This is a genomic window from Timaviella obliquedivisa GSE-PSE-MK23-08B, from assembly GCA_019358855.1.
In the GTDB taxonomy this organism is placed as follows: Bacteria; Cyanobacteriota; Cyanobacteriia; order Elainellales; family Elainellaceae; genus Timaviella; species Timaviella obliquedivisa.
In genome coordinates, this window is record JAHHII010000012.1 from 1 (window position 1) to 57,246 (window position 57,246).

The window sequence follows — 57,246 nt, forward strand, 5'->3', positions numbered from 1 at the left end:
GAACAAAGATTATGAACACCTTCCGCAGACCTCAGAGACTCTGATCTATCTGGCGATGATCCGGATTATGGTGAGGCGATTGGCGTAAAATCTGACTTGCCATAACTTTTCAAACATCCTCTAACAGCAGGAGAAGAAAAAATAGTTGATTTGTTGGCAGAGGTGCAGCAGTCAGGAGAAGACGTAGGATTTTTGGTACATCTAGAGGCGCAGTCCTATACCGAAGCCGACTTTGCCCGTCGCATGTTTTTCTACTTTGCAAGGCTCTACCAAAAATACCGTCAGCGGGTATACCCCATTGTCGTCTTCTCATTTGATGAACCCTATCGAGCAGAAGCCAATTGCCATATTGTAGAATTTCAAAATCGCAAGGTTTTAGAATTTAGCTTTGAGGCAATTCAATTAAACCGCCTTGATTGGCGAGACTTTCTGAGTCAGCGCAATCCTGTTGCGGCAGCACTAATGGCAAAGATGCAAATCATGCCAGAAGATCGTCCTAAAGTTAAAGCAGAGTGTCTGAGAATATTAGCAACCCTACGTTTAGATGCAGCCCGAACTCGTTTGATTTCGGGTTTCGTAGATACTTATCTTAGGCTCAATTCTACTGAAGAAACTCTGTTTCAAGCAGAGGTTGCTAAAATTGAGCTAAGCGATCGGAGAGAGATTATGCAAATTGTAACAAGTTGGATGCAGCAGGGCATTGAGCAGGGCATTGAGCAGGGTGAGCGATCGCTAATCTTTCGGCTATTAGGGCATCAAGTAGGAACAGTGCCTGATGAATTAGTCGAGCAATTAAATAGGCTGTCTAGAGAACAGTTAGAGTCTCTAGGTGAAGCGCTGCTGGATTTTGGTGGATTGGCAGATTTGGAGCATTGGCTAGTAGAGAATGTTTAAGTTAATAATGAGTTCGCGGAGATGGGTAAAAGTTTGGCTCATAGGCAAGAACGCTAATGAGAAATAAAAATAATGGATAAGAGTGTCTACTTAGGAATCGATTTTGGTACCTCTGGGGCACGGGCGATCGCCATCAATGTCCATAAACAAGTCCAGGCTGAAACTCATATTCGTTTTGAACAATCTCCTCCAGATCTAGCAAACTATTGGCGGACTACACTCTTTCAATTAATTTGCCAAATTCCTCTAGACATTAGGCAGAATATTCAAGCGATCGTCATTGATGGCACCTCTTCTACGGTAATTCTCTGCGATCGGCAAGGTCAGCCCTTAGCGGCTCCCATTCTTTATAACGATGACCGAGCAGCGGCAGTGCTGCCCCAGGTGAGAGCGATCGCCCCGTCCAATCATCCGGTGATTAGCGCCACTTCGAGTTTTGCAAAACTCCTTTGGTGGGCTGCTTCCTTTTCCTCAACAGCCGCCTATTTTTTGCATCAGGCAGATTGGCTCTCTTTTGAACTGCACGGGCAAATTGGCATCACAGATTACCACAACGCTTTAAAGTTGGGGTATGACGTTCAGTCGCTTTGCTATCCTGATTGGCTTCAAAACTCACCGTTTTATCTCCCTAATGTGGTTGCTCCAGGGACGGCGATCGCTCCTATTCTGCCTCACCTTAGCATCGCGCTTGGCTTGCCTGCTGACTGCATCATTCGGGCAGGCACGACAGACAGCATTGCGGCATTTTTGGCGAGCCGTGTACAGACTCCGGGTGGAGCAGTGACTTCGTTGGGGTCAACCTTGGTGCTAAAGCTGTTGAGCCGAACTAGGGTTGACCATGGACAGTCGGGCATCTACAGTCATCGGTTAGGCAACTTGTGGCTGGTGGGGGGCGCATCCAATACGGGCGGTGCAGTGCTGCGGCATTTTTTCAATGATGCAGCACTGCGGCGGCTGAGTCCATTAATTTGCCCTGAAACAGAAAACCCCCTGGATTATTACCCATTGCTGAAGCCCGGAGAGCGTTTTCCTACAAATGATCCTAATCTGTCGCCACGACTAGAGCCGCGCCCTAGTTCACAGGTAGAGTTTCTGCACGGTTTGCTTGAAAGCATGGCTCGGATTGAGGCGAAGGGTTATGGGCTGTTGCAAGAGTTAGGCGCAACTCCGTTGACCCATGTTTATACCGCGGGAGGTGGGGCAAAGAATGAGGTGTGGCAGAAATTGCGATCGCGCCATCTCAAGGTACCTGTGGCACGATCGCTTCAAACTGAAGCTGCCTACGGGACTGCCCTTTTAGCCTTATCGTCTTCCTAAAAAATGGATTTAATCGGTTCTCTGCACTTGCTACGATCGGCTATCAGCACTCTTTACCTATTTCTTTGATAGAGGCAAGCTGACACAATAAAAGAACAAACGAGAGGAAACCAACCTATGAAATTATTCGGCGCTCAATCTATTTATGACTGGTACCGTGATGTTATCCGTAACCCTAAATATCGCTGGTGGATCATTGTAGGTAGCTTGGCATACATTATTAGCCCAATTGATATCGCTCCCGACTTTATTCCTATCATTGGTCAGGTCGATGATGTGTTAATCATGACACTGTTGGTTTCTGAAGTTTCTCAGCTTTTGATTAACCGTGTGAAAACGATGAAAGGCAAAGAGTCTGTTGTAGATGCTACAGCCTCAGAGAATAACCCAGTTGAGGTTAATGCAGTCCAGGTTGATTAATGTTTGTATGTTTTCAAATCTACTTAACGTCTCAATTGCAGGCATCTTGCCTGCTTTTTTTTGTCAAAAATATTCCGTGCTATTAATGGCATGTGCTGTCAGTAAGTTTATAGAAATAAAGCATCAGGTTTGCCTAAAACATTGAACACCTATGCGATCGCAGCTTCTTATGATTAAACTTGGCTTGACAGTCAGGAGAAGTCGTGTATGTCTAGCAATTTGTTAATATAATCCTTATAGCCAGAACCTTTTCACAACTTAGGTCAGCAACTTAAAAGTGCTGAGCGATTTGTGAAAAATTGCGCGATCGAATTAATACTATTTATTAATTTGCTAAATTTGAAGCTTTAATTAATAATCTAACTATTATTAAAATAACGTTTGGGGCTATATTCTTTACATGGCTCAGATAGTTAGCCCCAAATTCTTCATCAGAGATTGCAAGGAAACTTCGGAAGCAATGAGTGAAAATTCGCCTAATTCGTTAACAGGAAAAGCACTACTTCAAAAAGTCAAAGAGCTTGCTCACTTACCCCGTCGGGAAAAAGCAAGACGCTGTGGTTACTATACCTCTGGGAAAAACAACCAAACCCGTGTGAACTTGGCTGATTTCTTTGAAGCACTTCTAGAAGCAAAAGGTACAACCCTTAGCGCCGAGGGTTCTAAAGATGGTCGGGGGCGAGAGCCAACTTACCGCGTTAGTGTCCATAAAAATGGACAAATTGTGATTGGGTCAACGTACACCGAAAAGATGGGCTTGAAAGCAGGCGACGAGTTTGAAATCAAACTGGGCTACAAACATATCCGCCTCAATCAAATTGATGCAGGTGATGCCTAAAAATCTTAGATTGATAGATTCTTGTTTTTCAACTGACGGGGCAAAGTAATCTTTGCCCCGCTTTTGTTTTGACTAACTTTTATCCGGTAGATTATGAGGAGTAAAGATGGATCTTGCCAATTTAATCACTGATTTAGCTCAGGCTTCTGCGGCTCTCCAGATACTCGCTTTTTTTGGGGTTTGGTTAGTTTTGTGGTTACCGATCGCCCTTCCCCTAGCGATCGCCCTTAAATGGCATCCTCCTCAACCTTTGACCCTTTCCCAAAAGCTGCCCCTGTTGGCATCGCTTTACCTAATTGCGCCCTTGGTACTCTGGGGATTTGCGGCACTGGCTGGCGCATCTTTTGCAATCTATGGATTGCCATGGAAACTCTCGGTTCTACGCTCGCTGGCTCAAGGAGTGGGGGGAGGAATCTTGGGTTTGGCGATCTTGTTAGGAATTGAGAGGGCTTTGGGCTGGGTGCGTTGGCAGACCCCTACCCAGAGTTTAGCTAAGACATTGATTCCAACCCTAGGCTTAGGTATTGGGGTCAGCCTGACGGAAGAACTGATTTTTCGAGGCTTTTTACTTAATCAGTTGCAGCAAGAGTATCTGCCCTGGATTGCTGCAACGATCGCCAGCCTGATTTTTGCTGTATTACATTTGGTCTGGGAAGGGAAGGAGAACATTCCTCAATTGCCCGGTTTGTGGCTGATGGGCATGGTATTGGTGCTAGCCCGTTGGGTAAATGGGGGCGAGTTAGGGTTGGCATGGGGGCTGCACGCTGGATGGATATGGGCGATCGCCACGATTGACACAGCAGAACTAATTTCGCCCACTGGAAAAGGCGCTGCCTGGCTAACAGGTTTTGGGGGTAAACCCTTGGCAGGAATAATGGGGATTTTGTTTTTACTAGGAACGGGTGGGGCGCTGGGGTTAATGGGCGGGTAATTAGGATGCTAATCGGGTACGTCAAATAACACTGTGGTCATGTAGCGGTATGCCCATTCGGCTCCGAAGGCTTTTTCTAGCACGCGGCGGGTTTTGTCGTTTTGCTGCTGTTGGTTGCAGTAGTGATGCTGCCCAGCTAGAATTTCCGCTTGTTTTTCGGGAGTCGGTGGGGTAGCGATCGCCTGTTGGCAATGAATTTCTAAATATTTTTCAATGCGATCGAGAAACTGCTCTTCTTCATCGGGGCTATTAGGGCGAACCAGCACACAAAACTCAGAAAAAATATCGCCCCAAGCCGGAATCGTGCGGGCTTGAGAAAACTCTAGAGAGGGGAGTAGGCTCAGGCGCGATTGATACAGCGCAGGAAGGGTGCGATCGGGGTTAACGGGGGAGAGATCCACAATAGCCATGCTAATCTGCTTCCGTACCCCGACCAAATCCGTGCCAAACATCGGCAAATCATATTCAGGACGAGGAAACATGACACAGTGTAAAATATCGAGCGAGTTGCCGATTTTTGCCAGTTCCATGTGCATCTTCCGAAACTGTGGCGTTTGGTAGCAATGGTTCTCAATCACCAGCTTTTCATCTTCTAGCCGTCCTTCCACATAGCCCAAATCTTCTGGCAACTGATAAGGCGACAGATCTAAATGACGCTGCCAAATAGTTTCTATAGAATTCGCAAGCTTTTGAATGAGCGGATGCTGTTGCTCACGAATTGAGTCTGTTGCGGAAGAAGGCATGATGTAAAAATGAGGACACTAAATGCTGAGTCCCAGTAGATTTCAGGATACCTTACCGCGGATAGGCAATGTTGGTTGATTGCGCTGAACTCGAACAGAACCCGATATATTGAATGAAGATAAACGACAGGAGATTCCTATGTTTGGTCTAGGATGGCCGGAAGTTGGATTGATTTTACTGGCAGCAGTCGTTGTCTTTGGGCCCAAAAGAATCCCAGAGCTAGGAAGCGCTTTAGGCAAGACGCTACGAGGATTTAGAGAAGGCATAGATAGCTCTGTCGAAGAACAAGATGATGAATTTGATGCTTAATTGCTAGAGCATGAACTAGAGGGACAGAGATTCTCTGCCCCTTTCTTTTCCCATTAACCCCCTGATTGCACGTACTTAATTCCTTCTTTGACCTCAATAGCCTGGAACGGATTACTGCCATTAACCGAGCCATGGCGAATGGAATGGGAAGCTTCAGGGACGGCTTTCAAGCCCTGCTCTGCGACGATCGCCTTAGGCAAGTCGAGATCAGGTTTAGGATGACGGGCTTCAATAAGGCTAATGGCGCGGCTGACGGTTTCTGGCAAGATGACGACAAGACTGCTAGCAGGAGCTTGGTCTAGCATCGTGTTGATTGCTTCCGTTTCGTTGATGATGACTTCATAGGAAAGGGTTGTGCCGCTCTCTAGGATGCCCTGGACAATGAGTTGTGCCGCTTCCCCCTGAGGGCGACCCCGGGTATCATCGTCTTCTTTAACAATGATGCGATCGAATATTTCGGCAGAAAGCTTTCCCAGGGTAACAAAATCCTCATCACGGCGATCGCCTGGCCCTCCGACTACACCAATTCGTTCTCCCGGCCAATTTTGCACAAAATCTCCCAATGCCTTGTAGCTGTGCGGATTATGTGCATAATCGACTAGCACATGGTAGTTGCCCAGGTTGAACAAATTCATCCGTCCGGGTGTTTGGTTAACCGACGCTTGAAAAGTTGCTAACGCCGTCCGAATATCTTCAATTCGGACACCCTGCGCAAATGCGGCCAGACTCGCCGCCAGGGCGTTGGCAATCATAAACGGAGCGCGTCCTCCCATGGTTAATGGCACGTTCACGGCTTGTTCAATCCGCAATGTCCAACCCCCCTTCAAAATAGAGAGATAGCCATTTTCGTATACAGCCGCCAAGCCGCCCTGGCGCGTGTGTTTGCGCACCAGTTCGTTATCTGGGTTCATTGTAAAATAGGCAACCTGTGCTTTTACTTGGGTCACCATTGCCGCGACTAGGGGGTCATCGGCATTAAGAACTGCATAGCCATTAGGACGGGCTGTTTCGACCACGACGCTCTTAAGCTGAGCCAGGTCTTCGACGGTTTCAATGTCGCCAATGCCCAGGTGATCGGCAGCAACGTTCAGCACAATGCCCACATCACAGGCGCTGAACCCCAAGCCCGATCGCAAGATACCGCCTCTGGCAGTTTCTAACACAGCAATTTCAACCGTCGGATCTTGCAAAATGACTTGAGCGCTTTGAGGCCCCGTGGTGTCACCTTTCTGAACCAGGTAATCGCCAATATAAATGCCATCAGTAGTGGTGTAGCCAACTACCTGGTTCGTTTGTCTAAAGATATGAGCCAGGAGGCGTGTCGTCGTGGTTTTACCATTCGTCCCCGTGATCGCCAAAATAGGAATGCGACTTTGGGCACCGGGTGGAAATAGCATATCAAGAACGGGTTCGGCAACGTTGCGGGGAATGCCTTCGCTGGGGCAAAAGTGCATCCGAAACCCAGGAGCCGCGTTGACTTCAACAATCACCCCGTCTACTTCGTGGAGCGGTCGGGAAATATCAGACGTAACAACATCAATTCCGGCAATATCTAGCCCAATCACCTTGGCAACGCGCTGAGCGATCCAAATATTTTCGGGGTGAATTTCGTCAGTGCGATCGATCGCTACGCCGCCCGTACTGAGGTTAGCAGTGGCACGCAGATAGCAAATTTCTTGAGGCTGAAGGACTGAGTCAAGGGTATAGCCTTGACGCTCTAGCAAGTCCCAAGAAGTGCGGTCTAGCTCAATACGAGTGAGAATGTTAGCATGACCGTCACCGCGACGAGGATCGCTGTTTGTAACTTCAATCAGTTCAGCAATCGTGGATTGACCGTTGCCAATGACATGAGCCGGAACCCGTTCGGCAACGGCAACGACTTTACCATCAATGACTAAAACCCGATGATCGCGCCCGACATAAAAGCGCTCAACGATCACGCCTTTAGAAACAGCTTTGGCAGCGTCGTATGCCTCTTCTGCAAGTTTGGAATCGTTGATGTTAATGGTGATGCCGCGCCCGTGATTACCATCTAGAGGTTTGATGACAATAGGAAATCCGCCGACATGGGCGATCGCCTGTTCCAGTTCATCCAAATAATGAATTACGGTTCCACGCGGCACGGGCACGCCGATATCGCTTAAAATTCCCTTCGTTCCCTCTTTATCAGAAGCTAACTCTACGCCCAAAACGCCTGTGCCACTGGTTAACGTTGCCTGAATCCGCTTTTGATAGACTCCCTGCCCAAATTGGATCATGGCTCGGCTGCTCAACGCTGTCCAAGGAATCCCTCTGATCTCGGCTTCCTTCACAATATTTTCGGTACTCGGCCCTAAAGATGCTTGCGCCCAAAAATCTTGCAGATCCTTCAAATCATGCATGAGTTCAGCAGGCAAATAGTGTCCCGTGGTAACAATGCTTTGACAAAGGCGAACGGCTGCCCGCATGGCATATCGTCCTGCCTGTTCATCTAGGTATTCAAACACTACTTGATACACCCCAGCATCGGCAGTCTCGCGGGTACGCCCAAAGCTAACTGCCATACCTGCTAAAGTTTGTAGCTCTAGCGCCACATGCTCAACAACATGACCTAGTCGGGTGCCTTCCTTAACGCGCTCTAAAAAGTTACCTTCAGGCTCACAGTCTTGGATGGAGCGATGATCTACTAAACCAGGCAGCAGTTCGACGAGTCCTTCGTAAAATCCCGAAATTTGGTGGGAAAATACATCGGCTAGATCTTCTAAATCTAAACGAAGAACAATTAATTTTTCATGTCGAATGCTCCAATAGTTTGGACCACGCAGCGTTTGGGTTTTGAGAATTTTCATAACTAAATCACTGAGTTGTTTCGATGTAGAGCAACAATTGCAGTAAGCGCAATAGCAGGTAAGCGTCTAGTCTGAACCTTTAAGAAGCTCATTAACCGTCCAGGATGAACAGTTTTGAAGATTAGCAGGCTTAATGTTTTGTGAAAGAAATTAAGCACTGCTTCACCTTAGGTATGAGTATGACTGTAAAACTTAATCCGATTCCCTAACTCACTCAGTCCAGATTAATCTACAGCCATTCTTCAACAGTCTCTCAACTTTTTCCTTTCTACTCCTGACTGACAGCAGACTGCGCCTAGTTCTCGATCGCCATAACCTTCCGATGATGATAATCATAACGATCGCCATGACTCAAAATATGGACACGTAAGTTATGAATACTGATAGGGTCAGTTGAGCCCACGGTCGGAAAGTTAGCAAATAAAGCTTCTGCGGGGTCAACAACAGTGACTGTGCCTTTGCCAATGACCTGGAAAATGCCGCTACTTTCAAACAAGGCACAGGTATCTTCATCAATTCCAATCCCCAGCTTATCAGGATGGGAAGCAACTGCACTCATTAACCGCGCCATCCGGTTACGGTTATGAAAGTGCTGATCAACAATTACTTCAGGAACAATACCTAAGCCAAGAGTCATATCGACTAGGGCACGATTGGGCGATTCACCACTGCCGCCCCCTGCAATCATCTGCAAACCCATAACAGCCGCCCCTGCGCTGGTTCCTGCCAGGGTCACTGCGCCAAGTTGTGCACGCTTTCGGACAATTTCCATCATTGGCGTATCTGCTAATAGGCCGCAGAGTCGTAGCTGATCTCCGCCTGTCAGAAAAATGCCTGTACAGCTTTCCACATAGTTAAGCCAGGTAGGGTCTTCGCTTTGGGCACGATCTTGAATATCAATCACTTCGATCGCTTTTGCACCCATTTCGCTAAAGATAGTTTCATAGCGATTGCCAATAATGGCGGGTTCACGAGAGGCGCAAGGCACAATGGCGATACGAGAATCTTCCCCTCCAGACCGTTGAAAGAAGGTCTGGAGGATTTGTTTCCCTTGAATTTTGTCTTCGGCACCGCCAATAATCATGACGGCGTGTTTAGTAGGCTGGGGCATCCTTAAATCAAGGAACGTGAGGTCTGGTTGCAGTATCATATCGCTTCGGGACAAGAAGTGAGTGATCTGTTCCAATCGCTGATTTAGAGAAAGGGGATTCCTGTTCATCTTTTGATATCAATGGGGCAAGTGAAGGCAGACAGGAGCAAGGTTGACTCTTGACTAGAAGGTTCGCACGAATTTGGACATTGCCCTGGATCCAGCCTAGTATCTCATTTTGTGCTCAACTTTTATCAGACTGCCTGATTCAGGCTGGCTTAGTGTTGTAAATAGCCTATCGGTTTGAAGAGTCAGGAATAGTATCGATGTTTACTCCAGTACACTAGTCAACAGATGATTTTTGCTCGGTAGATTTTGACGGACTTAAACCTATGGTGACTAGGCAACCGCAACCAGAACCCTCTTGGCGGGCGATCGCTCGTCTGCTGCGCTGGGATAAGCCTGCGGGACGATTAATTCTCATGATTCCGGCGCTGTGGGCGGTCGTGTTGGCATCGCAAGGAAAGCCAGAACCGCTGCTGGTGGGAGTCATTATTTTGGGCACGCTGGCGACCAGTGCGGCAGGGTGTGTGGTGAATGATTTGTGGGATCGCAATATTGATCCCAAGGTCAAGCGAACCCGCGATCGCCCCCTTGCCTCACGGGCGCTTTCGGCAAAGACCGGGTTTGGAGTCATGCTGGTTGCCTTTGCCTGTGCTTTGGGGCTGGCTCAGTATCTCAATCCTTTTAGTTTTTGGCTGTGTGTCGCAGCGGTGCCGTTTATTATCTTTTACCCAGCCGCGAAAAGAGTTTTTCCGGTGCCACAGTTGGTGCTGTCAATTTGCTGGGGGTTTGCAGTGTTGATTTGCTGGAGTGCAGTCATAAGGGGATTGGAACCTGCAACTTGGCTACTGTGGGGAGCGACAGTGCTGTGGACTTTGGGGTTTGATACAGTTTATGCAATGGCAGATCGAGAAGACGATGAGCGGGTAGGAGTTAAATCAAGCGCGCGTTTCTTTGGACAGTATGCAGCACAAGCTGTGGGGCTGTTTTTTGCGGGAAGTGCAGGTTTGTTAGCAGGGTTAGGAGCTTTGTTGAATTTAAATCTCTGGTTTTGGGTTTCGCTAGGGTTAGCAATTTTAGGGTGGGCTTATCACTATCAACTCATTCGTCCGGCAAAGCCCATGGGAACCGTGTATGGGCAGGTATTTCAACAAAATGTTGGGGTGGGATTTATTTTGTTAGCAGGGATGATTTTAGGATCTTGGTAAAGTAAAAATAGCTGGCTGGGCTGGATTGAAAAACGGGAGGCGAATTCGATGAAACAACGATTTCACGATCGCACTGAAGCGGGAAAGCTTCTGGCTGCCCAGTTGAGTGAGTATGCCGACCGTTCGGATGTTTGGGTGCTGGGGCTGCCGAGAGGCGGAGTGCCTGTGGCGTATGAGATTGCTCAGGCTTTAAATTTGCCGCTTGATATTTGTTTGGTGCGAAAGTTAGGAGTGCCCGGGCAGCCAGAGCTAGCAATGGGAGCGATCGCTCCGGGTGGCGTGATGGTGCTAAATCACGAAATTTTGGAGTCGATTAGGATTTCGCGCCCAGCATTTCAAGAGGTGATAGAGAGCGAGCAGCAGGAGTTGGAGCGCCGCGATCGCACCTATCGAGAAAATCGTCCTGAGCTTGATATCCAAGGGAAGACAGTGATTTTGGTCGATGATGGGATTGCGACGGGTTCAACCATAAGGGCAGCGATCGCCACGCTTCGCCAAAAGATTCCTCAAGAAATAGTGGTGGCAGTTCCAGTGGCACCTATTTCTACTGATGAATCGTTGAGGACAATTGTAGACAAAGTTGTTTGCCTTAATTTGCCTGAGCGGCTCAACGCCATTGGCATGTGGTACGTCGATTTCTCTCAAACTTCTGATCAAGAAGTCCGATATCTTTTGGCGCAGCAGACAATTAGAACCACATGATTAAATCATGATGCGATCGCGTCCTGCCTCTATAGTTTTAAACCTACACTAGAAAATATCTCTCCTCATCTACGCAACATCATGCAAGTTCGGTTTCAAGTCATTCGCCAAAACGCCGATACTCCTCCGCGAGTTCAAACCTACGACTTAGAAGTTGATCCTGGCAATACTATTCTCGATTGCCTTAATCGCATTAAATGGGAGCAAGATGGCAGCCTGGCATATCGCAAAAACTGCCGAAACACGATTTGCGGAAGCTGCTCAATGCGAATTAATGGGCGATCGGCTCTGGCTTGTAAGGAGAACGTCGGCAGCGAAGCGGCTCGGCTCCAGCACATTGCAGCCGCCAACTCCAGCGCCACTGTTGATGCAGTTCCGACCTTTACGATCGCCCCCATGGGCAACATGCCCGTTATTAAAGATTTGGTCGTGGACATGCAGAGCTTTTGGGACAATCTGCAAGCAGTTGCTCCTTACGTGAGTACTGAGGCGCGGCAACTCCCTGAACGAGAATTTTTGCAATCTCCTGAAGAACGCGATCGCCTTAACCAGGTCGGCAACTGCATTCTCTGTGGAGCTTGCTACTCAGAGTGCAACGCCCGGGAGGTCGATGCTACTTTTGTAGGCCCCCACGCCCTTGCCAAAGCCTATCGGACAGTTGCCGATCCCCGCGACGGACGCACTGAAGAACGCTTAGAGCACTACAGCCAGGGTACAGCAGGCGTTTGGGGCTGCACTCGCTGCTCTTTCTGCGATGCGGTTTGCCCAATGGAAGTTGCACCGATGGAGCAAATCAGTAAAATTAAGCAAGAAATTCTCGATCGCCAAGACGACCAATCGAGCCTGCCCGTTCGTCATCGCAAGGTGCTGATTAACCTGGTGAAGGAAGGCGGCTGGCTTGACGAGCGTAAGTTTGGCATCAGAGTCGTCAGCAATTCGCTACGAGATTTACGAGGACTCATGAGTCTAGGGCCGTTGGGTCTGCGAATGTTGGCACGGGGAAAATTTCCCTTTGGGTTTGAGCCTTCGACAGGAGTAGATGAAGTGCGATCGCTAATTGAAGCCGTACAAAGTTTGGAAGCGGAATCGACTCAAGCGCCAAAATCCTAACAAGTTCAATTAATTTACCACCGCAAGAAACCAACAAAATCGCCTGTTCCCCCGCTAAATCTTTCGGGAACCCTAGTCCTAGTTCACCCACTCACATTGGCAGCAGGACATTTAGGGCATGGGCAAAAAAACAATTGGAATGCTTTCGTCCTACCCAGGACTTACCCAAGGCGATTGGATGTGGAACCAAACGCCCCATCATTTTGGGGTTTGGGGCAATGTTCAACTTTTAGCTCAAGCCGAGCAGCCCGACTTTCTTCTATTGTATAACTTCCACGATTTCAAACCTACGCCTCCTCAAGGTTGGCTGCAACGGTTTAAGAAACCACCCCAACTTTCGCCAGAGGCAGCAAAAATCAAGTTTCGTAGCGTACCTCAACAACGAGTTATTTCCCTGGTGAGAGAACCGCCCTTTGCTGAAAAGCTGAAGCAAAGGACAGCAGATTATGAACAGTCAAAAGTTCATTGTGGGTACGTTTCGGGCCCAGATGATTTGGCTCCTGTGCCGGATTATATGCCTGCTATTTGGTATGTCAATCAACCTTTTCGACAGCTTGATCAGGGTGCCGTGCCTGAAAAGATTCGCCCTTGCTCTTGGGTCACCTCAGGCATCGATCGCACTCATAACCATCGCCAACGTCTGGCATTCCTCAAGCTGCTCCAAGACCATCGCCTTAATTTTGATTTATATGGACGCAATCTACCTGCCGGGTCTAAGAGCTTTGGCTCAGTGGCTAATAAATCCCATGCTTTAGCGCCTTACTACTACAATTTGGCGATCGAAAATTATGCCGATAACGGTTGGTATGTCAGCGAAAAGCTGTGGGATGCTCTGCTGTCGTGGTGTCTGCCCATTTATTATGGTGGGTCGGCTGCCGATAAACTGCTGCCGCCTGGAAGCTTTCTCAAGTTGCCTAGTCTTGATGAACAGGGTTTGCAGTACATCCAAGAAGTAACGGCAACGCCCGATGCTTGGTACGCGGCGAAAGATGCGATCGCTGAGGCTCGACAAATTATTTTACACAAGTTGAATTTGGTCAACTGGCTCTCGGATTTTGTCGACAAGTTTGATCATTAAGATTCACCAGTTGTAAACCTTATTCTTTATCCTCAAACGCCATGACTGACGGAATTTATACCCTCGCCAATGACCATGTTTTCGACCAATTAGTGGCTTTGCTAAACAGCATTGAAACAAACGCCAGCAACCTGCCCGTATGCGTCATTGCCTATAACGATAACCTCGATCGTGTGCGGGCAGAAATTGCCAACCGTCCTAACGTGACGCTAATGGACGACCCTACTATCTTCGCCCGTTGGAGAGAGTTTTCAGCCCAGGTTTGGGCAACGCATCCCCATGCCCTAGCGACTTGGAAGAAAGAAGGAATTGATGGCGTTTATCGTCTAAGTTGCAATCATCGTTATGCTTCGTTTGATGTCGAGGCTCCCTTCGATCGCTTCGTTTACCTTGATGCCGATACCTTGGTACTCGATTCGTTAGACATAATTTTTGAAAGCCTGAACGATCATGATTTTGTTACCTATGATTTTCAGTTCAAAGATCCGTCCCACATTTTCAATTTAATCTCCCCCAAATTGTTAGACATCTTTCCACCAGAGCGACTACAAACAGAAATCTTTTGTTCGGGTTGCTACGCTTCTAAGAAAGGTTTATTTTCTCCAGAGCAGTTAGAAAATTTGGTGTCTAAGCTGGCGGCAGGTGAGGCAGAAGTGCTTTATTTGAAAGCACCTAATCAATCGGTGCTGAATTACATTACCCTGCGATCGGGCATTGCAATTCACAATCTAGCGGTGCATTTGCCCTTAGAAAAACGCACGGGTAACTCGGTCACTTCAAAACATTTTGAGTGGCGCGATCGTGTTCTTTATGATCATGGAAAACGGGTCACTTATTTGCATTACATTGGTCTATCGAGCCAGTTATTTAGCAAGCTTTGTGCAGGTGAAAACGTTTATTTTCCTTACCGAGAAACATTCTTGCACTACCGCTATTTGTATGAACCCGAAAAGCAACCGATGCTGCTGGATCAGTTGCCTGATCAGCCCAATAATCAGCAAAGTTTGACTCGACGAGTATTGCAAAAACTAGGGATGGGTTAGGTCTTTTACCTTAATCGATTAGTCTTTTCCTTCTAGATAAATTTCTTCTAGATAACTGAGTAGACCGTCTCTACAAAATCCTTTACTTTTGGTATTAATTATGACTCGCGGAATTTATATCACAGCCAACGATCGCGTGACCGAACACGCGATCGCCCTACTCAACAGCATTCGGTTTTACGATCCTGAAATTCCGGTAGTATTGATTCCTTATGATGACCAATATCAAGCCGTAGCCGAGTTATTGGGTCAAAAATATGGCGTTACGGTCTACGAAGATTTAGAGTTTATCGATCGCCTTTCTAACAAGCTGCATCAGGTGTTTGGCGATCGCTTCTTTGCCCGTCCTAACCAATTTCGCAAACAAGCTTGCTGGTTTGGTTCCTTCGACGAATTTATCTACATTGACACCGACATTGTAGTTTTTGAAAGAATTAGCGATAACCTCAACTACTTGTCGGAGTACGATTTCATTTGCTCCGATTATCAACATGCAGGCGGCATCGCCAATGTCTTCTCAGCCAAAGTATTTGAAGACGGTATTTTTACCGAAGCTGAATGTCAAGATATTTTTAACGGCGGTTTTTGGGGTTCTAAGAAAAATCGCATCTCCGAAGCAGAACTCTATGAAGTTTTTAGTGAGTGCGCGGCACATCCCGAATACTTCGACTTTTCTCAAAAAACTTCAGACCAACCCATCATTAACTACATGATGCTCAAGCGCATTCCCAAGCGCTTCAACATTGTCCGTCGCCCTGGCAAAGCTCCTGGCAATTGGGCAGGAACTCCTCACTTCATCAAAGTTGGTGAAGATCGCCTGATTGATCCTAAAACCAGTAATCAAACCTTGCAGTACCTTCACTGGGCAGGCATGAAAATTCAGCCTGGTTGTTCCTATTGGGAAATTTGGGAGCATTACCGCTATCTCAACGAACCCAAGCCCCAAGCAATGGTGCCCGCGCAACCCACTTGGCTGCAACGAGCCGCAAAAAAGCTCTTAGCTAGTAAGCCCTGAACAGCCATACCTTAACTGAACGTTAAAACTCTCCTGTTTACTGGAAAAGATAGGAGAGTTAGCCCATCATCTTCAAGAGTCCTTGCTGTCCTAATAAGATTTCCCTCAGCAAACTAAAAATTCCGAACCAAATAATCGGTGCAATATCCACTCCTCCCCAAGGCTGAACAATTTTTCGCATCGGAATCAGCAAAGGCTCTGTCGGAATTGCCACTAGAATAAACGGGAATCGATTCAATTCTGCTTGAGGATACCAAGTCAAAATGATGCGGAAGATAAACAACAGCATCATTACGCCTAAGAAAATAGCTAAAGCCAGAGATCCGATCGCAGCAATATCCATAAAAGTTTTGAACGATATATCAACCTATAAATTGTAGATCCGATCGCCAAATCTCAGTTTCCTGAGTATTTGAGATCCGTAAAGAACACGCCTCCCAAGCATTGCGCTAGCGTAGAGATAGACTCTACGAATAGGACTTAGCGGCAAGACTATGGCGAAGCAGCGATCGCTTTACGTATGCAACGAATGTGGTGCAGAATCTTCTCAATATTTTGGCAGATGCCCATCCTGCGGCAGTTGGAACTCTCTGGTTGAACAGCTTATTGCCCCTGCGGCAAATAACCGGGTTGCCGCGATCGCCCGTGGTAGCAAATCTCGTTCGACCGACCCATCCAGCGCTACATCTCCTCAGCCGATCACTGCTCTTACCCTCACTCAAATCAAAGACTATCCATTGTCCCGGATCTCGTCGGGCTACACCGAATTCGATCGCGTTCTGGGCGGCGGCATTGTCCCAGGTTCCCTCGTTTTGATTGGGGGCGATCCAGGCATTGGCAAATCGACGTTATTGTTACAAGTTGCCAACCTGTTAGCCGCAAGCCATCGAACGCTTTATGTCTGTGCCGAAGAATCAGGACAGCAGGTGAAATTGCGATCGCAGCGTTTGGGCATTGCCAATGTAGATCCAAAGAAAAAGTTATCTTCAGGGGACACAATTGGTAACAATTTATACTTGCTGCCCGAAACAGATCTAGAAACAATTTTAAGAGAGTTAGAATCACTCCGTCCGCAAGTGGCAGTGATTGACAGTATTCAAGCGCTTTACTTCTCGTCATTAAACTCTTCGCCAGGGTCGGTGGCACAGGTCAGGGAATGCACCTCCGCACTGATGCAGGTTGCTAAACGTGAAAGTATTAGCCTATTCATTGTGGGACATGTGACTAAAGAAGGCGCGATCGCAGGGCCCAAGGTTTTAGAACATTTGGTCGATACCGTTCTGTATTTTGAAGGCGATCGCTTTGCGAGCCATCGTCTGCTTCGCTCTGTTAAAAACCGCTTTGGCGCAACCCATGAACTGGGCGTTTTTGAAATGGCAGAGGGCGGACTCGAAGAAGTGACTAATCCTTCCGAGCTATTTTTAGGCAACCGCGATGAACAAACCCCTGGTACCGCAACCATTGTGGCGTGCGAAGGCACTCGTCCCCTAGTCGTCGAACTTCAGGCACTGGTTAGCCCCACTAGCTACTCCTCACCCCGCCGCTCAACAACTGGGATTGAATATAACAGACTGTTACAAATTCTAGCCGTGTTGGAAAAGCGGGTTGGAATTCCTCTTTCTAAACTAGATGCTTATGTCTCTGCATCCGGTGGTCTGAATGTGAGTGAACCCGCAGCCGACCTAGGAATCGCGATCGCCATTGCCGCCAGTTTTCGTGACCGAGTGGTTGACCCTACTACCGTTTTAATTGGAGAGGTGGGATTAGGAGGACAGATTCGCCCCGTCTCCCAAATGGAATTACGCCTTAAGGAAGCCGCCAAATTGGGTTTTAAGCGCGCCATTATACCCAGCGCTCAAAGCTTGTCCAGCCTCAATTTAGAGGTCATTCCAGTCTCTAGAGTTGTCGATGCGATCGCGGCAGCCCTGGGTTCAGGACGAGCCGCCTCAGCCGAAAACACGCTTGAGTAACAGGCTTAACCCCCTCTTGACAGCGTTCAAAATGTTTGCAAATGTGATGGGAGCTATTAATAGCTGCTATTTACTGTTCATTTGTTCTGTCTTTAACAGAGCGAAAGGCATGTTACTTATGTTACATAAACCTGAAAGGTCCCACAGCTTAACAATGCTGTCTTCCTTAATACTGATCTATCGTGTAATAGGTCTTCGGCAGTGCTGAATCGCGAGATGAAAGTCTGGTTTTCCTGCTCTCTTAGGGCAGGGGCTAAGGGTTAGATTTGGTCGCAACGCGGCGAGATAGACCTCTCCCCAAACCCTCTCCTAAAGAAAAGGGGCGTTGATTCAGATTCATGCTTTCACTCGAAACGCCCGTCTTAGCTTGCTTCTGCTAAGTTCTTTCTTTTACATAAGTTCTCATTAAAAATTTTCTTTCGCAGGCAAAACCTGATTAATTTTTGGCAAACTTTCCGTGGAATTGAACTGATAACAATTTCCACCTTGCCCAAATCGGAGTATACTGCCTCAGGTATAGTTCGCTTGTTTGGTCTTAATACTTTAGTAAGCCTTCGCACCATTTTTTGGGTGCAGTCCACTGCTCAATAAACTGGACTTTTCTGCTCATCTGAAAAGTAAGGAAAAATAGTTCGTGCGCTCACTCAGAATCATCGGGATCTTTCTATCAACCGTTGCGGTGTTCCTTGCCCTCAACTGGTTTCTCAATACTCTCATGCCGCTCAATCAACTCAATAGCTTACAGCCTTCAAGAGCAGAGGTTTTAAACGAAGATACGCTTAGCTCTACTGCTTTGCTAGAATGCCACGTGAGCCGAAACTGGACGACCAGTAGCCCAGCACTTTTGCTGAACTGCAATGGCAGCGAAGTTGGAGTTCAACAAGAGCCTAAGAATATTAAAAATCTTTCCTCAAAAATTGTGGCTCCAGGGCAGAAGAAGGCGATCGCCGTTAGTGATCCTGTGGTCATGATTGGTAAGATGGCATCAGGCAGAAACAGCAACGTGATTGAAGCAGATCTGTTGGCATACGGTAACCGCAGCAGTAATCTTTCGGCTTTACAAACCAATGGTGTTTTACAAATTATTAGTGCAGAAGTGACGGGTCTTCTTGGCATTCTGCTCCTTTTCATTGACTGGCGCTTATTAAGAGCGCGTCGCGCCCGCATAGCAGGTGAAGTTCTGCAAGCAGAAAAGGCTTATGCTTCTTCTGGGCAGAAGACCAGAGAGCAACCGCCATACCAGCACAAATACTAACTTTGTCTAGATATCTGGAAAGCTGAAGCGTTTTGTTATGTCGAACGCCTCAACTTTCATCTGACTCTACCTGTTGATTGAGATCCTGTTTGACTGAGACGCTGTTTTCTTAAATACTGTTTGCTTAGACTTGCTGAAAACCTTAGTGAAAAGTCTCGGCAGCTAAAGACAATCCTTCTTGGGAAACTGGGCGGTTATGAAGCACCATTGTAGTGTTGGTATTGCGCTCAAAGCCAATGCGTTCATAGAAACTTTGCTGATGGGTCGTTACCAAATAAACCTTTTCTACATGGTTTACATGGGGATGCATCAACGCTGTTTCTACTAATTTGCGCCCTAGCCCTGCCCCCTGATAGTCAGGATCAATCACTACGTCCCAGATGGTGGCGCGGTAAATTCCATCGGATACAGCACGGGAAAAGCCAATCAACCGATCGCTATCCCATGCTGTTACGACAGGTTTGCTGTTAGCAATGGCGATCGCCCAATCTTCGACCCGCCGCTCTTGTGCCCAATGCGCTGTCTTTTGAAACAAAGCCTGTAGCTCATGCAGATCAAGTGCGCGGGTGCATACGCCCTGCATTTCTTCCTGATAAAAACAAAACTGAATGTGGCGGCAATCCATATTCTAATAAATCTCCTTAACCCTTCATTCATGCAGAGATTAGCAGCTAACTTCATTCCATGCTGTTCAATTCCGTCCTGATTTACCCAAATCATCTCAGAATTTTCTTGGGAGGGGAAGGTGACATGGTGCCTGATACTATGGAATCCATAGTAATAACCTGCTCCCGAATCTGCTCACAAGATCAACAATTCACAAGTAAACTCTCACGAAGATCTCGAAGTCACCCCTCGTGGGTATCTTGAGCGATCGCCCCTAATACCCAAAGGTATGAACCTCATAAAACGTCGTCGTTCTCCCGTTATTTTGTTTCTGCTGCTCTTATTTTGGAGTGCCATTTTGGGTCTAGGTTTAGCACAGGCAGCCTCGCCCAATGCTGATACCTCTAATGCTAATATCTCTGCCGCAGCGCTAACAGAAGCAACTATTGGAACCGTAGATGCTGTGCCTGCCAATTTTCAGCTTGGACAAGAAGTTTACCTAGAGAACTGCGCTGCTTGTCATGTGGGGCTGCCTCCAGCTATTTTGCCTAGCCAAACTTGGCGATCGCTGATTCAAGAATCTCAGCACTATGGTGCCATCATCCCCACGATTCAAGAGCCACTCCGCCAAGCCGTTTGGAACTACCTCTCCACCTACTCCCGCCCCATCAACAAAGGCGAAGAAGTGCCATTTCGCATCGGGAAATCTCGGTTTTTCAAAGCGCTGCATCCCAAAGTAAATTTTGCCGAGCCTGTCACCCTCAATAGTTGTGCTACGTGCCATCCTGCTTCTGCACAGTTCAACTATCGCAGCCTTAGCCCAGAGTGGACAGATTCCCCCTAACTAAAGCTTAAGTGACGGCTGGTGGGGGAATCCTCACTCTGGATTCTCCCCGCTCATGCCTCATCCCGGTGATACCATAGAGGAGAAATTGCTAGTCTGCAAACTCTTAATATTCACTTGGAAAATTCTTAGCTACATTTCTAAGAGGTTGCCAGGTTTTAAAGAATTTGTACCTAGCATTCATCCAACTTCGCCGACCTTTGCGTCTCACTGCTGCCATGCTGAAGAATTTGCTGGGTGATCCTAATGCCCGAAAGCTCAAAAAATATAAGAATGACATTGTTGAGGTCAACTTACTGGAACAGGAAATCCAAGTCCTTTCCGATGAGCAACTGACGGGAAAAACTGAAGAATTCAGGCAGCGGATAAAAAAGGGCGAAACATTAAAAGATATTTTACCGGAAGCCTATGCAGTCGTGCGGGAAGCAGGAAGGCGTGTTTTAGGTCTCCGTCACTTTGATGTGCAAGTCCAGGGCGGCATGGTGCTGCATGATGGGCAAATTGCTGAAATGAAGACTGGGGAAGGAAAAACCTTAGTTTCGACCCTACCTGCCTATCTCAATGCCTTGGAGGGTAAGGGCGTTCACGTCGTTACGGTGAATGATTACCTGGCGCGCCGAGACGCAGAGTGGATGGGACAGGTTCACCGTTTTCTAGGCTTGAGCGTAGGGCTAATTCAGCAGGGCATGAGTTCTGAAGAACGCCGTAAGAACTACGCCTGCGATATTACTTACGCCACTAACAGCGAGCTAGGCTTTGACTACTTAAGGGATAACATGTCTACTTCTATGGCAGAGGTGGTACAGCGTCCCTTTAACTACTGTGTCATTGACGAAGTGGACTCGGTGCTGATTGATGAGGCTCGGACACCGCTGATTATTTCAGGACAGGTCGATCGCCCCAGCGAAAAATATACCCGTGCTGCCGAAGTTGCTGCTATTCTTCGGCGCATGGAAAACGAGGACGACTTAGAAAATCACTACGAAGTTGACGAGAAGCAAAGAAACGTTCTGCTTTCGGATAAGGGCTTTGAAGAAGCTGAGAATCTGCTGGGCGTGACTGATTTGTTTGACCCCAACGATCCGTGGGCGCATTTTATCTTTAATGCCATCAAAGCCAAAGAATTATTTATCAAAAACGTGGCGTATATTGTCACCAACGATGGTGAAGTGATTATTGTTGATGAATCGACTGGGCGGGTGATGCCCGGACGGCGCTGGAGCGATGGCTTGCACCAAGCGATCGAAGCTAAAGAGGGTGTTGAAATTCAGCCTGAAACTCAAACGCTGGCAACTATTACCTACCAGAACTTCTTTTTGACCTACCCCAAGCTGGCAGGGATGACGGGAACTGCTAAAACCGAGGAAGCAGAGCTAGAAAAAATCTACAAACTGGAAGTGACCATTATCCCGACCAATCGCCGCAGCGGACGAAAGGATATGCCCGATGTGGTCTACAAAACTGAAGATGCTAAATGGAGTGCGATCGCCCAGGAATGTGCTGAGATGCATGAAACGGGTCGCCCTGTTCTGGTGGGTACGACGAGCGTTGAAAAATCAGAAGTTTTGTCGCGGCTATTGAGCGAGCTTAAAATTCCCCACAGCTTGCTCAACGCTAAGCCCGAGAACGTAGAGCGAGAGTCAGAAATTATTGCCCAAGCTGGACGTAAAGGCTCAGTCACCATTGCTACCAACATGGCGGGGCGGGGCACAGACATTATTTTGGGCGGTAACGCTGAGTACATGGCGCGGCTGAAAGTGCGGGAATATTTGATGCCTCGGTTGGTCATGCCTGAAGATGAAGGTGACTTTACCTCTGGGCAACCTCGTTTAGGCAACGGACGGGGCGGCGGACAAGGCTTTGTTCCAGGTAGCCAGAAAAAGATCAAAACGTGGAAGGCTTCGCCCCAAATCTTCCCGGTGCAACTTTCCCGTGAGACGGAGCAAATGCTAAAGGAGGCAGTGGATTTTGCAATTAAGCACTACGGTGAGCGATCGCTGCCTGAGCTAGAAGCTGAGGATGTAATTGCTACTGCTGCTGAAAAAGCGCCCGTAGAAAATCCTGCCATCTTGAAGCTGCGGGAAATTTACAACCTATTGCGCAAGCAATATGAGCAGTACACGAGTGCTGAACATGATGAGGTGACTTCATTAGGTGGATTGCATGTGATTGGTACCGAGCGCCACGAATCGCGCCGAATTGATAACCAGTTGCGCGGACGGGCAGGGCGGCAGGGTGACCCAGGTTCAACGAAGTTTTTCTTGAGCTTGCAAGATAATCTGCTGCGAATTTTTGGGGGCGATCGTGTGGCGGGGCTCATGAACGCCTTTCGCGTAGAAGAAGATATGCCGATCGAATCGGGAATGTTGACCCGTTCTTTAGAAGGCGCTCAGAAAAAAGTCGAAACCTATTACTACGATATTCGTAAACAGGTCTTTGAATACGACGAGGTCATGAACAACCAACGTCGCGCCATCTATGCTGAACGACGGCGAGTATTAGAAGGGCTAGACCTGAAAGAACAGGTGATTAAGTACGCTGAGCTAACGATGGATGACATTGTGGATGCCTACGTTAACCCCGATCTACCGCCTGAAGAATGGGAGTTAGACAAGTTGGTGAGCAAAGTTAAACAGTTTGTTTACCTCCTTGAAGACATGGAGCCGTCCCAACTCGAAGACATGAGCACTGGAGAAATTAAGTTCTTCTTGCATGAACAAGCCCGGATTGCCTACGACCTAAAAGAGGCGCAGGTTGATCAGATTCAATCGGGGTTGATGCGGCAGGCGGAGCGGTTCTTTATCCTTCAGCAAATTGATACGCTCTGGCGTGAACATTTGCAGCAAATGGAAGGGCTACGAGAATCGGTGGGTCTGCGTGGCTATGGTCAGAAAGATCCGTTGATTGAGTATAAGAGTGAAGGCTACGAGTTGTTTTTGGAAATGATGACGAGCATTCGGCGGAATGTAGTCTACTCGTTGTTCCAGTTTCAACCGCAGGCGCAGCCAGCCGTGCAGCCTTCGGAGCTAGTTTAGGACTCTAGAAAATCTGGTTTTAGAGCGAGGGCGATCGCATTCACGCGATCGCTCTTTTTTAGAATCTTTGGCGTGAAGGGGCTAGGGGGTAGGTTTAGTTTTAACGCAGCTACATAGACCTCTCCCCCAACCCCTCTCCTGAAAGAAAGGGGCTTTGAGCGGATTCATGCTTTCAGCAATGCCAAATTTTTAGAGGGAGCAAACAATGCAAACAACGCAACCTAAGCCAGCTTTGCTCGGATCTCTTCCACCCGCTTCCGGTTAACGCCCAGATCAGACTGCCCTAACCGCGAGGCGGAGCGGACGTGAATGACCTTAGCGTTGTCATCGACAAAAAACTCCACATCATCGACAAAGCCCATGAGTCCGCTAGTGAACTCGGCATAAAGGTAATTGCTGTCTTCGGTAACAATGGCAGCACGCTCCATGCTTTCCGTAACAGATTTGATTTTTGCTAGGGCTTCAGAGGCAGAAGTGGTGTAAGCGATCGCTTCTACCTTGTGTTCTGCATCAGGTGCCTGACTGCTAACACAATTGGGTGTTCCCGGACAAGCCGCTAGCCTGCCATCCTTAACGCCTAACGTATCGGGACGTTTGCCAGAAAATGAAAACAGAGGTTTGTTTGCCATAGCGATTTGAGTAGGGGCTAAAAAATAGGGAGAAGGAACGTAATGAGAAGCAGCAGGGGCAAGGGCTACGCTTGGGGCAGCCTGTGCCAGCCAACAAATGGTGGTCAGGAAAATCGAGCAACAGATCATGAGTCCTGACTTCAGCATATTTTTTTGAGATCGCGGAGACTGCGTTACCTAGTATTGCGCAATCTTCACCCTGGTAGACAGTTATCAGGCAAAATCAGTTTTTCATGCAAAATCAAACGATTTCCTAGGGGGTCATAAGCATAAATTTCCCGACCGTGGGTAGCCACGATGATTTCTCCAGGAGGCGGACACCCTAATGCGATGAACTGGGCGATCGCGCCTTCCAAGTCATCAACTTCCACACATAAACTCATACCGCCTGCGCTGCTTTGCAGATACCGCGAGGGTCGTCCAGAAAATTCAGCAGCCTGATTTTTTTGGGGCTTAAAAAGTCCTAATCGTAATCCTGGTAACCGAAACTCGGTGTAAACCTTGGGAATATGCACGGATGGCTCTTGCCCAAACAGCAAACGATAAAAACGCACTAGCGTTTCGCCATCAGCATCAACCAGGGTGACAAAGATGTCTTTAGTATGCAAAACCATCATGCTTTTTATGCAGATTGAGGATGTAAAAATAAGCGATCAAATGCAGAACTTGTAAATCAATCGACTACTGTTGAAGATATAAGAATTTAACCCAAGCATAATCTACAAAACAATGAAACTAGCAGCCAGAGTAGGGCAGGTTACGCCCTCTTTAACGTTAGCGATCGATGCCAAAGCCAAAGCGATGAAGCGCGATGGTATTGACGTTCTCAGCTTTAGTGTAGGCGAACCTGACTTTGATACGCCGTCCCATATTCGCGTAGCGGCTGAGGCGGCGCTGGCACAGGGGAAAACTCGGTACGGGCCTGCTGCCGGAGAACCCAGGCTGCGGGAAGCGATCGCCCAAAAGCTGCAACGCGATAATAATCTCTGCTACGAAGCCGCCAATATTGTCGTCACCAATGGTGGCAAGCATTCTCTGTTTAATATCATGATGGCGTTAATTGAGCCAGGAGATGAAGTCATTATCCCGGCACCGTTTTGGGTGAGCTATCCGGAGATGGTCAAGCTTGCTGAAGGAACGCCCGTGATTGTGCAAACGAGTACCGAGAGTGGTTTTCGGATTACGCCCGATCAGCTTAGACAGGCGATTACACCCAAAACTAAGTTTTTAATTCTCAACTCTCCCTCTAACCCAACTGGGATGGTTTACACTCCTGAAGAAGTGAGAGCGATCGCCCAAGTTATTGTGGAAAATGACATTTGGGTCATTTCTGACGAAATTTACGAAAAAATTCTCTACGATGGAGCCGAACACCTTAGCATTGGCTCGGTCAGTGCCGCCGTTTTTGACCGTACCATTGTCAGCAGCGGCTTTGCTAAAACCTATGCTATGACAGGCTGGCGGGTAGGTTTTTTGGCGGCACCGTTACCCATTATTAAAGCAGTTGAAACGATTCAGAGCCACAGCACTTCTAACGTTTGTACTTTCGCTCAGTACGGGGCGATCGCGGCATACGAAGGCTCTCAAGATTGTGTTACGAAAATGGTCGAAGCATTTACCGAACGGCGGCAGGTTATGCTGGAATATCTCAACAGCATTCCGGGTTTCACTTGCATTGCGCCTACTGGAGCTTTCTACATGTACCCTAACATTAGCAAGCTTGGTATCAATTCCCTTAATTTTTGTAGTGGCTTACTCGAAACGCAGCAGGTTGCTGCTGTTCCGGGTGTAGCGTTTGGTACGGATGATTGCATTCGGCTTTCCTATGCAACAAGTGTTGAAAACATTCGTAAGGGGATGGATCGTTTGACAGCCTATGTAGCGGCGATCGGGTAATTTCCAATTAAATAAATGAAGTCCGTATTTTTCAGGATTGGCACCAGTAAGACGTAGCAAATGAGCAGTCAGTACACTTCCAGAACCCTCTGTATATAAAGCTTTCAGGGGTTGAAGCCATATTGACAACGCACCAAAATCCTTCTATTTCTAAGGAGTGTGTTTCTTTGAATTGAGGGCTTTGATATGCGGCATTGGTTCGGCTGGGGTTCGACTGGGGCTTGCTTTGCGGTAGCGTTCGTTAAGCTGAGAGAAGGAGATTTTATGACGGGGGTTAATTGCTTGGTCTTTGGTGGTATTTGTTGGGGGCTATCGAAGATATTCCTGAAGTAGCGAGCGCGCTATTCGCCACAAACAGTGAGCAGGGGGATAACAATAGTGTTGTCCCCTATGTTTTTAAGGGAGTCAATAAACCTTAAATATGGAAGGAATAATTTCTTTTGAGAATTATCAGTTCGGGTATTCATTGAAGGGTAGAAGCGATCGCCCCGCCATTCTTTTTTTGCATGGGTTTATGGGCGATCGTCACGACTTTGCCCCTATTACATCATGCTTAATTGAGCACTACCAATGCCTGGCGATCGATCTGCCTGGACATGGAAAAACGCAGGTTATAGAAGAGGCTGAATGCGGCATGGCACTGACTGCACAAGCCATCATTGGAGCCTTAGATCAACTTCAGATTCCACAATGTTTTTTAGTTGGATATTCTATGGGAGGTCGGTTGGCACTATATCTCACCCTTCACTTTCCAGAGCGATTTATTGGAACTATGCTAGAGTCGGCTTCCCCAGGATTAAAGACAGAAGAGGAAAGAAACCAGCGATCGCAGCGAGATTGGCAACTGGCGACGGAATTAGAGACAACAAACTTTTCTGAATTTCTGACAAATTGGTACAAGCAGCCATTGTTCGCTTCAATGACGCGCCTTACGGATAGCTCGAAGAGCGCGCCTAGATTTGAACAAATGTTAGCGCGTCGGCAACAAAATCAACCCCATGAACTAGCAAAATCTCTGCGCAGTTTAGGCACAGGCTCACAGCCTTCTTTGTGGGCAAAGTTAGCGCACAATCAAGTACCTTTATTGCTATTAGTCGGTGAGTTAGATCAAAAATTTGTGCAGACCAACCAAGAAATGCAGATGCTCTGTTCCTCAGCACAGCTTCAAATTATGGCAGAATGCGGACACAATGTTCATTTTGAGAATGTGCTGGGTTTTGGTGAGCGCTTAAGAGAGTTCTTGCTGGCAATTGTTTAACTCTTTAACCAATAATTGCTCTAAAAGTTAAGTTTATTCTGAGTTTTACCTTCCTCGTTGTTTTAGAAACTTGGTGCTGCCAAAAATGCTGGGTTTCACCCGCCATTAGAAGAAAACTCCCATGCGTTAGGTCAACTTTTTCGGGTTTCATTTCCTTTTTGTACCTATGCCGAAACCTAAACCTTCTGGTTGCTCCAAAGCTGACAGATCCAATTACAGGGTTTTCACCTAATTCTGACTCTGCATCAGTATGCCAGGAAATTCCGTCATTTCCATCACGATAAAGATTGAGCAGGACACTATTAAACTCAACCTCTGCGATTTTTTCGATTCTTTTCTTTATGTGCAATAAAGTTGGTGTCCAAAGTTCAGGATAAAGACGAATACCTGAGAATTTATATGATTTATCTTTGTCTCCGTACCAAGCAGTTTTTCTAGGCAAATCTGTTTCCTTGCCATACATTTTTATTTTATCCTGTCGCCAATTAATTTCATTCTCTAGACTTTGCAAAAATTTATCACTTTCTTCTTTGTTGAAGAAGTTTTGGTAGAAGATAACTTTCGCATCGGGCATGTCTAAGACTTCTTCTAAAGTTTCATCGGGCTTGACTGCATTTTTAATAGATTTTTCATCAAAAAATAGCTCTCCTTGAATAGGTTGTGCAGCAGATTTACTTTTCATAAGGATTATTAATTCGTTGTTGAGTTAAGTTCACACTGAATTGCCACTCACACCTAGTTATCTTATGCTGTTTGTATCGTCTAGTTTTGAAGTGAAAAACTTCTTTATAGATTGGCTCTTCAGAAGTCACTAGGTTAGTAATTCGACAAGATTGTGAGAATAAATTGCAGAAATCGCTTAATCTGTAGCGGCGATCGCCACTTGGGCTTATGCAGATAAAGCGATTTAAGCCTTGAAAAGAATCAAGTATCAATCCATGTAACTTGTGTAGATCAAATGTGTCTACGTCAATTATATTAGAGAAAAGATGAACCTTAATGTTATGTACATCAGAAACTAAGTTACTAGACTCTAAGTTATCCATGTACTTGTTAATTATTCGTATATTGAAACTAGCGGAGGGTTCAGACTGAAGCATCTGGCAAGTAAAGTTATAGCCACGTTTTAGTGATATTAAAGAAGGCTCTATAAGTGTGATTGACACTATGTTGGGGTTAAGTTTCTTTTCAATAAAATAATCAATTAAAGTACAAGTTGCCAATGCTTGACCGCATCCCCAATCAATAATCTCCAGATTTTTACCATTAGTATATTGAAAGTTAGTCGAGGCAAACGCTGTAAAAAGCTTGTGAAAATGATGCGCCCCATAAAAGGCGATGTACTGGTCACATTTCATCCTATTGTCTAACACTGCTCTACCATGGTCTAGAATTTCAAGAGTGCTTTGGATGTCCTCAGTATATTTACATCTTTCAATACAAGGCTTGTAAATGTTGCTAATAAATCTTATATTTGCTTCTTCTAGAGTTAAAGCGTTCATTTTGAAGCAATCAATTAGTGTGGTGTTTCTGTCTATTAGAGTGCCCACGCTATTCTTTCGGCTCAACAAGCACTTGATTGATAGTTCCCCTGATATGATTTGTAAGTCTCCTTATGGGACTAATCATTTATCCACAATCTCTTACCATGGTCTTTCCAACGCAAGTTTATCCAGTCATTTGGTACCATAACCATGTACGACTGATTGATCAAACGCGTCTACCCAACGAGTATTCTGTAGTAGAAATTAACCGCTGCGATGATATGGCAGTGGCAATTAAAACCATGATTGTCCGAGGTGCGCCTGCTATTGGAGTAGCGGCAGCCTATGGAGTTTACCTCGGTGCGCGAGAAATTAAGACTGACGATCGCTCGTTGTTTCTCTCTGAGCTTGAAGACGTAGCGCAAAAGCTGCGGGCAACTCGTCCTACGGCAGTCAACTTGTTTTGGGCGATCGAACGAATGATGAAAACGGCTCGCCAAACGATTGGCACGGTCGAACATTTGAGACAAATACTGCTCGAAACTGCCCAAGCCATTAACGCTGAAGATATTGAAACCTGTCAGGCGATCGGCGATTTTGGGCTGCAAGCACTGCCAGCCAGCCCTGCCAAGCTACGGCTACTGACCCACTGCAATGCAGGTGCTCTGGCAACGGCAGGATATGGCACAGCTTTGGGCGTAGTGCGATCGGCATGGCGCGACGATCGCCTGGAACGAGTCTATGCTGACGAAACCCGTCCCCGATTGCAGGGCGCAAAGTTAACGGCTTGGGAATGTGTGCAAGAAGGCATTCCCGTCACCGTCATTACCGACAGCATGGCAGCCCATTGTATGAAACTGGGCATGATTGATGTCGTGGTGGTGGGTGCCGATCGCATTACCGCCAACGGAGACGCTGCCAACAAAATTGGCACGTACAGCCTAGCGTTAGTGGCAAAGGCGCACAACGTTCCTTTTTACGTTGCCGCTCCCCTATCAACAGTAGACTTTAGCCTCAACGATGGTGGTTTAATTCCCATTGAAGAACGTGACCCTGAAGAGGTTTATCAAGTCGGTGATACTCGTCTTTGTCCGGTCGGTGTAGAGTTCTACAACCCTGCATTTGATGTTACACCTGCGGCATTAATTACAGGCATTGTTACGGAGCTAGGAGTGGTTAAGCCTGCTGACCTAGTGCATTTCCGCGAGAAGCAGGTTGGATAAACGCCAACTGCCAAAGCTGTTATGCTTTCGTCGGCTTCAGCATTTCTACCAGCACATGATGGGCTTCCTTGGCATCTGCTAGTTCGTGGTCAAAATCGATTCGCAGAGGTTGGGTTGTACCGTTTGTTTGTACGCTCAAATCCATTCCTTGAGAATCGATTTTGACCATTTCTGCGGCGGTCACATGAGTTACTCCACCATATTCTGTAGCATAGAAGACTACTGAATCGGCGTGGTCTTTGTTCATGTGCTTACAGATGCGATCGCTCACTTCAACAGGAAAAGCAGTAGACATAGTTTTAGGGAGTAGAGTGTAGATAAAAGGAAGCGATTCGGAACAAGCTAGTAGCAATAAACCCAATCAGCGCAATGCTGATTAAAACATTTAGGATATCTTTCAACTTTTGCATTCGATTGATTTTATCAGCGATATTTTATCAGCGATAACCTTACTCTACTATGCTCACGCGCCTTTCTCTTGATGAAGGACGGGTAGGATTGCAGATTTGCGTTTGGGAATGGTGAATGACACGGGATTGGGCGCAGCGGTGATAGGCGCAGGCTGAGTTGGAAGCACGGTGGAGGGGGCAGACGGAACGGGACGGTTGAGAATACGCCATTTATCGGCATTAGATGCGATCGCCAATAATCCTCCCAAAGCGATAAAAAATGGCAGTGGCAGCGTTAGCCCTTGCATCCATTGGTAAAACTCTGCTGCCCCAAAAAACAGTACAAAGCAAACTGCCCAAACGCGCATTTTCTTATCCCTAAATGTACTCCTGCCATAGTATAGTTCGCAAATTATTTCTTGGCTGTAAGGTTTTTGGGAAGGGCTGCACTCATTACTTCCTCAAAATGTTCAACGACTGGAAACGGGTTATAAAAATGATGCAAGAGTTGTTTCCATTGTTGATACTCTAAAGATTGCCGAAAAGTTAGCGTGTGTGCTTCTAACGTTGTCCAACGGACTAGCAGTAGATACTTTCCTTGTGCCTCTAAGCAGCGATATAATTCATGGGAAAGATATCCTTCTATTGCAGAAATAAGCGCTGAAGCTTGCTTAAACGCAACTTCAAATTCTGTCTCCATGCCTGGTTTAACGTTGAGTGTTACGGCTTCGAGGATCATAGTTTCACTCTGTATCTGGTTGCCCAAGCAAGATCTGGTTGACCAAGCAAGCAAGGATTAGGGAGTTTTACACCTGTTACCCACCCCGTAATAAGCGATCGTACTCTGCATGGGTTCCAATCCAGAACCATGCTATATCACCTTGATCTTCTAGCGCTAGAGCGCGATAATGTAGACCCACTCGCACTGACCAAAATTGTCCTACTTTCTTAAAGTGCAGTGATGGATATCGAGAATCTTGCTTGAGTAGCTCGTAGCAGCGGTCAGCAAGATTTTGAATCTCCTCAGGCAGTTGTCGATAGTGATGCCAAAAGTCAGGAGTTGCACGATACTTCACAGGTCAGTACAATGCCCTTCCTGTAAGTGCTGCAAAGCTTTCTCAGCCAATTGATTAAGCCGACCCGCAGCCACATCTTCCTCAAACTGCCGATCCCAGATCTCTGCGTCAAACTCTGCGAACCAATCTCGGAAGGCAGAAAGTTCTTCGGGGGACAATTGGCTGACAGCCCGTTCAATTTCTTGCAAGTTACTCATAGGGATAACTTAAACATTGGCAGAACTTTCTTGAATATACTGCTTTACAGGAAGCCTTGATAAAAGTAGCGCGATCGCCTAGCAAAACCCGACCTGCATTCCATTTTCCATCTCTAATGTGTCGCCCATGTCGGTGCCATTGTGATATGCCGCTAGTAATACCTCGCTGGTTTTTCCCCAAGCGATCGCCCCACTCGCATCTAGCCCGATCGCCCCTAAGTCTCGACCATTTTTTAACGACTCAACAAACGATCGCTCAAATGCCTCTGGCAGCGAGAGTCCATCCGTTACTCGCACTACAATTCGCGCTGCCAAACATTCGTCAATAATGTCTTCGCCAATGCCCGTGCAGCTAATTGCCGCGTCTGCTGTCGCATAATTTCCAGCAGGCATAGCTGAGTCGCTGACGCGCCCAATCCGCTCAAACCCTTTGCCGCCTGTTGAGGTGCCCGCCGCGAGTTTTCCCTGGCGATCGAGCGCCACTACGCCAATAGTTCCGCGTCCTGCCGTTAGTTCTTTTTCGGCAACCACGCCTGCCATTGTCTTATCAAAGTTGCCCGTCCGCTCTTGAATCCATTCTTGTAGCCGTAGATCCGTTAATGGATCGTAGGCTGGAATGTGGAGTTCGCGCAGGAGTTCGGCAGCGCCTTGATCAGAAAGAACGCGATCGCTGGACTCTTGCAGAAACTGCGCCAGATCAATAGGATTCTTAACTCGTGCCGTATTGATCACGCCGCTAAAGCGTTGCAAATCGCCATCCATCAACGCCGCACTCATGCGAATTTGTCCGTCCGACTGAAGCACCGAACCTGTGCCCGCATTAAAGCGCGAATCATTTTCTAGTAGCCGACAGCCCAATACTGCCGCAGCCGCAGCACTTGCCCCTTGCAGCAACGCGCCATACACTTCTTCAATGACGGCATATAAAGACTGGCGCACCGCATCTGCGCCCCCTTTGCCTTTGAGAGAACTTCCCGCTCCTCCGTGAATAATTAGCTTCGGCTGCACTTGCACTGCTGACATAAATCCCCTATTTTTCGCTAACTTGATCGCTGGGCTGAGAACGATGACGACGGCAACGTTCCGAGCAATACTTAACTTCATCCCAGCAATCTTCCCATTTTTTGCGCCAGGTAAACGATCGCTGGCAGACGGGGCAAATTTTGGTCGGCAGATCTGATTTTAGGCGTTGACGCGGCATGGAATGGGAGGATGGAAATTATTACTTCTTGATTATGACGATTTCTTCGCTAGCCCATATTCGGATTGTTTTAGTTGAACCCGCCGGAGCTTTGAACGTGGGTTCCGTGGCACGGGTAATGAAGAATATGGGCTTGGCTGATTTGGTGCTGGTTAAACCTCAGTGCGATCGCCTGGGAGCAGAAGCGCGCCTGATGGCGGTACGGGCATCTGATGTGCTGGAGTCGGCACGGGAAGTAGAAACATTGGCAGAGGCATTACAAGGATGCGTTAAAGCGATCGCCACCTCAGGGCGCGATCGGGCTACCTTTACCACTCCCATTGAAATGCCCAGATTAGCGCTGCCGTGGCTCTTGGATGCGCCTGCCGCCCTGATCTTTGGTCGAGAAGACAGCGGACTCACCAACGCCGAGATGAACCACGCCCAACGCCTGATTCAAATTCCTTCCACCGCTGCTTACCTCTCCCTCAATCTTGCCCAAGCGGTCGGCATTTGCTGCTATGAACTGGCTAGCGCGATCGCGTCAAGCTCTCTACAAGAGTCTGATCCAATTGACCCGCCTCTTGACCCGCCTCTGGATCTCCCCAACCCCCCATCGCTTCAGCTTGCCCCCCTTGATGATTTGGAAGGATACTACCAACAGCTAAATTCCCTTCTTCTCGAAATCGGCTACCTTTACCCTCATACTGCTTCCAGCCGCATGGAAAAATTTAGAAAATTGCTCAATCGGGCATATCCGACAACTAGCGAAGTGGCAATGCTGCGAGGTGTCCTCAGGCAAATGGCATGGGCGCTCAAGTCTCGTTCCTAAATACATCTGCATCTAGAAAAGTTTTACTCAAATCTCTCTTGCTCAAGGTTCCCGATCGCAGCAAAAGCTTTCGTAAAACTACTCAAACCAATCGTTCTAAAAGTCAGGGTTTAGCAACATTTATGCCCCAATTGTTAAAAACAAAGAAATATTTATTCGTTAACTCCACATTTCGCTAAATTCAGTAGAATCATTTCTGCAACAAAGCGCTAAATTTAGATGCGCTTCCAGTCCTGCATCATTCAGAGGTAACCCTGTGTTGGAATTTAGTAACCGCCCCGACTCTCGTCGCCGCTCATCTCGTACACAGGCTCCTACCCAACCTCCCACCCCAGAACAACTGGATGTGCCGATTCAGAAGCAAGGTGCAAGACGGGCTCCCAGTACAAAGCAGTCATCGTCTCGGCGCGAACCCTCTAAGACATCTGTGAAGAGTCGCCGTTCTACCCGTCCTGCCCCGACCTTGCCGGATGATTCACTTCAGGGCGCTACCGTGCGGACACCCGGAGCCGTGCGCCCAAAGCGTAAAAGATTTTTCCTATTTGAACTTTTCTCTCGTAGCCCCGTAGCCAGAACTCGTCCTCTTTCCCCCCGATCGCCAGAAAAAAAGCCAGCCCTCAGTTCTTCCCGCCCCGAACCCCCGAAGCGCCGCAGTCGCCCACCTGCCTCGCCCGCGAAACTGCAACGACCTACCTCACCGTTAGTTTATGCCGTGCGGCTCTTAATTGTAGGAGTGGGCGTAGGCGCGATCGCTGGAACCAGCCTATCAGTATGGAATCCTGCTCTACGATCGTCTGCCGCCGTTGCCCAAGTCACTCCGCCTCAAATTATGGCGGCTAATGCTCTGAGCGGTGGGCAAAACATGGGACATATTGCTAAAAATACCCTGGGTGCTGGGCAAGAACTACCTGGGTTAATCGCCAAAATTGCACCGATGACTCAAGGGTTAACAGATTTAACGCCTGGCGTTTTCATGGTGGATTTAGATAAGGGCAACTACTACTCGTTTAATGGCGATATGGTTTTCTCTGCTGCCAGCATCATTAAAGTGCCCGTCTTGATTGCTTTCTTTCAAGATGTCGATGCTGGAAAAATTCGGCTAGATGAAACTATGACGATGGAGACAATAGATATTGTCGATAATTCTGGGGAAATGCAGTATTCTGCCCCTGGCACAAAGTATTCTGCTCTTGAAGTGGCAACTAACATGATTGTCACTAGCGATAATACTGCCACCAACATGATTATTCGGCGACTGGGCGGCATTGACAAAGTGAATCAGCGCTTTAAGCAATGGGGGCTTCAGCAAACTGTCCTCCGCGATCGCCTCCCCGACTTAACAGGCACGAATACTACGACTCCTAAAGAAATGACGACTCTCCTGACTGCCGTCAGCCAAGGACAACTCATTTCTATGGCATCCCGCGATCGCGCCATGTTTATTATGAGCCAGACTGAAACCGATACCCTTTTGCCAGCGGCAATGGGCGCGGGGGGGCAAATTTCTCATAAAACAGGCGATATCAAATCTATGGTGGGTGACACCGGCATTATCGATATGCCCAGTGGCAAACGCTACGTGATTACCACGCTGATGAAGCGCCTTGATAATGACAGTCGGGCACAGGATTTAATTCGGCAAATTGCCAGCACAATCTACCAGCATTTAGATTCTGCTAACCCCTCTGTAGAAGAGCCAGCCGCAGAGACATTAGATGTCCCGCAAGCTGAGCCTACTGTTATGGAAACAGAAGCCGCGATCGCTGACTCTGAAACCACCGCCGCTCCTATTCCTTAATTTAATAATTTCTATTTTTTAATTAGCAGTTAACAGCATCCTCCCCCGTCATAATGCCAGGTCGAATCTGTGACCATTATTTCGGCAGGAAATCCAACACTTAATTTCTTTGCCGTTTTGTCGCAAACTGCCAAGGGTATGCCCCGCAGCATAATATGCCCTGCGCGATCGTCTAGCGCCTCTTCAGCGCCGCTGTAAATTGCCGTTTTTCCTGTAAAGATGCAGACTCCATCGGGCGCAATAGGCACCTTAAATGACACAGAATCGAGGCTTTCGAGCAGTAGTGGCGTTTCTAGTTGGTAATTCTGAGCATCTAATAAGCGGTAGGGACGACGGGCACGAATTTCAATTTGCCCAAATCCTACTTCCACCAAATGCTGAGTGTATTGCTCATACGTTAATGCCCCGGATAAGCACATGGCTCGCAGTCGTTGATCTTGCTGAAGGTGGGAGGGAATGGGGCGAGTGGCGATCGGGTCACTCATAATCAGCCGACCATTAGGTTTAAGAACTCGATATGCCTCCTGGAGCGCTCGTACCAAGTCTGTAGGCTCAAAGATATTAAACAAACAGTTTTGTGCGACCACATCGACTGATTCATCGGCAACCGGCAGAGAAAAAGCATCGCCACTGCGAATTTCAACAAAGCTCGGCTCAAACCAATCATTCTCCTGTGCTGCTGCCGCTAAGTTACGGGCTGCCGCCGATCGCATCCTTGCCACCGGATCGATCGCCACTACGCCCCCCGGTCGCCGCGAAAAATAGGCAAACTGAAGCGCCTCCAACCCTCCCCCCACTCCTACATACAGCACGGTCGGTTCTCCCGAAAGCTCTGCGGCATGAACCGTTGTGCCACACCCGTAGTTCATTTGCTGCATCAGTTCGGGCACGTTTAGCCCAGGAAATTGCAGGGGCGTACTTTGAACACAACAAAGCCCAATTTGCGGGGTTTCTGCAACTTCACCATAAAATTGAGCAGCAGTTTCGAGATAACTCATAGAGAATTCCTACATGCAATAATCCTGAACACAATAATTCTAACGGGACTGAACGAGCCAAACTTGAGCAATTAAATCCTCGTTAAAAGCTGTTTAACCAGTATTTGCTGAAAGATTCTTGAACTGGGCACTTAATCAACTGCCACAAGCGATGGCACGTAACATTCCATCCAAGGGTCTACTAAGGAAAGAGAGGAGGAAATGCCCTATGGAACTGACCAAACACTTTGCTGCTGCCCTAACCGCTGGATTCGTTACCACTGGACTGCTGGTTTGTAGCGCCGTGCAAGCCAAAGCTGAATTCAAAGCTCTAAGTTTAGCCCCAGGCTTTTCCCCTAACCCTGAAGTTATTAGTGGGCGATCGGGCGGTACACGCTCAACGCCAGACTGCGGCTACGTCAAGGCTGCTAGCGCTCCTGATTATGTAGTGACACTCACTAAGCCCTTCACTTCCCTGAGGGCATCGGTGCAGGCATCAGGTGATGTGACGATGTTAATTGAAGGGCCCAACGGTCGGGTTTGCTCTGATGACGTTAACGGCTTAATGCCCGAGGTTTCTGGCTCTGCCCTGGCAGGCACCTACCGCGTTTGGATTGGCGATTATGTGGGTAAGGCAGACAGCGGCTTTAGCTATCAATTAACCCTACGTGAAGATAGCTAACAGTTCGCAAGTCATCTTTATTTTATCGTTCGACTATGCAACGGATCAAGCAGGAGTTTCAGCTACAGTACAAGCATCCTAACGGACAACTTTATCAGGGAGACGCGATCGCCTGGCTAACATCTTTAGAAAATGAGAGCGTCGACCTGATTTTTGCTGATCCTCCTTACAACCTTAATAAAGCTGAGTGGGATAGTTTTGACAGCCAGGAAGACTATGTAAGCTGGTCGCTGCAATGGATACATCAGGCTGCGCGGGTGCTGAAGCCGACGGGTTCGCTGTACGTATGCGGCTTTTCAGAAATATTGGCAGATTTGAAGCATCCTGCCTCGCAGTATTTTAAGGGATGCCGCTGGCTAGTGTGGCATTACAAAAATAAGGCGAACTTAGGGAACGATTGGGGGCGATCGCACGAGAGCATTATTCATTTTCGTAAGTCTGTGGCGGTCAAACTCAATCTTGACGATGTTCGGATTCCCTATGGCACCCATACCCTCAAATATCCTTCTCATCCCCAAGCCGACAGTAGCATTTATAGCAATAGTAAAGACGGCAATGGCAAACCGCGCGATCGTTGGCTGCCTCACCCTAAGGGCGCAAAACCCAAAGACGTGATCGACATTCCCACGACCTGTAATGGCATGGGCGAGACTACTCCCCACCCTACTCAAAAACCCGAAGAACTGATTAGAAAGTTTGTGCTGGCATCCTCTCAACCCGGAGACTGGGTGATTGATCCGTTTTCGGGGTCAGGCACAACGGTTGTAGTGGCAGAGCAGTTGGGGCGGAGGTGGATGGGTTGCGATTTGAGTACAGAATATCATCAATGGGCGATCGCCCGTCTTGAGAGTGTTCGTCGCCTGACTCCAGAAGAATGGATTGCCTTCGATCGCAACAATGCTCAGCGGCGAGGAGCGATTCGCTCCTGATCTCTTTGTGAAGCACAAAGGCTTAAACCCAATGTCTAAAACCGTCCTGATTACCTCGTTTGCAACCTGGAAGAGTAATCAACGCACCAATTCTTCTGATGAGCTACTGGAAGAAGTTTTGCAAACCTCTAACCTGCCGCCCTCGGTCTATTGGCTCAGACAATTGCCTGTTAATACGCCTGTTGCCAAGGACATTGCGATCGCTCAAGTTATTCGGCTTCAGCCCCAAATAATGCTCTGCTGCGGCATGGCGGAATTACGAGAAAAACTGAGCTTGGAGGTGCGGGCTGTGGTAAGTAATCAAGTTCTTCAAACTTCAATTCACTTAACAGAACTTATGAAGGACTTATCCCACAGTGAAATTAGTTTTGATGCAGGTCGATTCGTTTGCAATAGTTTTTATTATTCCATGATGAATTATTTCAGAATGAATGATTCGATCAAAGAGTCAATCAGCAGATCTTCAGTCAGTGATTCACAAAATACTAATTCACAGTGTGCTTGTCTGTTTATTCACGTTCCCATTTTGACAACCCTGAACCGATCGCAAATTTTGATGGATTTTTGCAAAATCTTGAATAAATGTGTGTTTTAATTGGCAGACGTTTAAAATACCTCTTATCTCAAAGCTTGACCAATTTACGATGAAGTGGCAATATTCAGCCTATGTTTACAACTCGCCGTCGCTCCATTCGTTCTAGCAGTTGGTCGCGTAAAAAGACCCGTCGTTTTCCTCGCCCCCTTCCCCTACTAGCTATGGCAGTAGGCGTGTTGCTGGGGTCTGAGCTACTGCTAAGGGCGATCGCCAACTTATCAGGCTTAAATGGGCAATTCGCCCAGGCTGCTAACGAACTTGCCCAAGCTTATCAACTGCAATTTCTCAGCCCCGATGGACAGGCTTACAAAACCCTGCCCAGTTCCGGCAAGCTTCTAGCCAACCGCGATCCGTTGATGGGCTACCAGCTACAGCCTAAGCAATCAACTCAATTTTGGACTGTCAATGCTCAAGGCTTCCGCGATGTAGAAGACGTGCCTCGGCAAAAACCCAGCAATGAAACTCGAATTTTTGTGCTGGGAGGTTCAACTGCCTTTGGTCAGCTTAGCTCTAGCAATCAGGCGATGTTTACCCATCAACTAGAGCAACGCCTGAATAAGCAGGTGGCAGCCCAGCGCGCCAAACCTAACGCTTACCAGCCTGAGTTTTTACCTTACACCGCTGATGAAGTCGAAAAAGTGCTTCAGCGTGCCACCCGTCTGCCCGATCGCCAATATCGGGTGATCAATGCTGCGGTTCCGGGCTACGCTTCAGGTAACATCGCACAACTCATGGAGCGGGTTGCCGACTATAGCCCCGATGTCGTGATTGTACTGGGGGGCTATGATGATTTGCTTTTACCTAGCGCTCGGAGCGCCGTAGAAATTCCTGGCTTAGACGATATTCTGGCAGGCAAAGGTGAAAACTGGGGCGCTCAGTTTATGAATGCAATGGGCAACGGCTTCAATAACTTGTATTTGGTGCGGGCACCACAGGCATTTCAAAAAGCGGATAAAGTTGACCCGCATGTCGTGCGATCGCTCAACATCGCGGCTACGCCTTTGCCCGTTGCCCAAAGCCTTGCCGCTAATCCTTCCGAGCTAGATTTGCGCGTTGCCCATTACCGCAACCACTTACAGCAAATGGTGCGTTGGAGTGCGGCAGCTAAAAAGCCTTTGTTTATTGGCATTCAGCCCGAAGTCACCGGGTATGGCAAAACTCAACCTACTGCTGAAGAGGTCGAAATTCTTAACCAATTGGGCAAGAACTATCAGGAGCAGGTTCGCACGGGCTACGACAAGTTGGCGACCGTGGCGGCAGAAGCGGCACAGGGCTCGGCGCAAGCTAAAGTCATGAATCTTTATGGCATGTTTGGTGAAACGGGTAAGGGTGGCATGTTCTTGAATGCTACAAATTTGACCGACTCAGGAAATGCGATTTTGGCAGAGCGCTTTTATCGGGCGATCGCCACAGATTTAGCCATTAAGCCCAAGCCTTTTGCCACTAGTGAATAACATTCCTGCCTATCGTTGATAATGCTCGTATGGTTTCTCACCCCACGAGCCGAATGTTTATCCTGCCTTTTCTTGTCCAAGTTCCGCCTAGCCCCGTTCCCCAGGCGGCACCCCCGCCTGCGACAGAAATTGTTCAACCTCAAGAAGTGCGAGCATTGCCAGGACAGCTTGACCGCATTCCTGTTTTCAATAGCAACAGTCCTGAACTGGTTCAAACCGAGGGAATTCTGCTCTCGACTTTTCCACCCCGCGGCAAACAGCAGCCTGCTGCCCACCTCAATTTTCCTTTTAACGGGGTCTTTGACCTCTTTGCTCACCATGTTTTCAAGGCGATCGACCCTGATTTTAGCAGCCTTTATCTAGGCATTATTGTCTACAATCCAGGCGATCGCCCTGTTACGCTCAGTTTGCTTCAAGCTGCCAGCTACCTCAGCCAACCCGATGCGCCTTTTATTCCACTAGCTGCCCAAATCGATAATTCTCAGGGTGACGTTTACGCTGGGCCCGGCAGCCGAGCCATGAGCGATGTTTTGCGCGGCAGACGGCAAGATATTTTCCCAGCCAAACTGACGATCGCGCCTCAGTCGTACCAGATGTTAATGAACTTTCCCATCCCTGTTGCCAGCCTCGATCCACCGCTGAATGGTCGGTCTACCCTCTTGCGTTTACAAAGTGATGGACAGGTTCATTTGGCAAGTTTGGCGCTCCTGGCACGCAAAAACGCAGACGGCAGCGATCGATCGCCCACCCTAGAAGAATGGCAATCGCTTCTTGAAAACGGCGGCTTATCAAGTGGTCGCGATCGCGTGCCCACTCCCCTTGACCAGGCTGCCACCCGTCCCATCATTTACGGGCGCGTTGCAGGGGTTGCCCAGGGCGCTCGATGGCAAGCCCAAGTCACGGACAGTCCTACTGCAACGAGACTGACCATCCCTGCTGCTGGAAAAGCCTTTTCTTATGGGCTCAGTACTCTCATGGGCGGCAGGCTGGGCACCGAGCAAGTCCAAAGCGCCCCCATGCTCGTGCGATATCCCGACACGGCATATCAGGCGCACGGTAACTACGGCATTGAGTACAATCTGGCGCTACCGTTGCACAATTCCACCCAGCAAGCCCAGACTGTGACTGTTGCCCTGCAAACTCCCATTAAAGAAGACGAACTGAGTACGGATGGGCTGCGTTTTTTTGATCCGTTGCCGACCTCAACCTTCTTTCGGGGCACGGTGCGAGTTAGCTATCGAGATGACCAGGGGTTGCCCCGTACTCGCTATGTCCATTTGGTGCAGCGGCGAGGTCAGCCTGGAGAGGCGTTGGTGACGCTGAAAATGGCAGGGGGCGATCGCCGCCTCGTTCAATTCAGGCTGATGTATCCACCCGATGCTACGCCGCCTCAAGTATTAACAGTCCGTACCCTCGCCGAATAGCGCTGTCACGCTCCATTCTTTTAGCCTCTATTTAGCCATCTATCCGAGTCGTTGCCCTATGAACCTGCCTACCTGGATTACTGTTTCTCGCCTCCTCGGGGTGCCCTTCCTCCTCTACTTCTTGCATCAGCCAACGCCTCAAAGCCGCTGGATCAGCCTGGTAATTTTTGTGGTTGCGGCGGGCACCGACTGGCTAGATGGATACTTAGCTCGACGATTGAACCAGGTAACCGACCTGGGCAAGTTTCTAGACCCGTTGGTAGATAAGCTGCTGGTGTTAGCGCCGTTGCTCATGTTAATTGAATTAGGGCAGATTCCGGCTTGGGGTGTCTTTTTAATTTTGGGACGCGAGTTGGCGATCGCCGGATGGCGCGTTAATCAAACCACAATTTCGGGAGCCAACATTTGGGGCAAGCTCAAAACCGTTAGCCAAATTGCCGCGATCGCACTCTTAATTGCGCCGCTGCCGACCGTTTGGCGATCGCCCTCCCTTCTAGCTTTTTGGCTATCTGTAGCTCTAACCTTAATATCGGGCGGCATTTATTTAATTCCCCAAAGCGAAAGATCCTCCTAAAACGCTTGAGATCTCCTAACTTTCAGTTCCTTTAAACCGCTTTCCTCAACCTCACGCTCTCCACCTAGCCCGCTTGCAGTCACCACTCGGAAAATACCGAAGTCTGCAAGCGGGCTTCATATTGCTTTTATATAAAGGTGCTGAAATCACCGATCTCAACGATAAAAACCATACATTACTTTTAAGTAAGTAAAGTTCCTGTATAGCTCATATCAATTGCAGATGAAGATGCAGTCAAGAGCTATTGCTCATAAAGCTCAACCTATTCAAGCATTACCACCTCTCTCGGAATAGTGATTCACGCAGGCAATTTTGCATAAATTGCCATTTTCTAGCGAACTATTCCTTTGGCTAAAGTGATTTTTTTTACTCAACAGCGATCGCAGTGCCATACGCCTGCAATTTTCTGCTGCTCACAAATCCTTAGAGAATTGCACATCATGGTTACAAACAACGTTCAAGAATTCGTTCAAGAAAAAATTCAAGAGATCGTTCAAGAACCTGTTTCAGGACGTTCTTTAGGCATTGGTTTAAATGGCATTTCTGACTTCTCAACCGAGCTTCCGTTTATCGATATTTTTCAATCTTCTCGCGTTTGGTTTCCCCAAAGCGAAGCCAAATGGGATTCAGGAGAAACCCTAGATCTGGACTCATCAGGCTGGGTGCGATCTCTACCCAGCAACAGCGTTGCCAGCACGCTGATGATGCGCGACATGCCCAACATCTATCGCCCAGGGCGTTACGTTGTTTCCTACGAAGGTACAGGCACGATTGAATATGGATTCGATGCTAAAAAAATAGACAGTGAATCTCTCATCGGAAGCGACGTAATCCAGGTTGATCAGGCGAGTGCCAATGGGATTTATCTCAAAATTACATCTACCGATCCTCGCAACACCGGAGACTACATTCGCAACATTCACGTTTACCACGAAGACGATTTGCCTTTGGTTGAACTGGGTGTGAAATTTAATCCAGAATTTACCCAAAAAGTGAAAGACTTTGGCACCTTGCGCTTTATGGATTGGATGAACACTAACGGTTCGCCCCAAAAAGACTGGGCAGATCGGGCGACGCTGGACGACTCGACTTGGGCAAGAAAAGGTGCTCCGTTGGAAGGGATGGTGGCACTTGCAAATGAGACAGGCACATCCCCTTGGTTCACCATGCCTCACCAAGCGACCGATGACTACATCGCCAATTTTGCAGCCTACGTCCGTGATCATCTCGATCCTAAGTTGAAAGCATATGTTGAGTATTCCAATGAAGTTTGGAACTGGCAATTCCCTCAAGCCCATTACGCCGTAGAGCAAGCCAAAGCCAAGTGGGGCGATCGCTTGGTGGGGCATGGGGGCTGGATGCAATGGTACGGAATGCGCAGCGCCCAAACGGCAGACATTTGGAAATCGACCTTTGGCGCAGAAAAGGATCGGGTTGTTGCGATCGTGACGACTCAAACCGCCTGGAAAGGACTGGAAGACCCCATCTTGAATACGCCATCTTGGGTTGCCGAAGGACATGAACCTGCCTGGAAATCATTTGACGCCTACTCTGTTAGCGGGTACTTTGGCGGCAACTTGGGGAGCGCCGAAAATACTGCAACTGTCAAATCTTGGCTCGCTGATGCTGATGGCGGTTTTGGTAAAGCATTTCAGCAGCTTAATGTCGGGGGTCTTCTTCCTGGAGATAATCAATATTCGGTTGCCGATTCCATCAATAGCTTTCAATATCATGCAGAGGTTGCACAGCGACACGGGTTAGACATGGTTGCTTACGAAGGCGGACAACATTTGGTAGGAGTCGGAGGCGTTGAGAATGATCAAGAATTGGCAAATTTTTTAGTAGAACTCAACCGCCGTCCCGAAATGCAGGATCTTTACACCAAGCTTCTGGACGGTTGGAAGCAATCTGGAGGAACGCTGTTTAACCATTTTGTGGATGCATCCACTGCTGGAAAATGGGGAAGCTGGGGTTCATTAGAAAGCATCACTCAAGTGACTTCGCCTAAGTATGCAGCTTTAACTAACTTTATTGCCAAAAACGATCGATGGTGGAACGAACCTACCTCATCTACTCGAATAGGTTTGCATCAGCGAGGAACATTTCAAAATGACCGATTGCAAGGTGAGAAGTATGACGACACTCTCATCGGCAAATCTGGAGATGATGAGCTTGCTGGAGGAAGGGGAGACGATCGCCTCCATGGTGGAGATGGCAACGATACCCTCATCGGTGACGCAGGTGATGATATTCTCATTGGCGGATTTGGAGCCGATAGTTTAACCGGTGGCGAAGGTGCAGATCGATTTGTCTACAGCAACCTAAGAGCCTCGCTAAGCAATGCTCCTGATGTGATTACGGATTTTGATTTAAGCCAAGGCGATCGCCTTCAACTCCGTAGTTTAACCATGCCCAAAGCTCTCATTAGCGCAGGTCTACAGCAAGACAATACCCTGACTGAGGCAGCCTCCTCCGCCTATACCAACTTTTCATTAGGAGCCGATTCTGCCCTACTGTTCAGTTGGGGTAGCAAAACCTATCTCTCCGTCAACAACCAAGACCCTGGTTTCTCTGCCCCCCAGGATTTGGTCTTAGAGATAGCAGGTTCCGTCGAAATACCTATCGGCACTCTGAAGGTCAATGACTACTTTGCCTAAACAATGCAGTGGATAGGTTTCTAGCTATAGATTAAACAAGTGGCAAAAAAAGGAGGGATTGAGCACTGCTCGATCCCTCCCTTTTCTTTCTAATAATGACTCATTCTAATAACGACCAATCCTCTTAAGAGTTAAGTTGATTACCACGCTTGTATTGGAAATAGGCAGCCACAAACAAGCCTGCCAACGTTACTGGAATCAAACCTAAGACAATGCCCACTAGCAATGGTTCTACCACGACTGATCTCTCCTTGATTTAAGGTCAAACATTTTAGCAAGTTTTTAGAGTTTACCTTGCCGCTATGCTCCTATCATCTCTTATTGCGATCGAATTTGGAATACCTTCTTACTCCAATTGAGGCAGAGAAGCAAGCGCAATCGAAAAACTTGTAAAAGATCAACCTAAATTGTTGCCTAAGTTGCTGAAAAAGAATAAATTATGCTGAGTTTTGATAATAAATAGGTTACATTTCTCATATAGTGTTGCCTGCCACAGTGCCTCCTTTATAACTTTGCATACTCAAGAACTGTTGAATAAACCCCTTACTCACACCAGCACAGATCTCCAAAAAGCTGCGATAACGACATTGGCAGTGCTACTAGTGGTGTTGATCTCCGTGTTCGGTGTTTACCAGTTTCGGCGCGCCGATCCCTATATTCAAAGCGTCTTGTCCTTGTCGGGCGACCCGGTGCAAGGACAGGTTATTTTTCAGCTTAATTGTGCCGTCTGTCATGGCATAGAGGGTCAAGGGTTAGTGGGCCCTAATCTTTACCATGTTGCCTCTCGCAAGTCGCAGGTAGGACTCATTGAACAGGTTATTAGCGGTAAAACACCTCCCATGCCGCAGTTTCAGCCTAGCCCCGAAACCATGGCAGATCTGCTGAAATACCTGGAGAACCTATAGCAGCCATAAAAAACCGACTTTGCCCCAAGATGGAGGAAAGTCGGCAAAGGTGCTCTTCAAACTGAACTGAATCCAGAGGAATAGATTCAAGTGATGGCTCACTCTAACTCAGCCAAGTTCAGAAATCGGGGAGAAATCGGGGAGAAATCGGGGAGTGACTGATTCGCGTATGTTGGGGAAATGGGCGCTGAGCAGATTCATGCTTTCGTTCAGCAATTCTGCAATTCGATTCCATAAAGGTTTCAATTTCAGGATGAGTTGCATTTTGGGTAATTTTGGACAACCCTATAGGTATTCCTTCAAGCGATATCCCAATCCATGCACTGTCTCAACAAAATCTTCTGGAGAACCTGCTGCTTTCAGTTTGTTGCGTAAACTTTTAATGTGGGTCTTAACTGTTTCTTCCGTTGGTTGGCTTTCCACCGACCAAATGCGCTCAATCATCCCAGCACGACTTAATACCCGACGACCATTAGACACTAATAACTCTAATAGAGCGTATTCTTTGGGTGTAAGCTGAAGCCCAACTTCGTCATAGGTCACTTCGTAAGTACTAGAGTTAAGTCGTAGCTTGCCCCAGGCTAGGCTAGTTGTCATGCTTTGACCCCGGCGCAGTAGCGCACGAATTCTTGCCATTAATTCCTGTAAATCAAACGGCTTCACGACATAATCATCGGCTCCGGCATCTAGTCCGTTAATCTTATCGGTTACGGTATCTCGGGCAGTCAGCATCAGAACGGGCAGGGTAAAGTTCCGATCGCGCAATCGCCGACAAAAGCCAATTCCGTCTAACTTTGGCAATGTCACATCTAGCACGACCAGGTTGTATTGCCCCACTTCAATGCAACTCCAAGCTGCCTCACCATCACCTACGACATCAACGGTATACTGGCGATCGCTCAGTGCCTCGTTCAATACCTCTGCTAGGTACAAATCATCTTCAACCACTAAAATCCGCATGGTCTACAATCTCCTATGAAGCGATCGCCTGAAAAAAAATGGCTCATTTTGGGGCTGGGGGTTATAGCTTTAGTGATGGGCTGGATTAGTTGGATGGCATATCAAAGTTCAGAGCGCTTGCTTGAGAGTACTAACAAATCACAGCAAACCCATGAAATTATCAAGAACCTAATTAATGTTTATGCCACCATGTCGATCGCCGAATCGGGGCGGCGAGGCTATGTATTTTTAGGCGATCAGAAGGAGCTATATCGCTATCAAGCCGCAATTCGAGAACTTGATCCAGGGATGGAAACATTGCAAAAGAGTTTGAGCGATCGCTTAGAACAATTAAAACGATTAGAAGCGCTGGAGATACTTCTTAATCAAAGAATAAGCTTGCTTCAGCAATCTATTCAACTTTACCAAACCGAAGCCAAAGTCACGCCTCGACAAGTTCAGATAACAGAGCAAAGTATTAAGCTCCGAGACAAGATTCAGTTAGTGATTGCAGCAATGCAGCAAACTGAAGAACTTTCGTTAGAGCAATGGGTAGACCAATCTCGAACGAGGATTAGGCAGGAACTAGGGGTTAGCCTTTTGGTAATTTCTTCTAGTTTTGGAATATTGGCGATCGCCTCTTTTTTACTCTATCACCAGTTTGTTAAACGACAGCAAGCCGAGGCACTTCAAGCAAAATTAATGGGTGAGAAGGAAGTGAGCGAAGCCAAACTAAAATTCTTTTCAATGGTTTCCCACGAGTTTAGAACCCCGTTAAGCGTTGTCCTAGCCTCATCACAATTACTGACTCAAGGCAGCCAAACTTGGTCAGAAGAGCGAAAGTACAAAACCCTTTATCGCATTCAATCTTCTGCCAAATTAATGACTCGGTTACTTACTGATATTTTAGCTTTGACAAGAGCTGAAGCAGGCAAGCTAGAGTGTCATCCCGAAGATTTAGATTTAGAAGCTTTTTGCCTTAACCTTGTGGAAGAAAAACAACTGAGTTCAACACGTTCTTCCATTCATTTTTTTAGCTCAGGACAAACCCATCCGGTGCGTCTTGATGCAAACTTGCTGTATTCAATTCTGAACAATTTGTTAGAGAATGCAATAAAATATTCACCCCCCAATCAGCCCGTCTTGTTAAGTTCAACTCTTGAGCCAGAAACGGTTGTCTTTAAAGTGCAAGACCATGGAATTGGCATTGCATTGGAAGAACAACAGAAAATTTATGAGTTGTTTTATCGGGGACAAAATTCTGGAGCGATCGCTGGAACGGGTTTAGGCTTGGCAGTGGTCAAGAAATGTGTAGAACTTCACCACGGCAAGATTTTCGTTACTAGTGAATTGGGTCAAGGCACAACATTTACAGTTCAAATTCCACTGACGGTTGCCGATCTACAGGTTAATCTGGGAAGAAACCAAGCGCTTCTATGAATAAGAAATCTGCCATCATTCTATCCCTGATACTGCTTGTAACTCCCTGGATGTTAGTTGGGATGGCTTCAAAAGTTGCTTCAGAACAGGGTTGTAGGCTCAATGAAGCCCAAGCCTATCCCTGCAACGTGGCTGGACATGATGTTGGTGAGGCGCTTTACACCATGAGTATGATGGGATGGCTAGGGGTGATGACGTTTGTGCCCAGCTTTGCAGGATTAGTCATTGCCTTATCTATGAAAGATCAATCTAGAGATAACGTCCGTTAGCTTAGTTAGCCTATGCCATCATTTATCGCTGATGCCATTTCTGCCCTCTCCTCTGCTTACAGCGGCTGGATCTTTTGGAATCTTTTCCTGGCATTTATTCCCCTCGTTCTTAGCTTTTTACTATTTCGGCGCAAAAATGTGTCAAAGTCCTGGTTGGGATGGTTCAGCGGCATTGCTGTAATCATTGGGCTAATTGGTTTTTTGCCTAAGCTGCCTCGTGTTCTGGGTAAAGCGATAGGGTTATTGCAAAGTGCTATCAATGGAGACAGTTCGGCTCTTATGGGCGTGCTTTGGTTAATCGCGATCGCCCTCATTGCTCTGGTCTTGAGCCTGATTCTTTTCAAACGAAAGCAAAATCTCCGATCGCTAGGCTGGTGGCTAGGATTAGCGGTATTTATTGCATTTCTTCCCAATGCTCCCTATCTCCTGACCGACATCATTCATTTAATTCGCGCAACTAGCTCGGGTCAAATTTCGCCTTGGGCGATTGCCCTAGTCGTCATTCCAATTCATGTCGCTGCAATTTTACTAGGTATGGAGGCTTACGTCATTTCCCTCATGAACCAGGGCTATTACCTCAAACATCACGGAGCCAAGCAATACATTTTTTTGGGGGAAATCATTGTTCATGCCCTCTGCGCTGTTGGGGTTTACCTGGGGCGATTTGCTCGCTTAAACAGTTGGCAGTTGGTCACCGACCCCAGCAATGTTCTACTGACTGCCTTTGACACGTTAACGGCAAAGCGTCCAGCAGTGGTCATGGTTGTGACGTTTATGGGGCTAACAGTTCTCTACTGGCTCATGAAACAACTAACCATCGGCATCAGGCTGCGGTGGCAGACGGCACAAAGGGGAGATGACGGCTTAGATTAAGAGGCATCCGCTGACTGAGGCATTAACTCTGGTGTGATGAAGAGAGCAAGAGGAGATTCCTGGTTCTTTTCAAGGTGATGGGCAAGACGCTCGATCGCCCGATCCATCAGCGCTAACCCTTGTTCTAGCGTTTCTACTACTGCCAGTTGTCCCCGCAGATCCGAGGCACCCATGAAGCCTTTGGCATACCAAGTCATGTGTTTCCGGGCTTGACGAATGCCGCGATCGCCCTTGTATGCCCACAGCATTTCCAAATGTTCCCTTGCACACTGAAGCCGTTCGATCGGTGTTGGCGGCAGGCGCAGTTCTCCAGTTTTCAGGAAGTGATCCACCTCACCCACTAAAAATGGATAGCCCAAAGTCCCCCGTGAACACATCACGCCATCTGCCTGAGTCTCCTCCAAGCATCGTACCGCCGCCTCCACTGAAAAAATATCACCATTGGCGATGACTGGAATAGATAGGACTTCCTTCACCCTAGCAATCCACTCCCACCGAGCCGTCCCATTGTAGCCCTGAGCGCGAGTGCGACCATGAAGCGTCAGCATTTGTGCCCCAGCATCTTGCATTCGTTGAGCAAACTCAACAGCGTTGATTTCCTGATCTGACCAGCCAATGCGAGTTTTAACCGTGACGGGCACATCCACCGCCTTAACGACCGATCGCACGATCGCTTCAGCCAGTTCTGGTTGCCGTAACAAAGAAGACCCGCCACCATTTTTAGTAATTTTATTGACTGGGCAGCCCATATTAATGTCTACGGTATCTGCGCCCTCATCCACAGCCCGCTGGGCTGCTTCTGCCAAAAAGTCGGGGCGACAATCAAAAAGCTGAATGCTGATGGGGCGCTCGTGGGGGTCAATCTCCATGAGCTTAGGGAGTTCTTTAACATAGTGCAAGCCCGTGGCATTGACCATTTCGGTATACATCATAGAATCCGGTGCGTAGCGGCGCACTAGCCTTCTAAACACCAGGTCGGTCACTCCCGACAACGGCGACTGCAAAACGCGACTCTTGACCTCTATCTGCCCAATTTTGAGCGGGGTAGAAAGTCGGGCTTGAAGGCTAGGCGAAGGAGAAACCATGAGCGTGTCAAGAATTCTAGAATGTTCTCATTGTATCGTGGGGCTGAGTTAGGGAATGGCAGTCTAAAAGGAAGGAGCCTAAGAGGTTGTCTGAGAAGTCTAGGTTGCTATCCAATCCGCCCCCTAAATCCCCCATTTTGGGGGACTTTGAAGAAGGAGTGGCTCGGAAGTCCTACCCCAAAATGGGGGGTTGGGGGGCGAGTGTAAGAATCTTTGATACTTCTCAGACATCCTCTAAGAAAGGGCGGCAGGGCGATCGCCTTCCTCTGCCAGTTGTGCCCATTCTCTTCGAGCCATTTGACAGTCAAACTGAATTTGAGCTTTGAGGTCATCTAAGGAGGCAAACTTTTGTTCAGGGCGAAGAAAGTTTTCTAGTTCAACCGTCAGCGTTTGCCCGTAAAGGTCGCCTGACCAGTTCAGCAAATGAACCTCAACGGTTGGCTTAGGCGGTCCTTGCCCTGCAACTGTAGGACGATCGCCAATATTCATAACCCCTAAGCTCTCTACAGTCGAGGCTTTTACCCTCACTCGGTAAACCCCTTTCTGCGGCAAAAATTTCTCTTCAGGAAGCTCCAGGTTGGCAGTCGGAAAGCCAATCGTTCTGCCCAGTTGCCGACCAGGTACCACTTTGCCAACGAGGGTATAAGGTCTACCCAAAAGCTGGATGACTTGACGCGGTTTCCCCTGTTCGAGAGCATGGCGAATCGCCGAACTGCTAACGCGATCGCCCGCAGCCGTGTACAGCGGGGCAATACTGACCGTCACATTATATTGAGCCGCGATCGCCTTCAGATCATCCGTCGTTCCCGCTCGACATTTGCCAAACCGAAAGTTTTGCCCCACGCTAACCTGCCTGACCTGAAGTTGTTGCACCAAAATCTTTTCAACAAATTCTTGGGGTGTAAGGTTCGCAAGGGCCTCATCAAACGGTAGTAGTACCAGCTGCTCTATGCCCAAGCTTTCAAGATGCTGCACTTTTTCATCTAGCGGAGTGAGCAAAGTGCGGCATTGCCCCGTGAAAAATTCCTGGGGATGAGGACTAAAAGTGACAACGGTAGGAAATACCTTTTCTGAGCCAGGTCGTGAAAACTTACTATCTAACAAAATGGGCTGAATGACTTGTCGATGCCCTCGATGGATGCCATCAAAGTTACCCAGGGCAACGAGTGTTGGTGTTTTTGCAATGGTGAGAGAAGAGATTATCCACACGCTTTACATTCTGACATAAAAGGAACGTTTGGCTAACACCATTTCACTTAACCGAACGTTGTCGTTAATACGTCAGGTGCTAAACCATCAGTTAATAATCTATCAGGTGCTAAACTATCAGTCGCCAGTACATCAACTTCCAATCCTTCCCACGCAATCAGGCTATTGGGATAGGCGCTCACCACATTATCTTTAATACGATCCATAAAGTCGTCGTCATGCAGCGGATCATGGTGAAAAATTACGAGCTTTTTGACATTGGCAGATTTTGCGAGCTTAACGGCTTCTTGCCAAGTGGAGTGACCCCAGCCGACTTTGCTAGTTCTTTGGCAGTGGTATTCTTCATCGGTGTAGGTGGAATCGTAGATCAACACATCAGCATCTTGTGCCAAACGAACGACGTTTTCATCACAGCGATCGGGATAATGCTCGGTATCGGTCACGTATGCTGCTGCATGCCCCCGCCAGTTAACCCGATAGCCGATCGCCTCTCCAGGATGGTTAAGCAACGCACTTTCGACCAGTACCTCCTCGCCGACCGTAACCGAGTCGCCAATGGCTAAGTCAAAAAATTTCAGGTCAGCCCCCATAATTTGCAGCGGCACCGGAAAATTAGGGTGAAGCATTTGGTCGTTGAGGCGTTGCTCAATGGTGGAGCCGTTAGGGGCGATCGCCCCATAAATGCTGAAGTGATTGCCCTTGACGAATGCTGGAATAAAGAACGGAAAACCTTGAATGTGATCCCAATGGGAATGGGTGAAAAACAGGTGGGCTTCTACTGGAAGCTGTCGCATCAGGGATTGTCCTAACACTCGCAGTCCCGTTCCACCATCAAAAATCAAGCGGTTGCCCCCCACACACATTTCGACACAGGACGTATTGCCGCCATAGCGCACCGTACTGTGCCCCGGACAGGCAATACTGCCCCGGACTCCCCAAAAACGAACTGTGAATTGGTCTTCAACGTTAGACATGTGCAATTCTCGACAGTTTCCACAAAACCCAAACAAACTGAAATTAATGAACTGAAAGCTCCTTAAATCTGAGCCTGATTTAACTCAGTGAAGAGATTTAACCTAAATTAGAGTTAGCCCAAATTAAACAAGCATTTTTCTAGGTATACAACTTTCCTCTCAGATCGTTATCGATCTTTAACAAAAAGCTTGTACTTAACTATTCCCCTCATTTGAGGGCAAAGCCTCAAGGATAAGCAGGAACTTTAAGAAACTAAAGGAGCGATCGGCAAGTTCCAGGTTTTTAGACAAAACAGCCCTGAAACGCAGGTCATGTTGTACTGCAGTGGCGTAATCGTAATATAGTTCTGCCGAATTGCTTGCACATCAGTAGGAGCGTTCTTAAACCACTCCATGTCAGATTGCGGTGTTTTTAGCCCAGGTAGGGCTGTGGGGTCGAGGGCATGGTCAAACACTTCTTCCAAAACCTCCCCAGCTAGCCAGTAGTAGGTTTTCCCCCTCGGATCAACTCGTTTCTCGAACTGGTCAAAATAGCGTCGCACGCCTTGGCGCGTCATCATCGCTCCCGCAATTTTATCGGGCGGAACCGGGGGAACGTTGACATTGAGGAGGGTTGGCTGGGGCAGAGGAGATTCGGCAAGACGCGCGACTAGCACTTGGGCAAAGTCGGCAGCGGGCTGAAAAGCTTGGTGGGTAAAGCTGGTAAGACTCAGGGCAATGCTAGGGATGCCTTCAATGACTCCTTCCATTGCTGCTGAGACGGTGCCGGAATAGAGGACATCAGTGCCCAAGTTAGCACCGTGATTGATGCCTGACAGTACCATATCGGGGGGGGCCTCAAGCAATGCGCCCAGAGCCAGTTTGATGCAATCGGCAGGAGTTCCCGAAGATGCCCAAGCTTTGATAGAGGGATGAAAGACGGATTCAACGAGTTCTGCCCGGATGGGGTCATGAATAGTCAGCCCATGCCCAGTGGCTGAGCGTTCGCGATCGGGGCAAACAACCGTCACTTGGTGTCCTGCGGCTGCGAGGGTGTTGGCTAGGGTGCGAATGCCGAGGGCGAACACGCCATCGTCGTTACTAATTAAAAGGTTCATGGGTGGAGAGGAAATGGTCTTCGGTTGGGATCTTAACTGTAGACTGTTAGGGATATCCTTAAAGTCTTACGTGACACCCCACTCCAGGCAATGACTACACAGCTTAATGATCTTGAAACGCAATTGGTAGTGCTGAAACAAGAAGCGCAACGAGCGATCGCTACCACCACTACTCTCGACGACCTTGAGCAATTGCGCATCAAGTATTTGGGTAAAAAGGGCAGTTTGTCTCAAGTTTTGGGCGGCATGGGGCGGCTAGATGCTTCAGAGCGTCCTCGCATTGGTGCCTCTGCCAACGAGGTCAAAGAGATCATTCAGGCAGAACTTGATCAGAAGAAAGCCACACTGCGATCGGCACAAATCGAAGCCAAACTGCTCTCAGAAACCCTTGATGTCACAATGCCAGGGGTGTTTCATCCCCAAGGTCGTGCCCATCCGCTCACTAGCACCATCGAGCGAGCGCTAGATGTCTTTGTGGGTCTGGGTTACACGGTGGCAGAAGGACCCGAAATGGAGACAGATTACTATAATTTTGAGGCATTAAACACCCCTGCAGATCATCCCGCGCGCGATATGCAGGATACATTTTATCTCTCAGATGGTAATCTGTTGCGGACGCACACTTCTTCCGTGCAGATTCGCTACATGGAGAACAACGAGCCGCCCATCCGGGTTGCTGCTCCAGGGCGCGTTTATCGTCGGGATACCGTTGATGCGACCCATTCGGCAGTGTTCCATCAAATTGAGATTTTGGCAGTGGATGAGGGGCTAACTTTTACTGATCTGCGCGGCACCATCAAGATTTTTTTAGAAGCAATGTTTGGGGACTTGCCGATTCGCTTTCGACCTAGCTTCTTTCCGTTCACCGAGCCTTCTGCTGAGGTCGATGTGCAGTGGCGAGGGCGCTGGCTGGAGGTTTTGGGCTGCGGCATGGTTGACCCAAACGTACTCAAATCAGTTGGCTATGACCCAGAAATTTATACTGGGTTTGCGGCTGGCTTTGGAGTCGAACGGTTTGCTATGGTGCTGCACCAGATGGACGATATTCGTCGGTTATATAACAGTGACCTGCGCTTCTTGCGGCAGTTTTAAGAAAGTTGGCGTGGCAGTTCTAGGAAAGCTGGCTTTGATATTCGGGCTTAAGAATGGAGAAAATGGCGAAGGACTCGAAGTGCTCGCCTTTTTTAACGCACTCTCTCAGGATTCCCTCTAACCGAAAGCCCACCGATTCATAAACGTGCCACGCCCGATGATTGTAATCTTTGACATCTAACCAAAGGCGATGGGTATTCCAGTCTTCAAAAGCGAGTTTCTGTAGAAGCTTCAGAGTTGCTTTGCCATAGCCCTTGCCTTTTTGGGTGATAACCAGGCGCTGAATACAGAGGACTTGATTCGGATCGGTGAGCCCATAAAGAATTGTGTATCCAATCGCGCCCTCAGCTTCGATGATGAAGTGAAGGGCATCGGGGTCGGCGATCGCTTCTTCATGCTGTTGGCGTGTCCATTGAGAAACAAAATCTCGGTTATCGGAATGGTTCTCAGCGGCTAGGACAAAATCGAGATCTTCAGATGTAGTGGGGCGGAGAACACTTGACATAATGATAGATAAGGAGCAAAGCTATTCTACGACGACGGGATGAAAAGCGCGCTCAACAAATCGATCGCCCACCATAAAGCGAGGCTGCGAAGGATGTATCCGTGCCACGACCTCATAATTAATCGTTCCCATCCATCCTGCCAACTGTTCCGCAGTAATCTGTTCCTCACCGTCTGCACCTAAGAGGGTCGCAACAGTGCCAACTTCAACATTAGGGATATGGGTAACATCGACCATAAACATGTTCATGCAAATGCGTCCTCTAATGGGCGATCGCGTTCCATTGATCAACACGTAACCCAAATTAGAGAGGCGGCGATCGTAGCCTTCGTGATAGCCCAGGGGCAAAACTGCAATCCGCATGGGATAAGTCGCCCGGAAGGTGCGCCCGTAGCTAACATATCCACCTACAGGCACCTCTTTAACTTGAACAACCCGCGATCGCCAGGATAGAACAGGCTGAAGGTTAGGCACAAAACCATCGCCTTCAGCTGCAGAAACCTGTAGAACCTTAGCATAAGTCTCTTTAGAAGGCCAGAGTCCATACGCTGCCAACCCGACCCGCACCAAAGAAGCATGGGTTTGGTTCCATAAAATAGTGGCGGCAGAGTTAGCAGAATGCACCATAGGCACTTCGAACCCAGCTTCTTTGAACAGATGATGAGCCTCTTGCAATTGCGCCAGTTGTTCCATAGCAAAGCGGTGATCGGTGGTATCTTCAATATCAGCATAGTGAGTTGCAATGCCTTCTAGCTCAATGCCTTCTAGCTGATTAACGAGTTGCGCCAGTTTAAGTGCATCTTTTGCCTGTAAGCCCTGCCGATGGGTGCCTGTCTCAATTTTGAGGTGAACGGGGACAGGATGCCCTATCTCTTGTCCAGCCTTTGCCAAAGCCAGCGCTACATCTGCATCGTAAAGCACAACTCTGGCACGGGTGGCTGCTACCAAGGGCGCTTGAGCCTTAGAAACATTCCCACAGATGTAGATGGGCGCTTCAAGATCTGCCTCTCGGAGGTGAACGGCTTCATAAGCAAAGTTGACAATGAGCCAGTCTGCACCTGCTGCAATGAACTCACGGGCACAAGCCGCCATACCATGCCCAAACCCATTGCTTTTGACGACAATGCCTAGCTTAACCTGACGACCCACTCGTTGGCGTAGAAGCTGGATGTTCGCTTGGATGGCGTGCCTAGAGATTTCACACCAAGAGGATTCTGTAGGGATGGTTTGGGAAAATTCTAGAGACATGGAGAATTGCTCTTGAGTGATAATACTGCTATGTTTTCTCAGCGCTTTACAGCTAACCCGTGTAGAAAATTCCTTTGAGGATTTCTTTGGGTTGAAGCTATTCAAAAAGGAGACTCAAAAAATGTCAAGTTTTATTTGGAAAGGTTTTTTGGCGATCGCTGTCATTATCCCTACGCTAGCGATCGGCTTTCCGGCTCTAGCCAATCTGCGGTTAGGCGACAGAGGCGAGGATGTTAGGGATTTGCAGGAAAGATTAAACATTAGCGCAGACGGAATCTACGGTCAGGATACAAAAGACGCTGTTTTGCTGTATCAAGCCGAGCAGGGTTTAACACGCGATGGTATTGCGGGCGAAGAGACGCTGAGGTCACTAGGGCTAAATCCCAATAGTCGTGGGGAGGTCTTTCTCGGCGCTCCTGGCTCTGAGAGTGAATCAGACGGGCCTTATCGAGTCGTCATTCCAGGCGATGATGAGGATAGGTTAGCGCGTGCCCGTCAGGTGGTTGGCGATGCGTTCATATCCTCAGACTCTCGGCGAGGAGACTATATTGACGCTGGCGGATACACCACTCGCGCTGATGCAGACGATGTTGCCCGTCAACTGCAAGATCGAGACCTGGATGCCCGTGTTGATTTTAGGAGAAATTAGTTGAGAAGATTGGATATTCCAAAAAACTCGCAGGCGGCATCTCTAACCATTAATGCTGTTGCGGGAGAAAGTAAAACGCCGTTGCGGTAGTGCCCAGTTGCTAAGAAAACATTGCCGTAGCCTGACATCGGCTCAATGATGGGAGCGGGGCGATTGTGGGGACGAGGACGTAACCCTGCCCAGGTTTGCAGGATGGTGCTATGGGCAAGAGCAGGATAGAGAGCGATCGCGCCTTCCAAAACTTTTTGAAGCAATCCCTCCTCTGCTACTAATTCTCCTGCTGGGTCGGGAAACTCTACAGTCGCTCCAATCCAATACTCACCTTGTCCAAGAGGCACGATATGAATATCGTTTCCATTAATGGCAGGGTGGAATGGGGGAGTCGATTGGCTAATTTTTAGGCGCAA

At 48.0% G+C, this 57,246-nt stretch carries 60 protein-coding genes (1 of these 60 only partly in view); 35 read left to right on the forward strand and 25 right to left on the reverse strand.

The window, feature by feature from the left end; genetic code table 11:
* The 6 genes from KME11_18055 to KME11_18080 all read left to right on the forward strand — a co-directional run.
* Positions 1-88 (forward strand): transposase (locus KME11_18055; GenBank protein MBW4517113.1); only part of this gene is annotated, 88 nt, incomplete at its 5' end.
* A 53-nt stretch (positions 89-141) separates the two neighbouring features.
* Entirely contained in the window at positions 142-894 is a 753-nt protein-coding gene (locus KME11_18060) for a DUF4351 domain-containing protein (GenBank protein MBW4517114.1), read from the forward strand.
* Between the two features lie 72 nt (positions 895-966).
* Complete coding sequence (locus tag KME11_18065; GenBank protein ID MBW4517115.1) at positions 967-2,211, forward strand: FGGY-family carbohydrate kinase; 1,245 nt, start codon at positions 967-969, stop codon at positions 2,209-2,211.
* Between the two features lie 117 nt (positions 2,212-2,328).
* Positions 2,329-2,631 carry a DUF1232 domain-containing protein gene (locus KME11_18070; GenBank protein MBW4517116.1) on the forward strand — a complete coding sequence of 101 codons (303 nt, stop codon included), beginning with the start codon at positions 2,329-2,331 and terminating at the stop codon, positions 2,629-2,631.
* A 460-nt stretch (positions 2,632-3,091) separates the two neighbouring features.
* Positions 3,092-3,469, forward strand: coding sequence for an AbrB family transcriptional regulator (locus tag KME11_18075; GenBank protein MBW4517117.1), 378 nt, complete (start codon positions 3,092-3,094; stop codon positions 3,467-3,469).
* 106 nt (positions 3,470-3,575) lie between these two features.
* The gene (locus KME11_18080; GenBank protein MBW4517118.1) at positions 3,576-4,400 is read left to right on the forward strand and encodes a CPBP family intramembrane metalloprotease; all 825 of its coding nucleotides are present in this window, start codon (positions 3,576-3,578) and stop codon (positions 4,398-4,400) included.
* Positions 4,401-4,408: 8 nt separating this feature from the next.
* Here KME11_18080 and KME11_18085 read toward each other — a convergent pair whose 3' ends face one another.
* Positions 4,409-5,143: a phycocyanobilin:ferredoxin oxidoreductase gene (locus KME11_18085; protein ID MBW4517119.1), complete on the reverse strand. Its 735-nt coding sequence runs from the start codon at positions 5,141-5,143 to the stop codon at positions 4,409-4,411.
* Between the two features lie 139 nt (positions 5,144-5,282).
* Here KME11_18085 and KME11_18090 point away from each other — a divergent pair, with 139 nt between their 5' ends.
* On the forward strand, positions 5,283-5,453 hold the full coding sequence (locus KME11_18090) for a twin-arginine translocase TatA/TatE family subunit (protein MBW4517120.1): 171 nt from the start codon (positions 5,283-5,285) through the stop codon (positions 5,451-5,453).
* Between the two features lie 53 nt (positions 5,454-5,506).
* Here the strand turns inward: KME11_18090 and cphA are convergent, their stop codons facing one another.
* Together cphA and KME11_18100 are read right to left on the reverse strand one after the other, a co-directional pair.
* Positions 5,507-8,281, reverse strand: a complete 2,775-nt coding sequence (cphA, locus tag KME11_18095) for a cyanophycin synthetase (protein MBW4517121.1) — start codon at positions 8,279-8,281, stop codon at positions 5,507-5,509.
* Between the two features lie 295 nt (positions 8,282-8,576).
* Entirely contained in the window at positions 8,577-9,392 is an 816-nt protein-coding gene (locus KME11_18100; protein ID MBW4517122.1) for a cyanophycinase, read from the reverse strand.
* A gap of 371 nt (positions 9,393-9,763) precedes the next feature.
* Between KME11_18100 and KME11_18105 the strand changes: the two genes are divergently transcribed.
* From KME11_18105 to KME11_18130, 6 genes are all read left to right on the forward strand, one after another.
* The gene (locus tag KME11_18105) at positions 9,764-10,642 is read left to right on the forward strand and encodes a 4-hydroxybenzoate solanesyltransferase (GenBank protein ID MBW4517123.1); all 879 of its coding nucleotides are present in this window, start codon (positions 9,764-9,766) and stop codon (positions 10,640-10,642) included.
* A gap of 48 nt (positions 10,643-10,690) precedes the next feature.
* Positions 10,691-11,344: a phosphoribosyltransferase gene (locus tag KME11_18110; protein ID MBW4517124.1), complete on the forward strand. Its 654-nt coding sequence runs from the start codon at positions 10,691-10,693 to the stop codon at positions 11,342-11,344.
* 81 nt (positions 11,345-11,425) lie between these two features.
* Complete coding sequence (locus tag KME11_18115) at positions 11,426-12,454, forward strand: succinate dehydrogenase/fumarate reductase iron-sulfur subunit (GenBank protein ID MBW4517125.1); 1,029 nt, start codon at positions 11,426-11,428, stop codon at positions 12,452-12,454.
* Positions 12,455-12,593: 139 nt separating this feature from the next.
* The gene (locus tag KME11_18120; protein MBW4517126.1) at positions 12,594-13,532 is read left to right on the forward strand and encodes a glycosyltransferase; all 939 of its coding nucleotides are present in this window, start codon (positions 12,594-12,596) and stop codon (positions 13,530-13,532) included.
* Positions 13,533-13,573: 41 nt separating this feature from the next.
* Entirely contained in the window at positions 13,574-14,575 is a 1,002-nt protein-coding gene (locus tag KME11_18125) for an alpha-1,3-mannosyltransferase family protein (GenBank protein ID MBW4517127.1), read from the forward strand.
* A 100-nt stretch (positions 14,576-14,675) separates the two neighbouring features.
* Positions 14,676-15,590, forward strand: a complete 915-nt coding sequence (locus KME11_18130) for an alpha-1,3-mannosyltransferase family protein (protein ID MBW4517128.1) — start codon at positions 14,676-14,678, stop codon at positions 15,588-15,590.
* Positions 15,591-15,648: 58 nt separating this feature from the next.
* Here KME11_18130 and KME11_18135 read toward each other — a convergent pair whose 3' ends face one another.
* On the reverse strand, positions 15,649-15,933 hold the full coding sequence (locus KME11_18135; protein ID MBW4517129.1) for a YggT family protein: 285 nt from the start codon (positions 15,931-15,933) through the stop codon (positions 15,649-15,651).
* 151 nt (positions 15,934-16,084) lie between these two features.
* Between KME11_18135 and radA the strand changes: the two genes are divergently transcribed.
* Positions 16,085-17,560, forward strand: a complete 1,476-nt coding sequence (radA, locus tag KME11_18140) for a DNA repair protein RadA (GenBank protein ID MBW4517130.1) — start codon at positions 16,085-16,087, stop codon at positions 17,558-17,560.
* A gap of 634 nt (positions 17,561-18,194) precedes the next feature.
* A complete protein-coding gene (locus tag KME11_18145; GenBank protein ID MBW4517131.1) occupies positions 18,195-18,815 on the forward strand; it encodes a hypothetical protein in 621 nt (206 codons plus the stop codon).
* Positions 18,816-18,957: 142 nt separating this feature from the next.
* Here KME11_18145 and KME11_18150 read toward each other — a convergent pair whose 3' ends face one another.
* On the reverse strand, positions 18,958-19,440 hold the full coding sequence (locus tag KME11_18150) for a GNAT family N-acetyltransferase (GenBank protein MBW4517132.1): 483 nt from the start codon (positions 19,438-19,440) through the stop codon (positions 18,958-18,960).
* A 270-nt stretch (positions 19,441-19,710) separates the two neighbouring features.
* Here KME11_18150 and KME11_18155 point away from each other — a divergent pair, with 270 nt between their 5' ends.
* Both KME11_18155 and secA read left to right on the forward strand, forming a co-directional pair.
* On the forward strand, positions 19,711-20,265 hold the full coding sequence (locus KME11_18155) for a diheme cytochrome C (protein MBW4517133.1): 555 nt from the start codon (positions 19,711-19,713) through the stop codon (positions 20,263-20,265).
* Positions 20,266-20,483: 218 nt separating this feature from the next.
* Positions 20,484-23,300, forward strand: a complete 2,817-nt coding sequence (gene secA / locus KME11_18160) for a preprotein translocase subunit SecA (protein ID MBW4517134.1) — start codon at positions 20,484-20,486, stop codon at positions 23,298-23,300.
* Positions 23,301-23,521: 221 nt separating this feature from the next.
* Here the strand turns inward: secA and KME11_18165 are convergent, their stop codons facing one another.
* Together KME11_18165 and KME11_18170 are read right to left on the reverse strand one after the other, a co-directional pair.
* Complete coding sequence (locus KME11_18165; protein MBW4517135.1) at positions 23,522-24,076, reverse strand: DUF1499 domain-containing protein; 555 nt, start codon at positions 24,074-24,076, stop codon at positions 23,522-23,524.
* Positions 24,077-24,123: 47 nt separating this feature from the next.
* Positions 24,124-24,543: a glyoxalase gene (locus KME11_18170; GenBank protein ID MBW4517136.1), complete on the reverse strand. Its 420-nt coding sequence runs from the start codon at positions 24,541-24,543 to the stop codon at positions 24,124-24,126.
* A gap of 115 nt (positions 24,544-24,658) precedes the next feature.
* On the opposite strand from KME11_18170, the gene KME11_18175 reads away from it, so the two are divergent.
* Positions 24,659-25,825, forward strand: a complete 1,167-nt coding sequence (locus KME11_18175; GenBank protein MBW4517137.1) for a pyridoxal phosphate-dependent aminotransferase — start codon at positions 24,659-24,661, stop codon at positions 25,823-25,825.
* Between the two features lie 421 nt (positions 25,826-26,246).
* Positions 26,247-27,083 carry a 2-succinyl-6-hydroxy-2,4-cyclohexadiene-1-carboxylate synthase gene (gene menH / locus KME11_18180; GenBank protein ID MBW4517138.1) on the forward strand — a complete coding sequence of 279 codons (837 nt, stop codon included), beginning with the start codon at positions 26,247-26,249 and terminating at the stop codon, positions 27,081-27,083.
* Between the two features lie 4 nt (positions 27,084-27,087).
* Here the strand turns inward: menH and KME11_18185 are convergent, their stop codons facing one another.
* A complete protein-coding gene (locus KME11_18185) occupies positions 27,088-27,657 on the reverse strand; it encodes an alpha-ketoglutarate-dependent dioxygenase AlkB (protein MBW4517139.1) in 570 nt (189 codons plus the stop codon).
* Between the two features lie 1,074 nt (positions 27,658-28,731).
* Here KME11_18185 and mtnA point away from each other — a divergent pair.
* The gene (gene mtnA / locus KME11_18190; protein MBW4517140.1) at positions 28,732-29,790 is read left to right on the forward strand and encodes an S-methyl-5-thioribose-1-phosphate isomerase; all 1,059 of its coding nucleotides are present in this window, start codon (positions 28,732-28,734) and stop codon (positions 29,788-29,790) included.
* Positions 29,791-29,809: 19 nt separating this feature from the next.
* Here mtnA and KME11_18195 read toward each other — a convergent pair whose 3' ends face one another.
* From KME11_18195 to KME11_18225, 7 genes are all read right to left on the reverse strand, one after another.
* A complete protein-coding gene (locus KME11_18195) occupies positions 29,810-30,085 on the reverse strand; it encodes a DUF2470 domain-containing protein (protein ID MBW4517141.1) in 276 nt (91 codons plus the stop codon).
* Between the two features lie 168 nt (positions 30,086-30,253).
* The gene (locus tag KME11_18200; protein ID MBW4517142.1) at positions 30,254-30,547 is read right to left on the reverse strand and encodes a hypothetical protein; all 294 of its coding nucleotides are present in this window, start codon (positions 30,545-30,547) and stop codon (positions 30,254-30,256) included.
* 44 nt (positions 30,548-30,591) lie between these two features.
* Positions 30,592-30,918, reverse strand: coding sequence for an antibiotic biosynthesis monooxygenase (locus KME11_18205; protein MBW4517143.1), 327 nt, complete (start codon positions 30,916-30,918; stop codon positions 30,592-30,594).
* A 76-nt stretch (positions 30,919-30,994) separates the two neighbouring features.
* Complete coding sequence (locus KME11_18210; GenBank protein MBW4517144.1) at positions 30,995-31,255, reverse strand: hypothetical protein; 261 nt, start codon at positions 31,253-31,255, stop codon at positions 30,995-30,997.
* On the reverse strand, positions 31,252-31,452 hold the full coding sequence (locus tag KME11_18215; GenBank protein ID MBW4517145.1) for a hypothetical protein: 201 nt from the start codon (positions 31,450-31,452) through the stop codon (positions 31,252-31,254). The genes KME11_18210 and KME11_18215 overlap by 4 nt, the downstream gene beginning before the upstream one ends.
* A 78-nt stretch (positions 31,453-31,530) precedes the next feature.
* On the reverse strand, positions 31,531-32,475 hold the full coding sequence (locus KME11_18220; protein MBW4517146.1) for an isoaspartyl peptidase/L-asparaginase: 945 nt from the start codon (positions 32,473-32,475) through the stop codon (positions 31,531-31,533).
* Positions 32,476-32,482: 7 nt separating this feature from the next.
* Positions 32,483-32,653, reverse strand: coding sequence for a DUF2256 domain-containing protein (locus KME11_18225; GenBank protein ID MBW4517147.1), 171 nt, complete (start codon positions 32,651-32,653; stop codon positions 32,483-32,485).
* Positions 32,654-32,687: 34 nt separating this feature from the next.
* Between KME11_18225 and KME11_18230 the strand changes: the two genes are divergently transcribed.
* Positions 32,688-33,464: an RNA methyltransferase gene (locus tag KME11_18230; protein MBW4517148.1), complete on the forward strand. Its 777-nt coding sequence runs from the start codon at positions 32,688-32,690 to the stop codon at positions 33,462-33,464.
* Between the two features lie 679 nt (positions 33,465-34,143).
* A complete protein-coding gene (locus tag KME11_18235; protein MBW4517149.1) occupies positions 34,144-35,262 on the forward strand; it encodes a class A beta-lactamase-related serine hydrolase in 1,119 nt (372 codons plus the stop codon).
* A 29-nt stretch (positions 35,263-35,291) separates the two neighbouring features.
* On the opposite strand, the gene arsM is transcribed toward KME11_18235, so the two are convergent.
* Complete coding sequence (gene arsM, locus KME11_18240) at positions 35,292-36,260, reverse strand: arsenosugar biosynthesis arsenite methyltransferase ArsM (GenBank protein MBW4517150.1); 969 nt, start codon at positions 36,258-36,260, stop codon at positions 35,292-35,294.
* A gap of 208 nt (positions 36,261-36,468) precedes the next feature.
* Between arsM and KME11_18245 the strand changes: the two genes are divergently transcribed.
* From KME11_18245 to KME11_18275, 7 genes are all read left to right on the forward strand, one after another.
* Positions 36,469-36,921 (forward strand): hypothetical protein, encoded by a 453-nt coding sequence (locus KME11_18245; protein ID MBW4517151.1) that lies wholly within the window; start codon positions 36,469-36,471, stop codon positions 36,919-36,921.
* A 35-nt stretch (positions 36,922-36,956) separates the two neighbouring features.
* Positions 36,957-37,850 (forward strand): site-specific DNA-methyltransferase, encoded by an 894-nt coding sequence (locus tag KME11_18250; protein MBW4517152.1) that lies wholly within the window; start codon positions 36,957-36,959, stop codon positions 37,848-37,850.
* Between the two features lie 31 nt (positions 37,851-37,881).
* Positions 37,882-38,445, forward strand: coding sequence for a hypothetical protein (locus KME11_18255; GenBank protein MBW4517153.1), 564 nt, complete (start codon positions 37,882-37,884; stop codon positions 38,443-38,445).
* A gap of 71 nt (positions 38,446-38,516) precedes the next feature.
* On the forward strand, positions 38,517-39,899 hold the full coding sequence (locus tag KME11_18260; GenBank protein ID MBW4517154.1) for an SGNH/GDSL hydrolase family protein: 1,383 nt from the start codon (positions 38,517-38,519) through the stop codon (positions 39,897-39,899).
* Positions 39,900-39,952: 53 nt separating this feature from the next.
* On the forward strand, positions 39,953-41,323 hold the full coding sequence (locus tag KME11_18265) for a DUF3370 domain-containing protein (GenBank protein MBW4517155.1): 1,371 nt from the start codon (positions 39,953-39,955) through the stop codon (positions 41,321-41,323).
* A 58-nt stretch (positions 41,324-41,381) separates the two neighbouring features.
* Positions 41,382-41,897 (forward strand): CDP-diacylglycerol--glycerol-3-phosphate 3-phosphatidyltransferase, encoded by a 516-nt coding sequence (gene pgsA, locus KME11_18270; GenBank protein ID MBW4517156.1) that lies wholly within the window; start codon positions 41,382-41,384, stop codon positions 41,895-41,897.
* Between the two features lie 347 nt (positions 41,898-42,244).
* A complete protein-coding gene (locus KME11_18275) occupies positions 42,245-44,554 on the forward strand; it encodes a hypothetical protein (GenBank protein MBW4517157.1) in 2,310 nt (769 codons plus the stop codon).
* 124 nt (positions 44,555-44,678) lie between these two features.
* On the opposite strand, the gene petG is transcribed toward KME11_18275, so the two are convergent.
* Positions 44,679-44,792 (reverse strand): cytochrome b6-f complex subunit PetG, encoded by a 114-nt coding sequence (gene petG / locus KME11_18280; protein MBW4517158.1) that lies wholly within the window; start codon positions 44,790-44,792, stop codon positions 44,679-44,681.
* A 349-nt stretch (positions 44,793-45,141) separates the two neighbouring features.
* Between petG and KME11_18285 the strand changes: the two genes are divergently transcribed.
* Positions 45,142-45,459 carry a cytochrome c gene (locus tag KME11_18285; GenBank protein ID MBW4517159.1) on the forward strand — a complete coding sequence of 106 codons (318 nt, stop codon included), beginning with the start codon at positions 45,142-45,144 and terminating at the stop codon, positions 45,457-45,459.
* 285 nt (positions 45,460-45,744) lie between these two features.
* Here KME11_18285 and KME11_18290 read toward each other — a convergent pair whose 3' ends face one another.
* On the reverse strand, positions 45,745-46,419 hold the full coding sequence (locus KME11_18290; protein MBW4517160.1) for a response regulator transcription factor: 675 nt from the start codon (positions 46,417-46,419) through the stop codon (positions 45,745-45,747).
* 15 nt (positions 46,420-46,434) lie between these two features.
* Between KME11_18290 and KME11_18295 the strand changes: the two genes are divergently transcribed.
* Genes KME11_18295 through KME11_18305 form a run of 3 tightly spaced genes read left to right on the forward strand, consistent with a single transcriptional unit; the run spans position 46,435 to position 48,980 of the window.
* Positions 46,435-47,838 (forward strand): CHASE3 domain-containing protein, encoded by a 1,404-nt coding sequence (locus KME11_18295; GenBank protein ID MBW4517161.1) that lies wholly within the window; start codon positions 46,435-46,437, stop codon positions 47,836-47,838.
* Positions 47,835-48,107: a hypothetical protein gene (locus KME11_18300; protein ID MBW4517162.1), complete on the forward strand. Its 273-nt coding sequence runs from the start codon at positions 47,835-47,837 to the stop codon at positions 48,105-48,107. The genes KME11_18295 and KME11_18300 overlap by 4 nt, the downstream gene beginning before the upstream one ends.
* A gap of 12 nt (positions 48,108-48,119) precedes the next feature.
* Positions 48,120-48,980: a DUF1361 domain-containing protein gene (locus KME11_18305; protein ID MBW4517163.1), complete on the forward strand. Its 861-nt coding sequence runs from the start codon at positions 48,120-48,122 to the stop codon at positions 48,978-48,980.
* On the opposite strand, the gene dusB is transcribed toward KME11_18305, so the two are convergent.
* The 4 genes from dusB to surE all read right to left on the reverse strand — a co-directional run bounded on the left by dusB (position 48,977) and on the right by surE (position 53,345).
* Positions 48,977-50,065, reverse strand: coding sequence for a tRNA dihydrouridine synthase DusB (gene dusB / locus KME11_18310; GenBank protein MBW4517164.1), 1,089 nt, complete (start codon positions 50,063-50,065; stop codon positions 48,977-48,979). The genes KME11_18305 and dusB overlap by 4 nt on opposite strands.
* Positions 50,066-50,299: 234 nt before the next feature.
* Positions 50,300-51,274: a bifunctional riboflavin kinase/FAD synthetase gene (locus tag KME11_18315; GenBank protein ID MBW4517165.1), complete on the reverse strand. Its 975-nt coding sequence runs from the start codon at positions 51,272-51,274 to the stop codon at positions 50,300-50,302.
* Positions 51,275-51,321: 47 nt separating this feature from the next.
* Positions 51,322-52,248 (reverse strand): MBL fold metallo-hydrolase, encoded by a 927-nt coding sequence (locus tag KME11_18320; protein ID MBW4517166.1) that lies wholly within the window; start codon positions 52,246-52,248, stop codon positions 51,322-51,324.
* A 245-nt stretch (positions 52,249-52,493) separates the two neighbouring features.
* Positions 52,494-53,345, reverse strand: coding sequence for a 5'/3'-nucleotidase SurE (gene surE, locus KME11_18325; GenBank protein ID MBW4517167.1), 852 nt, complete (start codon positions 53,343-53,345; stop codon positions 52,494-52,496).
* Between the two features lie 90 nt (positions 53,346-53,435).
* On the opposite strand from surE, the gene pheS reads away from it, so the two are divergent.
* Positions 53,436-54,437: a phenylalanine--tRNA ligase subunit alpha gene (pheS, locus tag KME11_18330; GenBank protein MBW4517168.1), complete on the forward strand. Its 1,002-nt coding sequence runs from the start codon at positions 53,436-53,438 to the stop codon at positions 54,435-54,437.
* Positions 54,438-54,456: 19 nt separating this feature from the next.
* Here the strand turns inward: pheS and KME11_18335 are convergent, their stop codons facing one another.
* Both KME11_18335 and alr read right to left on the reverse strand, forming a co-directional pair.
* On the reverse strand, positions 54,457-54,942 hold the full coding sequence (locus KME11_18335; protein ID MBW4517169.1) for a GNAT family N-acetyltransferase: 486 nt from the start codon (positions 54,940-54,942) through the stop codon (positions 54,457-54,459).
* A gap of 21 nt (positions 54,943-54,963) precedes the next feature.
* On the reverse strand, positions 54,964-56,190 hold the full coding sequence (gene alr / locus KME11_18340) for an alanine racemase (GenBank protein ID MBW4517170.1): 1,227 nt from the start codon (positions 56,188-56,190) through the stop codon (positions 54,964-54,966).
* Positions 56,191-56,311: 121 nt separating this feature from the next.
* On the opposite strand from alr, the gene KME11_18345 reads away from it, so the two are divergent.
* Positions 56,312-56,839: a peptidoglycan-binding protein gene (locus tag KME11_18345; GenBank protein ID MBW4517171.1), complete on the forward strand. Its 528-nt coding sequence runs from the start codon at positions 56,312-56,314 to the stop codon at positions 56,837-56,839.
* On the opposite strand, the gene KME11_18350 is transcribed toward KME11_18345, so the two are convergent.
* A protein-coding gene (locus KME11_18350; GenBank protein ID MBW4517172.1) for an FAD-binding oxidoreductase crosses the window boundary here: on the reverse strand, positions 56,836-57,246 show its final stretch. It continues 693 nt past the right edge of the window; 411 of the gene's 1,104 nt are visible here — the last part of the coding sequence; the start codon falls outside the window, past its right edge — the gene reads right to left on this strand; the stop codon is at positions 56,836-56,838. The genes KME11_18345 and KME11_18350 overlap by 4 nt on opposite strands.

Bases quoted from the DNA above. Each gene is read 5' to 3' on its own strand.
- KME11_18110 (MBW4517124.1), top strand. From the start codon at position 10,691: ATGAAACAACGATTTCACGATCGCACTGAAGCGGGAAAGCTTCTGGCT.
- surE (MBW4517167.1), bottom strand. From the start codon at position 53,345: ATGAACCTTTTAATTAGTAACGACGATGGCGTGTTCGCCCTCGGCATT.
- KME11_18080 (MBW4517118.1), top strand. From the start codon at position 3,576: ATGGATCTTGCCAATTTAATCACTGATTTAGCTCAGGCTTCTGCGGCT.
- KME11_18090 (MBW4517120.1), top strand. From the start codon at position 5,283: ATGTTTGGTCTAGGATGGCCGGAAGTTGGATTGATTTTACTGGCAGCA.
- KME11_18305 (MBW4517163.1), top strand. From the start codon at position 48,120: ATGCCATCATTTATCGCTGATGCCATTTCTGCCCTCTCCTCTGCTTAC.
- KME11_18230 (MBW4517148.1), top strand. From the start codon at position 32,688: ATGACGATTTCTTCGCTAGCCCATATTCGGATTGTTTTAGTTGAACCC.
- KME11_18250 (MBW4517152.1), top strand. From the start codon at position 36,957: ATGCAACGGATCAAGCAGGAGTTTCAGCTACAGTACAAGCATCCTAAC.
- KME11_18070 (MBW4517116.1), top strand. From the start codon at position 2,329: ATGAAATTATTCGGCGCTCAATCTATTTATGACTGGTACCGTGATGTT.
- KME11_18120 (MBW4517126.1), top strand. From the start codon at position 12,594: ATGCTTTCGTCCTACCCAGGACTTACCCAAGGCGATTGGATGTGGAAC.
- KME11_18220 (MBW4517146.1), bottom strand. From the start codon at position 32,475: ATGTCAGCAGTGCAAGTGCAGCCGAAGCTAATTATTCACGGAGGAGCG.
- KME11_18265 (MBW4517155.1), top strand. From the start codon at position 39,953: ATGTTTATCCTGCCTTTTCTTGTCCAAGTTCCGCCTAGCCCCGTTCCC.
- KME11_18255 (MBW4517153.1), top strand. From the start codon at position 37,882: ATGTCTAAAACCGTCCTGATTACCTCGTTTGCAACCTGGAAGAGTAAT.
- pgsA (MBW4517156.1), top strand. From the start codon at position 41,382: ATGAACCTGCCTACCTGGATTACTGTTTCTCGCCTCCTCGGGGTGCCC.
- mtnA (MBW4517140.1), top strand. From the start codon at position 28,732: ATGGTCTTTCCAACGCAAGTTTATCCAGTCATTTGGTACCATAACCAT.
- KME11_18215 (MBW4517145.1), bottom strand. From the start codon at position 31,452: ATGAGTAACTTGCAAGAAATTGAACGGGCTGTCAGCCAATTGTCCCCC.
- pheS (MBW4517168.1), top strand. From the start codon at position 53,436: ATGACTACACAGCTTAATGATCTTGAAACGCAATTGGTAGTGCTGAAA.
- KME11_18155 (MBW4517133.1), top strand. From the start codon at position 19,711: ATGAACCTCATAAAACGTCGTCGTTCTCCCGTTATTTTGTTTCTGCTG.
- KME11_18200 (MBW4517142.1), bottom strand. From the start codon at position 30,547: ATGCGCGTTTGGGCAGTTTGCTTTGTACTGTTTTTTGGGGCAGCAGAG.
- KME11_18065 (MBW4517115.1), top strand. From the start codon at position 967: ATGGATAAGAGTGTCTACTTAGGAATCGATTTTGGTACCTCTGGGGCA.
- KME11_18345 (MBW4517171.1), top strand. From the start codon at position 56,312: ATGTCAAGTTTTATTTGGAAAGGTTTTTTGGCGATCGCTGTCATTATC.
- KME11_18185 (MBW4517139.1), bottom strand. From the start codon at position 27,657: ATGCCCGATGCGAAAGTTATCTTCTACCAAAACTTCTTCAACAAAGAA.
- KME11_18165 (MBW4517135.1), bottom strand. From the start codon at position 24,076: ATGCTGAAGTCAGGACTCATGATCTGTTGCTCGATTTTCCTGACCACC.
- KME11_18175 (MBW4517137.1), top strand. From the start codon at position 24,659: ATGAAACTAGCAGCCAGAGTAGGGCAGGTTACGCCCTCTTTAACGTTA.
- cphA (MBW4517121.1), bottom strand. From the start codon at position 8,281: ATGAAAATTCTCAAAACCCAAACGCTGCGTGGTCCAAACTATTGGAGC.
- arsM (MBW4517150.1), bottom strand. From the start codon at position 36,260: ATGAGTTATCTCGAAACTGCTGCTCAATTTTATGGTGAAGTTGCAGAA.
- KME11_18260 (MBW4517154.1), top strand. From the start codon at position 38,517: ATGTTTACAACTCGCCGTCGCTCCATTCGTTCTAGCAGTTGGTCGCGT.
- KME11_18300 (MBW4517162.1), top strand. From the start codon at position 47,835: ATGAATAAGAAATCTGCCATCATTCTATCCCTGATACTGCTTGTAACT.
- KME11_18150 (MBW4517132.1), bottom strand. From the start codon at position 19,440: ATGGATTGCCGCCACATTCAGTTTTGTTTTTATCAGGAAGAAATGCAG.
- KME11_18125 (MBW4517127.1), top strand. From the start codon at position 13,574: ATGACTGACGGAATTTATACCCTCGCCAATGACCATGTTTTCGACCAA.
- KME11_18225 (MBW4517147.1), bottom strand. From the start codon at position 32,653: ATGCCGCGTCAACGCCTAAAATCAGATCTGCCGACCAAAATTTGCCCC.
- KME11_18335 (MBW4517169.1), bottom strand. From the start codon at position 54,942: ATGTCAAGTGTTCTCCGCCCCACTACATCTGAAGATCTCGATTTTGTC.
- KME11_18115 (MBW4517125.1), top strand. From the start codon at position 11,426: ATGCAAGTTCGGTTTCAAGTCATTCGCCAAAACGCCGATACTCCTCCG.
- KME11_18075 (MBW4517117.1), top strand. From the start codon at position 3,092: ATGAGTGAAAATTCGCCTAATTCGTTAACAGGAAAAGCACTACTTCAA.
- dusB (MBW4517164.1), bottom strand. From the start codon at position 50,065: ATGGTTTCTCCTTCGCCTAGCCTTCAAGCCCGACTTTCTACCCCGCTC.
- KME11_18085 (MBW4517119.1), bottom strand. From the start codon at position 5,143: ATGCCTTCTTCCGCAACAGACTCAATTCGTGAGCAACAGCATCCGCTC.
- KME11_18170 (MBW4517136.1), bottom strand. From the start codon at position 24,543: ATGGTTTTGCATACTAAAGACATCTTTGTCACCCTGGTTGATGCTGAT.
- KME11_18205 (MBW4517143.1), bottom strand. From the start codon at position 30,918: ATGATCCTCGAAGCCGTAACACTCAACGTTAAACCAGGCATGGAGACA.
- KME11_18195 (MBW4517141.1), bottom strand. From the start codon at position 30,085: ATGTCTACTGCTTTTCCTGTTGAAGTGAGCGATCGCATCTGTAAGCAC.
- KME11_18135 (MBW4517129.1), bottom strand. From the start codon at position 15,933: ATGGATATTGCTGCGATCGGATCTCTGGCTTTAGCTATTTTCTTAGGC.
- KME11_18295 (MBW4517161.1), top strand. From the start codon at position 46,435: ATGAAGCGATCGCCTGAAAAAAAATGGCTCATTTTGGGGCTGGGGGTT.
- KME11_18290 (MBW4517160.1), bottom strand. From the start codon at position 46,419: ATGCGGATTTTAGTGGTTGAAGATGATTTGTACCTAGCAGAGGTATTG.
- KME11_18130 (MBW4517128.1), top strand. From the start codon at position 14,676: ATGACTCGCGGAATTTATATCACAGCCAACGATCGCGTGACCGAACAC.
- KME11_18105 (MBW4517123.1), top strand. From the start codon at position 9,764: ATGGTGACTAGGCAACCGCAACCAGAACCCTCTTGGCGGGCGATCGCT.
- secA (MBW4517134.1), top strand. From the start codon at position 20,484: ATGCTGAAGAATTTGCTGGGTGATCCTAATGCCCGAAAGCTCAAAAAA.
- KME11_18100 (MBW4517122.1), bottom strand. From the start codon at position 9,392: ATGCCCCAGCCTACTAAACACGCCGTCATGATTATTGGCGGTGCCGAA.
- radA (MBW4517130.1), top strand. From the start codon at position 16,085: ATGGCGAAGCAGCGATCGCTTTACGTATGCAACGAATGTGGTGCAGAA.
- alr (MBW4517170.1), bottom strand. From the start codon at position 56,190: ATGTCTCTAGAATTTTCCCAAACCATCCCTACAGAATCCTCTTGGTGT.
- KME11_18245 (MBW4517151.1), top strand. From the start codon at position 36,469: ATGGAACTGACCAAACACTTTGCTGCTGCCCTAACCGCTGGATTCGTT.
- KME11_18320 (MBW4517166.1), bottom strand. From the start codon at position 52,248: ATGTCTAACGTTGAAGACCAATTCACAGTTCGTTTTTGGGGAGTCCGG.
- menH (MBW4517138.1), top strand. From the start codon at position 26,247: ATGGAAGGAATAATTTCTTTTGAGAATTATCAGTTCGGGTATTCATTG.